Raw genomic sequence first — 55,501 nt, 5'->3', positions numbered from 1 at the left:
GAGTTGGCGGCACTGCGGCAGCGCCTTGAACGGCACAGACCCGCGTTCGCCTACCTGATTCCGACCTTCCAGAATCCTTCTGCCGTGCGCTACAGCGAGGCCAAGCGTGAGGCGGTTGCAGCTTTGCTGGATGAGTTCGGAGTGACGCTGATCGAGGATGAGCCTTACCGCGAGTTGGTATTCGACCAAGGCAGCGCGAAGCCCATCGTAAGCCGGCTGCAGAAGGCGAGCTGGATCTATACCGGCACGGTCTCGAAGACGCTGTTGCCCGGTCTTCGGGTTGGCTACCTGATCGCCACTCCCGATCTGTTTCCGTATTTGTTGCGACTGAAACAGTCAGCGGATCTGCACACCAACCGAATCGGACAGTGGCAGGCTCTGCAATGGCTGGGTAGCCAGCAGTACAGTGATCATCTGGCCGAGTTGCGGGACTTCTATCGCTTGCGCCGCGATGCGATGCAGGCTGCACTGCTCGAACACTTCGCCGATCTGGCGACGTGGGAGGTGCCGGAGGGCGGCTTGTTCTTCTGGCTTGCGCTCAAGCAGCCACTGGATACTCGCACATTGCTCAAGCCCGCCCTCGCTCAAGATGTGGTGTTCATGCCAGGCGAGCCATTCTTCATCGAGCCCGATCAGCACCTGGGGTACTTGCGGCTGAACTTTAGCCACGTGGCACCGGAGCGGCTAGGCGAGGGGTTGCGCCGATTGGCGGGGGTGATTCGCGATGCGGTGGCTGCCGAACAAGCTGCCTGAGGTTTGCTGGCGCGGTTCTGGGGGAGAGGCATGTACAAGGTTTATGGCGATTACCGGTCCGGCAACTGCTACAAGATCAAGCTGATGTTGCATCTGCTCGATCAGCCGTATGAATGGGTGCCGGTCAACATCCTGCGCGGTGAAACGCGTTCGGAAGAGTTTCTCAAGAAGAACCCCAACGGCAAGATTCCCGTGCTCGAGTTAGAGGATGGGTCCTGCCTGTGGGAATCCAATGCGATCCTGAATTATCTGGCCGAGGGTAGCGAGTTCCTGCCAAGTGACCCGCGTCTGCGTACTCAGGTGCTGCAATGGCAATTTTTCGAGCAGTACAGCCACGAGCCTTTCCTTGCGGTGGCACGTTACATCAAGGTCTACCTTGGTATGCCGGAAGACCGTCGCGAGGAGTACGAAGCCAAGCAGCTGGATGGCTATCACGCGCTTAACGTGATGGAGCAGCAGTTGTTGCGCACGCCCTATCTGGTCGGCGATCGCTACTCGATCGCGGATGTTGCGCTCTACGCCTATACCCATGTGGCGGAAGAGGGGGGCTTTGATCTTTCCGGCTACCCGGCAATTCGTGCGTGGTTGCAGCGGGTCGCCAGTCATCCACGGCACGTGGGAATGTTTGACTGAACAGTCGGACTATCGCGCCAGCTTCGGAGAAACGTGATTGCGGCAGGCGAAAGAGGGAGCGCGAGGTCCGCGCCCCCTAAGTCTTGAGCTGAATCTCGGGTGACTTATTTGACCAGGCCGAGAAACTCGGCGCGGGTCGCGGCGTTCTCACGGAATTGACCGAGCATCACTGAGGTCACCATCGATGAGTTCTGCTTCTCGACCCCGCGCATCATCATGCACATGTGCTGGGCCTCTATAACCACCGCTACCCCCGCGGCGCCGGTTACCTGCTGAACGGCCTCAGCGATTTCCCGGGTCAGGTTTTCCTGGATCTGTAGGCGTCGTGCGTACATGTCGACAATCCTCGCCACCTTGGAAAGCCCCAGCACCTTGCCGTTGGGCAGGTAGGCGACATGGGCCTTCCCGATGAAGGGCAGAATGTGGTGTTCGCACAGCGAATACAGTTCGATGTTCTTCACCAGCACCATCTCGCTGTTATCGGAGCTGAACAGCGCATCGTTGGTGACTTCTTCGAGTGTCTGCTGATAGCCCTTGCACAGGTACTGCATGGCTTTGGCGGCGCGCTTGGGCGTGTCGAGCAAACCTTCGCGGGTAACGTCTTCGCCCAGTTGGGCAAGGATCTCGGTGTAGTGTTGTTCCAGGGACATTGAACTACCTGTCAGGCTGCATGGGAGCGCGAACGCGAAAGGGTAGGCGGCAGCCGTTCGGCTGGCAAGTGCTAAGCAGGGCGGCCTGGCTGAATACCGGGCTGTATACCGTTGTGGCGATAGGTGTTATTCATCTCGCCCTTCCAGCATCGTGCGTTTGAGCATCACGTAAACCGCGCCCGCTCCGCCATGTCGCGGTACGCAGGAGGTGAAGCCGAGCACCTGAGGGTGCTGACGCAGCCAGGTGTTGACGTGACTCTTGATCAACGGTCGCTTGCCATCGAGGCGCGCGGCCTTGCCATGCGTAACCCGTACGCAGCGAATCTCGTACTTGATGGCCTCGGCGATGAAATCCCAGAGCTGTTCACGTGCCTTTTCTACCGAAAGACCGTGCAGATCAAGGCTGCCTTCGAAGGGGATCTGTCCGGCTTTCAGTTTGCGTATCTGCGCATCCTGGACGCCATCCCGAGCCCAATAGAGTTCGTCCTCAGCGCCAACGTCGATGACGAACTGATCGGACAGGCCGTCGACGCGGGTTTGTTCGCTGCTTACCTGGGCATTCGCGCGTCGCTTATCGATCAGCTCACGATTGCCACGGGGTTTTCCAGTGTCGGCACGGTCGTGCTTGATGGGCTTTACGCCCTGCACCGCGGATTGAAAAAGGGAAAAGTCGTCGTCTTGCATAGGACCTCCAGCAGCGCGCCAGTTTAACCCAAGCGCGATATGGTGACCCACTTGGAACGTCATGACGCGGGAAAGCGGTCTATGAGGCTAGTCACGCCGTTTCATCAGTTTCGGCGAAAGACTGAGATCGCTGGATTGACGAACTCGACGACGACACCAGCGCCAAACAATGGCGCCGCTCCCGAGCAAGAGTAGGCCAAGCACCAAGGCCGCGGTCGCAGCATCTTCCGCGGCCAATGCGCCAAGCGCTTCGCCGCGGCCGAAAAGGGAAACCAGCCCAGCGATAAAAAGCAGCATCCCTCCGACGAACAGAACGGCACCGATCACCGAGCCAAGGCGCAGGGGCCAACTTCTGTACTCTTGGGAACGCAGACGGCGAGCATTGAAACCATCGGAACGCTTCATTGCGGTTACCTCTCGATGAACAGGGCTGTGACTGGCAGGCCCCGGTCAGGTTCATTCGGCTGGCAAGGCACCGCTGGCGGCGAGGCTTAGCGGGTTAGTGCCTCGACATTGGGTACGCAGACGGCGAAATTGTCCGCCAGTATGGTCATTTCCATGCGATGCACCTGCTCGGCGTCCACCGTGCCATCGCCCATCGGCAGATTGCGTGTCGCGCAAGCGCTGTCTACCAAGGTGCAGCGATAGCCATAGTCCTTGGCCGCGCGAACAGTAGTGCTGATGCTGGAGTGCGTCATGAACCCGCACACGATGATGTCTAGCCGGCCGTGCTTCTGCAGTAGCTCATGGAGGTCCGTACCGGCGAAGGCGTTGGGCAGACGCTTGGCGACCACCGCTTCACCCGGTAGCGGCGCGGCTTCGGGCATGATCTGGCCGCGGAAACCCTGTGGATCGAACAGCCCTCCGGTGATCCCCAAATGATGAACATGTACGATCGGTGCGCCGGCTTCCCGCGCGGCGGCCAGGAGACGGGTGATCTGCGGAAGTGCGGTAGGCAGCGCTGGCAACGCCAGGACGCCGCTGCGGTATTCCTCTTGAGCGTCGATGACCAGCAGAGTGGCGTTTGCCAGTGTTGCGGGTGCGTAGCTGCGGCCACTGAGTTGAAGCATGGTCTGTGGCTTGGTCATTACCGACTCCTTTTGAATGGGGGGCTGATTGTGGCGCCAGACTTGAGCAATGTGAACCGTCTTGGCCGAACGTCACCGCTTGGCCGCGACAGCGTCTCGGCGCTTTATCAGGGTCCGCTGCTTTGGTTTTCTGCTGTTCATCTTGCAGGTAAGCGGTCGCAAGGGTACTGCGCCGGCGCTCGTTTGTGCTGAAATCAATATGCGCATTTACAGATCGATAGCAGCTGATCTCGGCGATTTCGCATCGCTGCGGCAGAAAGTTCTGCCGAGGTTTGACAGCTCGTTCGACGCTGCCGACTCCGCTCGCAGCTGTATACGCACGCTGTTAAACTCCCGCGCCTTTTACCGGAGACGCTGTCATGACCGCTTCGCCTTCCCGCTTGCGCACTCTGCGTGACTACATTCGTTGGGCTGTCAGCCAGTTTCACGGTGCGCACCTGTTCTTCGGTCATGGTACGGACAATGCCTGGGACGAGGCCCGGCAGCTGGTGCTTGGCGCCTTGCATCTGCCGTGGGAAATGTCCGACAGCTACCTCGACTGCCGCCTCGAGGATGACGAGTGCGAGCAGCTGCAGACGTTACTGCGCCGACGCATCGAGGAGCGAGTGCCAACGGCATACCTGCTTGGCGAGGCCTGGTTCTGCGGTCTGCCATTTATCGTCGACGAGCGTGTGCTGATCCCGCGGTCACCGATTGCCGAGCTGATCGAGCAACGCTTTCGTCCCTGGTTGCCGAAGGACCCGGCGCGGATTCTCGACCTATGCACCGGCTCCGGCTGCATCGGCATCGCCTGCGCATACGAGTTTCTCGACGCCGAAGTGGTGCTTGCCGATCTGTCATTCGATGCGCTGGAAGTGGCCAATTGCAACATCGAACAGCATGGGCTGGAGGAGCGCGTCTATACCGTGCAGAGCGACGGTTTCGACGGCCTGCCCGGGCAGCGCTTCGATCTGATCATCTCCAATCCGCCGTACGTCGACGCCGAAGATTTCGCTGATATGCCTGAGGAATACTATCACGAGCCGGCGCTGGGGCTGGCTTGCGGCGATGATGGCCTGGATCTGGTGCGGCGCATGCTCGCCGAGGCGGCCGACCATCTCACCGAGCACGGCACGCTGATCGTCGAAGTGGGCAACAGCCAGGCGCATGTCGAGGCGTTGTATCCAGAAGTGGAGTTCACCTGGCTGGAGTTCGCCAAAGGGGGGCATGGCGTATTCCTGCTGGCTGCCAAGCAGTGTCGCGAGCATCAGGCGCTGTTCCGCGAGCGGATGCAGCGCTGCTGAGGTCGGTGCTGCTTGGATAGACGTTAGCGAGTCGCCATCCAGATCAGCAGACCGGCCTGGAACAGTGCGAAAGCGATCAGGCAGACGATGGTGAAGCGCAGCGCGCCGTCCTCGCGACGCAGACGACTCATCCGTTCCTGCATTTCACGAATGCGATTGTCCTGTTCGAGCAAGTTGCGATCAGCCTGCTCGAGCATTGCTGCAGCGTCGAGCAACTCGATGATCTGTACCTTCTCTTCGTTCCAGTCTGCACGCAGGGCACTGACCCGCGGGGCTCCATAGCTCGCTTTTCCCGAGGCCTGCGCGTAATCGATATCGAAGCCCTGCGTCCGTAGGCAGTGGTCGCGTCGTAGTTGCGCGTCGTCGCTGGATACGTCCCTTGGCAGCGAGCCCCCCTCGACCAGGTAATGCGACCAGCGCTTCTGTGCCCAGGCGATGCCCTGGGCGAGCAAGAAGCGTCCGAGCCCGCGGTTGGCCGGCTCGATATTCAGGCCGGAGTCCGGGCCGAAGCGCAGTTCCTTGCTGCGATGATCCGCCCAGACTTCCAGAAGGTTGTGTTTCCTGGAGCGGGCCTGTCCCGGCAGGTGGATGTGCAGTCGCAGCAAGCTTTGCTCCGGGCTATGGCGTTCGACCTGAGCCAGTTCTACGAAGCGCAATGGCCGAGCGCCGCCATCTCGCTCGGTAGGTAACGGTGCCAGGCGCAGCAGGCGAAATCGTTCAGGCAACAGATCCGCCCAGGGATGCTGTGGCGGAGGCGGAGTGTCTTGTGCGTTGGGGTCGGTCATCTGCGCGTTCCTTGGCCATGCGCACGGCTTGGGCGCTAGCTTCCTGCCGTGTCACGCGTGATATCGGCGGCGCGATGCCTAACTAGAGGGTGGCAGAACGCCATTGCTGATCAGGAAGTCGCGAATGTTCATGAGCAGCGGCTGGGCGATTGGCAAGCCCGGATCATCGTAGGACGCTAATGGTTGGCGGGTGTTCGCCGGCACGATGCGCAGGATGTGATTCATTCCGCCGACCAGCGCAAGGACTGCGTCGGGCTTGGCGCGTTTGAGCGCCTGAGCATCCTCGATGCCGACCTGAATGTCCTCGGTACCCTGAGCGATCAGCGCCGGCACGCCAGCAGCAGCGAAGGCGTCCGCCGGATTCTGGCGAAACAGCGAAATCAGATAGGGCTGCACACTGGGTCGGAACAGCACGTGCAGCGGTTCGGGTACCTGCGCATGGAGGCGACCGGCCTGGAGCTCGTCAAGCAGGAAATGGCTGCTGGCGAGCAGTGCGGGAGGAAGCCGGCCTTGCAGCTGTTCGCGCAGAACATCGGCGATGGGCCGGCCGCTGCCGGCGATGCTCACCAGCGCCACGGCCCCGGACTGCGGTGCTGCGAGGCTGGCGATCAGCGCACCTTCGCTATGACCGATGAGGATCAGCTTACCGAAGCGCGAGTCGCGCTTGAGTTTCGCGCTCCAGGCCAGTGCATCGCTGACATAGGCCTCGACGCTCAGATCGCGCTCGTCCGGTGCGGCGGCGAGGCTTGCGCCCACACCGCGCTTGTCGTAGCGCAAGCTGGCTACGCCCAGTTTTGCCAGGCCCTGGGCTAGACGCTTGAGGCTGTCGTTGGGCCCTGCAGGATTGTTGCCGTCACGGTCGGTGGGGCCTGAGCCGGCGATCAAAAGCGCCACCGGTACCGGCTGGTTGCTTTTCGGCAACAGCAGGCTGCCTTGCAGTACGCCGTTGCCGGTGTCCAGATTGAGGGCCTGGGTGAGGAGAGTCTGGGCCTGAGCGAACGGGGTGGGCATGATCAATAGCAGCAGTATCAGCAGGGCGCGCATGGATGGGTTCGCTGGGCACAAAGGCGTTTGGATGCGGTGATGCCGGCAAGGTTCGCCGTCGCGCCAGTATGCTCTGCCGCCAGGGGCGATGAAACCAGGCGCGGCTCAGGTATACTTCCGGCCCCTGTTTTTCGGTCGATCGCGGAGCGTCCTGCATGTCCGGCAATACCTACGGCAAGCTGTTCACCGTCACCACCGCCGGCGAAAGCCATGGTCCTGCGCTGGTGGCCATCGTCGATGGCTGCCCACCCGGGCTGGAGCTGACGCTGGAAGACCTGCAGCGCGACCTCGACCGTCGCAAGCCCGGCACCAGCCGACATACCACGCAGCGCCAGGAAGCCGACGAGGTGGAAATCCTCTCCGGCGTGTTCGAGGGCAAAACCACCGGTTGCCCGATCGGCCTCTTGATCCGCAACACTGACCAGAAGTCCAAGGACTACTCGGCCATCAAGGACCTGTTCCGTCCGGCCCACGCCGACTACACCTACCATCATAAGTACGGCTTGCGCGACTACCGCGGCGGCGGCCGCAGTTCGGCGCGCGAGACCGCCATGCGCGTCGCCGCCGGTGCCATCGCCAAGAAGTACCTGGCGACCCTGGGCATCCAGGTGCGCGGCTACATGAGTCAGCTCGGCCCGATCGAGATTCCGTTCAAGACCTGGGACAGCGTCGAGCAGAACGCCTTCTTCAGCTCTGACCCGGACAAGGTGCCGGAGCTGGAGGCCTACATGGACCAGCTGCGCCGTGACCAGGATTCGGTGGGCGCAAAGATCACCGTGGTCGCCGAGGGCGTGCCGCCGGGCCTCGGCGAGCCGATCTTCGACCGACTGGACGCCGAGCTGGCCCACGCGTTGATGAGCATCAACGCGGTCAAGGGTGTCGAGATCGGCGCCGGTTTCGCCTCGGTGGCCCAGCGCGGCACCGAGCACCGCGACGAGCTGACCCCGCAGGGCTTTCTGTCCAATAACGCGGGCGGCATTCTCGGCGGCATCTCCAGCGGCCAGCCGATCGTCGCCCACTTGGCGCTCAAGCCGACCTCGAGCATCACCACCCCCGGTCGCTCCATCGATGTGAACGGCGAAGCGGTGGATGTCATTACCAAGGGCCGTCACGACCCCTGTGTCGGCATCCGCGCGACGCCGATCGCCGAGGCGATGATGGCTATCGTGCTGCTGGACCACCTGTTGCGTCACCGCGCGCAGAATGCCGATGTACGGGTAACTACTCCGGTGTTGCCACAACTGTGAGGGCGGACGTGCGTCGGATGCTGGCGTTGACCGCTTTCCGGCAGGCGTCACCTCGCGTTCAGGCGGCGTGATGCCGCCAGCGTTGCCTTACTGGCGCCTGTCTGGCTTTTACCTGTTCTATTTTGGTCTGCTGGGTGCGACTGCGCCGTTTCTCGGTCTGTATTTCGAGCACTTGGGCTTCTCGCCGGCGCGCATCGGTGAGCTGGTGGCGATACCCATGCTGATGCGCTGCATCGCGCCCAATCTCTGGGGCTGGCTCGGCGACGTGACCGGGCAGCGCCTACGTATCGTACGACTGGGTGCGCTGTGCACACTGCTGTCGTTCAGTCTGATTCTCATCGACAAGAGCTATGCCTGGCTCGCGCTGGTGATGGCCTTGCATGCGTTCTTCTGGCATGCGGTTCTGCCGCAGTTCGAGGTGATCACCCTGGCGCATCTGCGCGAGCAGCCGGCGCGCTACAGTCAGATTCGTCTGTGGGGCAGCATCGGCTTCATTCTCGCCGTGGTCGGTCTGGGGCTGGCGTTCGAGGGGCTGGGTCTGGATGTTTATCCGCTGGTGGTACTGGCAATCATGACTGGTATCGTCGTCAGCAGCCTGTGGGTGCCGAACGCCGAGCCTGCCCACCGGGAGCTGACGGAGCAGGGCGGCTTCCTGCGCCAGCTGTGCCGGCCCGGCGTTCTAGCGTTCTACCTCAGCGTGGGACTGATGCAGCTCTCCCACGGGCCCTACTACACCTTTCTAAGCATCCATCTGGAAGCGTTGGGTTATGCCCGCAGTACCATCGGCCTGCTCTGGGCGCTGGGTGTAGTGGCGGAAATTCTGCTGTTTCTGGGAATGGCGCGCCTATTGGAGCGCTTCACGCTGCGCCAGGTACTGGCTGCAAGTTTTCTGTTGGCCGCGTTGCGCTGGCTCATCTTGGGCGGGCTGGCGGATCATCTGGCATTGCTGCTGATTGCCCAGCTGATGCACGCCGCGACGTTCGGTAGCTTTCATGCTGCAGCCATCCACTTCGTCCAGCGCAGCTTCGGCTCTCGCCAGCAGGGCCAGGGGCAGGCTTTGTATGCCACCTTGGCCGGCGTCGGCGGAGCGCTGGGTGCGTTGTATTCCGGTTACAGCTGGAGCAGCCTCGGTCCGCAGTGGACCTTCGCCATCGCCAGCCTGGCGGCTCTGGCTGCAGCCGTTATCATTGCTTTCCGTTTGCAGGAGGACCGGCATGACTGCCACGCGTGAACATCTGGCCCAGGCGATCATTGACGCTGGGCGCTTTCTCTACGGTCGTGGCTGGTCGCCGGCCACCAGTAGCAACTACTCCGCCCGACTGACCAGCGCCGAGGTGCTGCTCACCGTGTCCGGCAAGCACAAGGGTGAGTTGGGGCGCGACGATCTGCTCGCCGTCGACATGGATGGCAACAGTCTGGAGGAGGGCAAGAAGCCCTCCGCCGAAACGCTGCTACACACCCAGCTCTACCGCTGGAAGCCAGAGATCGGCGCAGTACTGCACACCCACTCAGTCAACGCCACGGTGCTCTCGCGCCTGACTTTGGGCGATTCATTGGTGTTTGCCGACTACGAACTGCAGAAGGCTTTCAGCGGCATCTCGAGTCATGAAGCACAAGTGCTGATACCGATCTTCGACAACGATCAGGACATCGGCCGCCTGGCAGCGAAGGTGCAACCCTGGCTTGACGAACATCCGGACTGTGTCGGCTACCTGATCCGCGGCCACGGTCTGTACACCTGGGGAGAGAAGATGAGCGATGCGCTGCGGCAGATCGAGGCGTTTGAGTTCCTCTTTGATTGCGAACTGAAGATGCGTGCCCTGCAAACCAAATAAATTCCTGCCGTTGCCGGCAACCGACCGGCTAAAAGACTTTCGGAGAGCCGAACATGAGTGTCCTCAGCGTTTACCACGAGAATCGTCCCGAACAGCCGCTCAAGGTGCTGACCCATATCGAAGACATCGCCGCGACCCTGGGCGATGTTGGTGTACGTCTGGAGCGCTGGGAAGCCAGTGCGCCGATCGCCGCTGGCGCGAGTCAGGACGAGGTCATCGCGGCCTATCGACCGCAGATCGACAAGCTGATGGCCGAGCGCGGCTATGTCACGGTCGATGTCATCAGCCTGACCAGCGACCATCCGCAGAAGGCCGAGCTGCGCGCTAAGTTCCTCGACGAGCACCGTCACGCTGAAGACGAGGTCCGCTTCTTCGTCGCCGGTCGCGGGCTGTTCACCCTGCACATCGACGATATGGTCTATGCCGTGCTGTGCGAAAAGAACGATCTGATCTCGGTACCGGCCGGTACTCGCCACTGGTTCGACATGGGCGAGAATCCGCATTTCGTCGCTATCCGGATGTTCAACAACCCGGAAGGCTGGGTTGCGCAGTTCACCGGCGAGCGCATTGCAGACCAGTTCCCCCGGTTGGAGGACTGAGGATGCCAATCAAAGCCATCCTTACTGACATCGAGGGCACCACCAGTGCGGTGAGTTTCGTCTTCGACGTGCTGTTTCCGTATGCCCGCGAACATCTGCCGCAGTACGTCCGCAGCCATGCCGATGAACCCGCAGTGGCGGCCCAGATCGAAGCGGTGCGCAGTGAAAGTGGCGAAGCCGACGCAGATGTCGAACGGGTGATCGATATCCTGCTCGACTGGATCGCCAGCGACCGCAAGGCCACCTCGCTCAAAGCACTGCAGGGTATGGTCTGGGCCGAAGGCTATCGGGCCGGGCAACTGAAGGGGCACGTCTATCCGGATGCGGTGGCGGCGCTGAAACGCTGGAAGCAGCTCGGTTTCGACCTGTACGTTTATTCGTCGGGTTCGATCCAGGCGCAGAAGCTGATTTTCGGTTGCTCGGAGGCGGGCGACCTGACCCCGCTGTTTTCCGGCTACTTCGATACCACCAGCGGGCACAAGCGCGAGGCGGATTCCTACCGGCGCATCGCTGCCGCGATCGGCCTCCCGGCCGAGCAGGTGCTGTTTCTCTCCGACGTGGTCGAGGAACTCGATGCGGCGCGGCAGGCCGGTATGCGCACCTTCGGCCTGGCGCGGCACGGTGGCGCGCTTGATGGTCACACGACCGTTTCCAGCTTCGCCGCGATCGAGCCGGCGCAGCTCTGACCGCACTGCACTGAACCCTGCCGGCGCGGGGGCATCCTAAGTACGTACCTATCCCAACAGGAGCGTACTCATGTCGGATGCCTTCGGCGGTTTCTTCGGTCTGATCATCCTGATCCTGGATATCTGGGCCATCATCAGCGTGCTACGCAGCGACAGTGCCACCGGCAAGAAGGTTCTATGGGTGCTACTGATCGTTATTCTGCCGCTCGTCGGCCTGATCATCTGGGGCATCATGGGTCCCCGGGGCAACCGCCCAGATGATCGTGGGCCGGTCCGGCCCTGACGCGATGGACAGTCTCAGCGGACCGCTGGCCGTTGCCGTAGCGCTGCTCGATCTGATTGCGATCGTGCATGTCTGGTGCAGCCGCATCGAGTTGGGTCGCAAGATCGTCTGGAGCCTGGTGATCCTGCTGCTACCTGTGGTTGGCGTGGTGATGTGGGCGGCCGCAGTCTGGCCGTTCGGCAAAGCTCGGCTGTAGCAGCTTTCAGGAGCGATCCGTGGGTCCCGTGGAGTAATCGTGCCAGAGATGTATGGTTGCGTAGGCGCGCCACGGTCGCCAGGCCTGCGCGCGTGCACCGAGCGCCTTGGCCGAGACGCCGGCCGCGCCCCAGACCGGGGCCTTGAGCAGCCCCAGATCGGCGGCGGGGAACGCATCGGCCTCACCGAAACCACGCAAGGCGATGTACTCGGCGGTCCACGGGCCGATGCCAGGTAGCGCGCAAAGGCGTCTTACCAACGCGTCGGCGCCGTCCTCGGCGTGCAACTGCAGCGCGCCCTCGGCGACCGCTCCAGCGAATCGGCGCAGCGCTTCGACGCGGCGACCCGGCATACCGATGTTGGGGAGAGAGTCTTCGGCGATGCGCTGCGCCGCCGGGAACAACAATGCCAGTGGCGCCGGCGCATTCGGCAAAGGTTCGCCGAGGCGCTCCACCAGGCGGCGAGTAATGGTCACGGCTGCCTTGACCGTGACCTGCTGACCGACGATGGCGCGTACGGCCTGCTCGAACGGATCGAAAGCGGTCGGCAGGCGCAGTCCCGGATTCGCAGCTACCAGCGGCCCGAGCAGCGGATCGGCGGCAAAATTCCGGACGATGGTGTGCGGATCGGCGTCCAGATCGAACATCGTGCGTACTCTGCTCAGCAGTTGCTGTCCGTACGGGCGCAACGAATCTCCGAACGTAAGCTCCAGAGCAGGGTGGTCTGCGATCGGCCGCACACTGAACCAGCCGCAGCTGTCGCGCAGCCGTACGCTACGGCTGTAGCGGTCGTCGTCGAGCGCTTCGACCCCGGGCAGCAGCCGCAAGGCGAAGTGGCTATGGAACTGTTGCCAGTCCCACGGCGGCAGGTACGGCAGCAGCGCGGATTCGGTCATGGGCGCAGCTTAGGCCGTTGCTTGCTGCCTGTCGTTCCAAAGTGTGCTTTCAAAGTGCAAGGTTCCCCCTGTCATACCAGCCAACGTAGAATGCGCCTCTTTTTCTTTGGGCAACGGCGCGCCGTTGCCCGTTACGCCAGCCAGTTAGCAGACGGTTGCCAGCTTTGTAAGGTTGCCACCTCTGCCAAGGGAGACCCCCATGAGCGACTATCAGGAAACTCTCTACGAGGGATACGGCCAGCGGTTCCAGATGGACAAGCTGCTGCATGAAGTGCGTACCGAACATCAGCATCTGGTGATCTTCGAGAATGCCCGCATGGGCCGTGTGATGGCTCTGGACGGGGTTATCCAGACCACCGAAGCCGACGAGTTCATCTACCACGAAATGCTCACTCACGTGCCGATTCTGGCCCACGGCCTGGCCCGTCGGGTGCTGATCATCGGTGGCGGCGACGGCGGCATCCTGCGTGAAGTGGCGCGTCACCGCGATATCGAGAGCATCACCATGGTCGAGATCGACGGCACCGTGGTGGACATGTGCAAGGAGTTCCTGCCGAACCATTCCGCTGGCGCGTTCGACGATCCGCGGCTCAATCTGGTGATCGACGACGGCATGCACTTCGTCGCCACCACCGAGGAAAAGTTCGATGTGATCATCTCCGATTCCACCGACCCCATCGGTCCGGGCGAAGTGTTGTTTTCGGAGAACTTCTATCAAGCCTGTCGCCGCTGCCTGAACGACGGCGGCATTCTGGCCACCCAGAATGGCACACCGTTCATGCAGCTGGGTGAGGTGCAGACTACGGCCAAGCGCATGCAGGGCTTGTTTGCCGACTGGCATTTCTATCAGGCCGCGGTGCCGACCTATATCGGTGGTGCAATGACGTTCGCCTGGGGCGCCTGCAGTGCCGACAGCCGAAAACTGCCGTTGGAGACACTGGCACAGCGTTTTGCCGGCAGCGGAATTGTCACCCGCTATTACAATCCGCACGTCCACATCGGCGCCTTCGCACTGCCGCAGTACGTCCTGCAGGCTATCAACAAGCCCAGCAACGACTGATGCTCCAAGGCGTCTGTTACGAGCAGGCGCCTGCTTCCTCCCTACTTGCCTTGGTAACGCGACGTCCGTGCGCGTCGATTTTTTGCGCGCGGGAATTGTCGTGGCGTGAACACAGCGGGCATCCCATACTCAGATGTGATAACAGGCCGTTGGCGCGTTGCGTATTGCGTGTCGCAGGCCATTATTCGGGAGAATTGTTTCATCCATCGATCGAGAGGAGGTTCAAATCATGAGTGCCACCTTCCACGAGGATGTCAGCAGCAATGTTCTTCGCCAGATGAAAGAGGGCGGTTTCGATTTCACCCGGGTCCATCCCATCGAGTTCTATGCGGTGTTTCCAGATCGCGATCGCGCGCATGTGGCAGCGCGCAGTTTCCGCGGCGAATCCATCAATGCGCAGATTCTTCCTCGTGAGGACGGTGCCTGGAATCTGCAGGTCAGCAAGGTCATGTACGCCACGTTCGACGGCATCGGGGACTTCGAACAGGATCTGGAAGATCTGGTCGAGCCACTCGGCGGTGTGCTCGATGGCTGGGGCGTCACCCAGGAACTGGGCGATCGCGGCTTCTGACACCTGCTAAGCCTCAACTACGCATGAATCCGCTTTGTAGCGCCTGGTCCCAGGGTGGGACTGGGCCGAAGCGATTCTTCAGAAATTCCAGTAGCAACCGAGTACGCGAGTCGGCTTCGCGGGTCAGGCGCAGCGCATAGATGCCGCTGGCTTCGGGCTTCGGTAGACCTTGCTCGCAAAACAGCGGCAACAACTCGCCTCGCAGCAGGTACTCGCTGATCAACCAGGTCGGCAAATGGGCGATGCCCAGTCCCGCGAGTACGCCTGACAACAAGGCTTCGGCGTTGTTGGCGACCATGCGTAGACGACGTGGCCGGAACAGACGTTGTGCGCCGTCGTCTTCAAAGCGCCAGGCATGGGGTGGGGCGAGGGCGTCCCAATCGAGGCCATCGTGCTCCAGCAGTTCGCGAGGCTGCAGCGGTGTACCGTGACGCTGCAGGTAGCCAGGGCTGGCGCAGGCGATGCGTACCATCGGCGCCAATGGCGTCGCCACTAGTCGCGTGTCGGCGAGCGGGCCTATTCGCAGAACCAGATCGACCTTGCCCAGATGTTGTCCGTGCAGATCGACGAAGCTGTCGATCAGGCGCAGCTGGACGTCCACGCCGGAATAGGCGCCAAGAAACTCGGCAAGCGCGGGTGCCAGATGACGGCGGCCAAAGGGCGACGGTGCATCGATGCGGATCAAGCCTTCTGGCTTGCTGTCCAGCGCAGAGGCTTCAGCGCGAGCCAGTTGCAGTTCTCGGACGATGCGCTGGGCGCGTTCCGCGAATGCCAGTGCAGCCGGTGTACTGCGAATGCCGTGGGTGCTACGGCTGAACAGCTGACAGCCAAGCGAACGCTCCAGCGCATCGATACGACGGGCAACCGATGAGGGTGTCAGGCCATGCACCCGCGCCGCCGCGGAAAAATTGCCGGATTCCAATACATCGAGGAACAGTCGTAGCTGTTCGGCGAAAAGGTTTGTCTGCACTGAGATCCTCGCTATTGCGATTTATGCAAAGCCATTGTGCAGGGTTGTGCGTGTACGCACCAAGCGCGTAGTCCTACCATTACGTTTTTACACTGGAGCAGTGCAGTGCCTGTAGTTGATATCGTCCTGAATGTGCTTCTTGGCATGGCACTAGGGGCTCTTGGCGGGTTGTTCGGCATCGGCGGCGGATTGATTGCGATACCGGTTCTGGGAGTGCTGTTCGGGCTCGATCAGCAGCTCGCCCAGGGCACCGCGCTGGTGATGGTGGTGCCGAACGTGCTGCTGGCGATCTGGCGTTACCATCAACGCAACCGGATCGACTTTCGTCATGCCGCTGCGCTGGCCGTGCCCAGCTTCTGCTTCGCCATTCTTGGTGCGGCGCTGGCAGTATCCCTGGATGCCGGGAGGATGCGCCTGGCCTTTGTCGGTTTTCTCTTCGTGCTGGCGGCCTATACGCTGATGCGGGCATTTCTTCGCTCGACGCCAGGGAGTACGCAGTTGCGCCATCCTTGGCCCTGGCTGGGCGCGCTGGGGGCCGGCGCCGGAGCGCTGGGTGGCCTCTTCGGTGTAGGTGGTGCGGTGTTGGCGACGCCGGTGCTGACCAGCGTGTTCGGCACCAGCCAGGTGGTGGCGCAAGGTCTATCGCTATCGCTTGCAGCGCCGAGCACCGGGGTAACCCTGATGACCTACGCACTGCATGGACAGGTCAACTGGATGCTTGGCCTGCCGCTGGCGGTTGGAGGGTTGCTCAGCATCAGTCTTGGCGTAAAGCTGGCGCATGCCTTGCCCGAGCGCCTGCTGCGAGTGCTATTCAGTGGTTTCCTGGTGGTGAGCGGTATCCTTTTGGCTTTGGAGGCCTGAGGTGCTCGCTCGTTCAGGATGAAGCTTGGCGCGGCCCTGCGTCCGGATCGTTCGCCGTGCGCTTCGGGCCAGACGGATGCTGAGCAGCACCGCGGCACAGCTGAGTCCGGCAATCAGACCCTGCCACAGGCCGCCGGGTCCCGACGCTGTGCCGAGATGGTCGGTTAATCCGAGCACATACCCGATCGGCAAGCCGATGGCCCAGTATGCGAACAGCGTGAACAGCATGGTCATGCGCGTGTCCTGATAGCCGCGCAGTGCGCCGGCGGCAGTGACCTGCACAACATCGGAGAACTGGAACAGCGCCGCATAGAAGAACAGGCTTGCTGCTACGGCGATCACAGCGGGATCCGGCGTGTAGATGCGGGCGATCTGTTCGGCAAACAGCAACATCGAGCTGGCGGAAAAGCAGGCATATACCAGCGCCGTACCCATGCCCACGCCGGCAGCGAAACGTGCATCTCGCGGCGCATTGCGGCCCAGCGCCTGGCCGACGCGCACAGTGACGGCCATGCCCAGTGAGAGCGGGATCATGAAAATCAGCGAAGTGAAATTCAGCGCGATCTGGTGACCGGCCACCACCGTGGCGCCCAGCGCCCCGATCAACAGCGCGATCACCGAGAAGATGCTGGCTTCCGCAAATACAGCGATACCGATCGGCACCCCGACCGAGAGCAGGTGCCGCAGCGCCGGCCAGTTTGGCCGCTCGAAATGGGTGAACAGCTGGCTCGACCTGTAGGGGGCGGCCCGTCTGACCCAGAACAGCATGCCCAGTAGCATGAACAGCATCACCAGCGCGGTTGCGACGCCGCAGCCGACGCCGCCGAGCGCGGGAGCACCGAGCTTGCCGTAGATGAAGATGTAGTTGAGAGGGATGTTCAACAGCAGGCCGAGGATGCCCAGCACCATGCTTGGCCGCGAGTGACCGAGGCCATCGCTGTAGCAGCGCAGCACCTGGTACAGGCCGATAGCCGGGAAACCGCAGGCGACTGCGCGCAGATAGGCCATGCTGGGATCGATCAACACGGGTTCGACCTTCATCCAGTGCAGCACTGGCTCCGCATTCCACATCACAATGGCGCACAAGCCGCCGAGGCCGCCACCCATCCACAGGGCCTGACGCACCAGCGGGCCGATCCGTTCGAATCGCCCGGCACCGAAGTGCTGCGCGACATTGGGCGTGGTCGCCAGGATCACGCCAGTCAGCAGCAGGAATACCGGCACCCAGATGGAATTGCCCAGCGCTACCGCAGCCAGGTCGTGGGCACTGACACGGCCAGCCATCACCGTGTCGACGAAGCCCATCGCGGTATTGGCCAGTTGGGCGATCATCATCGGCAGGGCGAGGGCGAAGAGCGTACGAAGCTCGATCTGAACCCGTCTGAGTCGCGGCTCAGTAGGCATTGCATCGTTCCGGTTGTATACAAAGAGCGGGGTAGTCTACGCCGCGCCGCAGCGTGTCGGAAGGCGGAAAAACAGCGACAAGCCGTCTAGAATGGGGCGCATCTGAAACGGAGCCTGCCATGCGTATCCTCGCCGATGAGAACATTCCTCTGGTCGATGCCTTTTTTGCCGATTTCGGCACGATTCGTCGTATGGCGGGCCGATCGATCAATCGCACGGCATTGGAGCAGGCCGACGTACTGCTGGTGCGCTCGGTTACCCGCGTCGACCGCGAATTACTTGCCGGTACGCCGGTACGTTTCGTCGGCACTTGCACCATTGGTACCGACCATCTCGACCTGAACTATTTCTACGAGGCCGGCATCGAGTGGGCCAGCGCACCGGGCTGCAATGCGCGCGGTGTGGTGGACTATGTTCTAGGCAGTCTGCTGGCCCTGGCCGAACAGCAGGGCGCGGATCTCGCGAGTCGGCGTTATGGAGTCGTGGGTGCGGGCGAGGTCGGCGGGCGTCTGGTAGAAGTGTTGCGTGGCCTGGGCTGGGACGTGCGTGTCTGCGATCCGCCACGGCAGGCGTCGGAGGCCGGTGATTTCGTCTCGCTGGCCGAGATCATCGCCGAGTGCGACGCAATCAGCCTGCACACTCCATTGAACCTGCAGGGCGCGCATTCGACCTTTCATTTATTCGACGCCGCTAAACTGGCGCAACTACGGCCTGGTAGCTGGCTGATCAACGCCAGTCGCGGTCCGGTGGTGGATAACGTCGCGCTGCGTGAAGTGCTGCAGAGCCGTCCGGACGTGCAGGCGGTGCTGGATGTCTGGGAGGGCGAGCCGCAGGTTGATGTCGGGTTGGCCGAGCTATGTCGTATCGCGACACCCCATATCGCCGGGTACAGTCTGGACGGCAAGTTGCGCGGTACCGCGCAGATCTATCAGGCATTCTGCGCAAGCCGAGGACTGGCCCCTACGGTGACACTGGAAGAATTGATGCCGCCACCCGCGTTGCAAGCACTGAGCTTCGCTGCCGATGCTGATCCTCGTTACGTGCTGGCTACGTTGTGCCGCGCGATTTATGACCCGCGCAGCGATGATGCCGCGTTCCGCCGCAGCCTGGTCGGCAATGAGATGCAGCGCCGTGCAGCATTTGACCAGCTGCGCAAAGCGTATCCGCCTCGTCGGGAGATCGATGGGGTGCAGGTAAGTATTCATGGTGGAAGCACCGCGCTCGCGAGCATCGTACGCGGGCTGGGGGCGCAGCTAGGCTAGGCTGTTTGGCCGATTGCGTGCGGCTGGATGCAATTTGCGGCCTGCTCCGCTAGCATTACCCGTCCTCCGCTTCAGCCCATGATGGTGTTATGAGTTATCAGGTTCTAGCCCGTAAATGGCGTCCGCGCTCGTTCCGCGAAATGGTCGGCCAGACGCATGTGCTCAAGGCCCTGATCAATGCGCTGGATAACCAGCGTCTGCACCATGCTTATCTTTTCACCGGTACCCGGGGAGTCGGCAAGACGACCATCGCGCGGATCATCGCCAAGTGTCTGAATTGCGAGGCCGGTGTGAGCTCGACGCCGTGTGGCGAGTGTTCGGTGTGCCGGGAGATCGACGAAGGGCGCTTCGTCGATCTGATCGAGGTGGACGCCGCGAGCCGTACCAAAGTCGAAGACACGCGCGAGCTGTTGGATAACGTGCAGTACGCGCCTAGCCGCGGACGTTACAAGGTCTATCTGATCGACGAAGTGCACATGCTCTCGTCGCACTCATTCAATGCGCTGCTCAAGACCCTCGAGGAGCCGCCACCTCACGTCAAGTTCCTCTTGGCGACCACCGATCCGCAGAAGCTGCCGGTCACCATTCTCTCGCGTTGCTTGCAGTTCTCGTTGAAGAACATGCCGCCGGAGCGGGTGGTCGAGCACCTGACCCACGTGCTGACCGTCGAAAACGTGCCATTCGAGGATGATGCCCTGTGGCTGCTCGGTCGCGCTGCGGACGGTTCGATGCGCGACGCGATGAGCCTGACCGACCAGGCGATCGCCTTCGGCGAAGGTAAAGTGCTCGCTGCCGATGTTCGAGCCATGCTTGGCACGCTCGATCACGGCCAGGTCTACGGTGTATTGCAGGCGTTGCTCGAAGGCGACGCGCGAGCGTTGCTTGAAGCGGTTCGCCATCTGGCTGAACAGGGCCCGGACTGGACCGGCGTACTGGCTGAGATACTCAATGTGCTGCACCGCGTGGCCATCGCCCAGGCCCTGCCGGAGGCGGTGGACAACGGTCAGGGCGATCGTGATCGCGTACTTGCCCTGGCGCAGGCGCTGCCGGCAGAAGACGTACAGTTCTATTACCAGATGGGCCTGATCGGTCGACGCGATCTGCCGCTGGCGCCAGATCCGCGCAGTGGCTTCGAGATGGTGTTGCTGCGCATGCTCGCCTTCCGTCCCGCCGATAGTGAAGATGCGCCGCGAACATCATTAAAGAATCTGGGAGTCAGCCAGGCCACGGCTGATTCCCGCAAGGCGCCGGTGGCCATGCCGGCTGCCGTTGTGGCGCCGGTCGATGCGTCTGTTACCCAAGCGCAGACCGCTATGGCGTCAACGGATGCCGCCGTGATGGGCGAGCGAGCGGCAGAGCATTCGCCGGTGCTCGAGTCGAAGCCGGTCGGATCCGTTTCCGTGGCGCCCGAAAGCGCGGCAGTCGCGGTTCCGGCTTCGCCGCCGATCATCGATGTGCCGTGGGCAGAGCCGCCGAGTACGCCTGCGGTAGTAGTCGAAGCTACAGCTGTCGAGCAGCCGTTGGCGGTACCTGACGCGACGGACCATGTCGCTTCCGTTGCTCAGGATGAAGAGCCTGACGATGACGAACCGCCACTGACCGATGAAGATTATTTCGAGGTCGAGAATCAGGTCGAAGCCTATCTGGATGATCTCGTCGAACCGGCGTCGGAGCCGAGTTCCAGCGAGCTGCTACCAGCGGCCGAGCCTGCCACGGGACTGGCAGCTGAATGGCTGGAGCTGTATCTCAAGCTAGGCCTGTCGGGGCTGACTGGCAGCATTGCCGCCAACTGCAGCCTGATCGAGGTGGACGGCGATCGCTGGCTCATGCACCTGGATCCGGCACAGAGCGCGTTATTCAACGCCACCCAACAGCGGCGTCTGAATGATGCTCTCAATCAGTATCACGGCCGGACCCTGAAACTGGAGATCGAACTCAAGAAGCCACAGCAGGAAACGCCGGCCCAGGCGGCTGCGCGTCGCCGCGAGGAGCGTCAGCGAGCGGCGGAAGTGGCGATCCAGGCTGACCCCATGGTGCAGCAGTTGATGCAGCAGTTTGCCGCCGTGATTCGTGACGGCACCATCGAACCCGTAGAACACACCGAACCCTAATCCATTTGAGGTGATACCCATGATGAAAGGTGGCATGGCCGGCCTGATGAAGCAGGCGCAGCAGATGCAGGAAAAAATGCAGAAGATGCAGGAGGAGCTGGCGAACGCCGAGGTTACCGGCCAATCCGGGGCCGGCCTGGTGAGCGTGGTGATGAACGGTCGACATGACGTCAAGCGTGTCAGTCTCGACGACAGCTTGATGCAGGAGGACAAGGAGATCCTCGAAGATCTGATCGCCGCCGCGGTCAATGATGCGGTGCGCAAGATCGAGCAGAACAGCCAGGAAAAGATGTCGGGCATGACTGCCGGTATGCAACTACCGCCTGGTTTCAAGATGCCGTTCTGATAGCGGCTCGGTTGCACCAGTAACGGATCATGGCCGCGCCTTAGCGGCCGTTCCGATGGGATGCCTACGCTGGCTGGCAGTGCTCTCTCTTAAGTAGTCCTAATTGGTAATGTCATGAGCTTCAGTCCCCTGATTCGTCAACTTATCGATGCGTTGCGAATTCTTCCCGGTGTCGGGCAGAAGACTGCACAGCGCATGGCCTTGCAGCTGCTCGAGCGCGACCGCAGCGGTGGCTTGCGTCTGGCGCAGGCTCTGACCCGGGCGATGGAAGGGGTGGGCTACTGTCGGCAGTGCCGCACGCTCAGCGAAGATGACCTGTGCCAACAATGTGCCGATCCGCGGCGAGACGATTCGTTGCTGTGCGTGGTGCAGAGTCCCGTCGACGTGTTCGCCGTCGAGCAGACCGGCTTTCGCGGCCGCTATTTCGTTCTCAAGGGGCATCTTTCGCCACTCGATGGCCTCGGGCCGGAGGCCATCGGTATTCCCGAGCTGCTGGTGCGGGTCGCTGAAGGCGCCTTCACTGAAGTGATCCTGGCGACGAATCCAACCGTCGAGGGCGAAGCCACTGCGCATTACATTGCCCAGTTACTGATCCCGAAAGGGTTGACCATCAGTCGAATCGCCCACGGTGTACCGCTGGGCGGCGAGCTTGATCTGGTCGATGGCGGCACGCTGGCCCACGCTCTGGCAGGACGCAAGCCGATTAGTCTCTGACTGCGTCCGGGGCGTTGCACGCGGTATGCCCCGACGCTTTAACCTTATAGCGTTTCGCTAGTGCCCCGTTCGCCTCGATTCATGTAAAGTTCTAAGCCAAATTAGCCAGATAGCCAAAAAGAATAAGAATCTTGTTTTTGGTTATATGTGGCATCTCTTTGCGTGCAGCTCAATCGAGGTCGTAATGAAAGCAAAGCTTTGGCTCTTTCCGGCACTGTTGCTTGTCAGCGCTTTCGCCCAAGCGCAAGACAAACTCAAGGTTGGCTACATCCGGGTGATGGACGACGCCCAGGCGATGGTTGCCCACGAGGCTGGTCTCTACAAGAAGCATGGCCTTGATGTGGAGCTGGTCGAGTTCAGTTCCGGCACCGACCTGATCAAGGCGATCGTCGGCGGGCAGCTCGATACCGGTGTACTGGGTTTTACCAACGCCGTGGCCTGGGCATCGAAGGGAGCTGACCTGAAAGTGGTGGGTGGCGCTCAACAGGGCTACCACTCGATCCTCGTGCGCGAGGATACCGGCATCACCGAGGTGGCCGGTCTCAAGGATCGCAGCCTGGCGTCCCAGCGCGAAGGTAGTACCGCCGATGCGGTGCTGCGTGGCGTGACGCTGAAAGCCGCGGGGCTGCGCCCAAGCGATGTAAACATCATGGGCGTCAGTCCGGCGGTGGCAGTGCAGTCGTTGGTTTCGGGGCGTGTGGACGCTGCCTTCCTGTTTGAGCCGTATGACCGTATCGCTCAACTGGTCGCGCCGGTTCGGCAGGTCTACGAGATTGGCGAAGTCTGGCCATTTCCCTGCATGGTTGTTATCACTTCGGGCGACACGCTGGCCAAGCGCAAGGATGCGGTATGGAAGTCCCTCGATGCACAACGCGAGGCGATCGACATGCTCGAACAGCAACCCGCCGATGCTGCCAAGCTAATCGCTGATTACTTCATTGCCGAGCCGACGTTGAAGACCCTCAAGCGTGGTGAGCTGGCCCGTGAGGTTGTCATCCAGGAGGCGATCGCTACTCAAACCTTCAGCGCCAAGCTGGACGAGCAGGATCTGGCACGGATCCAGGAGCTTGCCGATATCCTGCAGGAGCTGGGGTCGCTGAAGACTCGCGACGGCAAGCCGTTCGACACTCGTGCAATCCTGGATCTGTCTTGGCAGGAAGCACGCGAGCTCTGATTCGTAACCGAACACATACAACGGACTGCCCGCTTGTCGGGCAGTCTTTGTTTGGCTCGTTTAGGACGGGCACATTTATTTTCAAGAGTTTTTATGCAGCTCAGGTTTGAAGAAGTAGACAAGCGTTTCGGACAGTTGGAGGTCATCAAGGGCTTCAGTGGTGAATTCGCTCAGGGTGAGTTGGTTGCGCTCGTCGGCCCGTCGGGTTGTGGCAAGTCGACCCTCTTGCATCTGGTGGCAGGCTTGGAGAAACCAACTGCAGGCCGCGTACTGGCTGATGAGCAGCCGATATCCACTCCGAGTCCTCGACGCACTTTGGTGTTCCAGGAGCATGCGTTGTACCCCTGGCTCAGTCTGCAGGCCAATGTGGCCATGGCGCTAGAGTTGCAGGGTATCGGCAAGGCAAGTGCGTTCGAGCAGGCCGAGACCTGGTTGGCACGTGTCAATCTCAAGGGCTTCGAGCATTACTATCCCCATCAGGTGTCTGGCGGCATGCGTCAGCGCACTGCACTGGCTCGTGCATTCATCGCCAAGCCCGAGGTGCTGCTGCTGGATGAGCCATTCGGTGCGCTCGACGCACTGACGCGCATGGCGCTGCAGGATGTGCTGCGCGAGCTGATCGAAGAGCATCAGCCGACTGTGCTGTTGGTGACGCATGATGTTGATGAGGCGCTCTATCTTGCCGATCACGTGCTGGTATTCAGTGCGCGTCCAGCTCGGGTGCTGAAGACCTTCAACTTTACCCATTGCGAGAAGAGTCACGATCTTTCCGAGTTCGCCGCCGAGCGCCGCGAGATCCTGCGCCTGTTGGGTATCAAGACGGAGGTTGAGCACGTATGAGCCAGGGACGTCGTTTGACCGGTCCGAAGAAATATTTCGCCGTAGTGTTGGCGATTCTCTTCATCCTCCTGATCTGGCAGGCCGCCGCCTGGAGTCTGCCTGCATTCCTGATGCCCGGAATACCCACAGTCTTTGAACGAATGGTGGGGGCCGTGCAGGAGCCCGAGTTCCGCGAGGGGCTGTACGGCAGCATGAGTCGTCTCGGCAGCGGTTACAGTTTTGCGTTGCTGTTCGGCATCGGTTTTGGACTGGTAGGGGGGGTGCTGTTCTTCTTCCGCGAGATCCTGCGTTCGGCGATCGTCATCCTGCAGTCGATTCCTTCGATCGCCTGGGTGCCCCTGTTTCTGATCGTCATGGGCTTTGGCAATCTGCCAATCATCGTCGTGGTGGCCTTGGCCGCCTTCTTCCCGATGGCGCTGTCGGTGATGAACGCCACCGAGAGCGTACAGCCAGTGCACGTGGCTGCCGCCCGGGTAATGGGGGCATCGCGCTGGCAGTTGCTGCGCCGCGTATATCTGCCAGCGGTCATGCCTGAGTTGATTACCGGCGCGCAACTGGCGTTTGGTAACGCCTGGCGGGCACTGATTTCTGCCGAGATGCTGATCGGTTTCGGCCAGGGGCTTGGCCGCTCGCTGGCGTATTCCGGTGAGATTGCCGACATGGTCGGGGTGATGATGAACATTCTGGTGATTGCCATCCTGGCGACGCTCATCGATCAGGTGGTATTGGAGAAATTCAAGCAGCGGATGCTGCGTTACCAGTACGTCTGAGGCTGGTGCGATGCTCTCTTCGGTTGCGCGCGCTGCTCTGCTGAGCGCTTGCTGTCTGCCTGCGCTGGCGTTCGGCGACCCGCTACGCGTGGTGCCTGTTGGGGAGTACCGCGCGCTGTCGAGCAGTGCTGCGGCGAGTTTCGACACCGTGTTCAGCGTTGCCCTCGTCGAGGCGCTCGATCGCACGTGGGTACGGGGGAGTGCGGCCACCGCCGCCGATCTGGTGGTCGGCGAGGGTGTCGACGGGACAGTCTATTACCGTACCGGTACCACCGCGCTCGTCGCCACCGAGGACCGAGCGCTTGATTGGCCCCAGTTGCGAGGCGAGCCTGTTTGCGTCGTGGCCGGTAATCCCCGCGCTGCGATGGTGAAAGCACGTTTCGGTGTATTTCCCCGGTTTTATCCAAGTGCGGCGCATGCGCTGATCGGACTGAAACTGGGTGAGTGCCGTGCGGTGGTCGAGGATGCGCGCCTGCTGGAGGCGCTTTCCGTGTTGCCGGAATGGCGTCGCTATAAACGTATTCTGCCCCGGCTTCCGGAAGCAGAACTGGCGTTCAGTGTCGAAGCCAAGGAGCAAGGCTTGCAGGTGGAGATCAATGATCTGCTTCGGCGATGGGAGAGCAATGGGCGGCTAGCCGAGCTGGCGCAGCTCGCGATCGACGAGGTGGCTTTTCAGGCGTACGTACTAGCCGATACCTTGGATTGCCACTGACGGTTCTGTAACTATCAGGGGGCGGTCCTGCTGTGCGTAGCGGTCTTACAGTTGCTCGGTGAGGAGGGTGGGCAGCGCCAGTGCCAGACCGTCCAGCTTGAATGGGGCCCGGATATGACCGCGCAGGCTGCCGTCGGGCGCGATCAGCGCAATGTTGGCGCTGTGGCTCACACTGTAATCGCCCTCGGTTTCACTTGCGGGTACGAACGGCAAACCGAGTGCCTGGGATAATGCCTTCAGCTCGCTCAGCTCGCCTGTCAGTCCCTTGAATTCTGCCCGGTAATAGCTGAGATAGCTCTTCAATTGTTCAGGGCTGTCGCGCGCAGGATCTGCAGTTACAAGCACCAGCTGGATCTGCTCACGCACTTTGGGGTCCATTTTTCCCAGCAAGCGTCGCATATCGCTGAGCGTAGTCGGACAGATATCCGGGCAGGCGGTGAAGCCGAAGAACAGCATGTGCCAACGGCCGCGCAAAGCATCAGTACTGAACGGGCGACCATTCTGGTCGGTAAGCTGGAGGCTGGGCAGCGGGCGTTCGCGCGGTAAAAGCAACAGATTTGCCTCGTCGAGCAAAGCATTGCGATCCAGCGCAAAAGCAGGGGTGACTAGTAGCAATGCGGCGAGTAGAGCGACGCGAAGAGCGGTGATACTCATGAGGATACCGGGGAAGCGAGGTTACCCTCGCCGCTTAGCGATCGCTGAGGGCGAACGCCGTGAGGGTGAAGGTAGGTATGTCCATGTCCTGCAACTTCTGCGAGCCGCCGAGTTCCGGTAGGTCGATGATGGCGGCAGCTTCGAAGATGTTGGCACGCATCCGGCGCACCAGCTGCGCAGCGGCAAGCAGCGTGCCGCCGGTCGCGATCAGGTCATCGAACAACAGCACTGAATCGCCTTCACAAAGGCTGTCGGCATGAATCTCCAGATGCGCTTCGCCGTATTCGGTGCAATAGGATTGCGAGAGAACATCTGCCGGTAACTTGCCCTGCTTGCGGAACAGCACCAACGGCTTGTTCAGTTCGTAGGCCAGAATCGATCCAATCAGGAAGCCTCGGGCATCCAGTGCACCGATATGACTGAAGTCGGCCTCCACATAGCGCTGAATGAAACTGTCGGCCACCATCCGCAGGGCTTTGGGCGACTGCAGCATCGGCGTGATGTCACGGAATACCACGCCGGGGCTGGGAAAGTCGGGCACTGGGCGAATCAGGGTCTTGATGCTGTACTCGTCGAAGATCATTGCTGCCCCGTTAGACTTCCATGGCACCGCCAGCAAGAGCACACAGCCCGATGGAGTCGACAATGCGAACTTCCTTGCCTTCCGCCTCGAGCAAGCCGTTCTGTTGGAAGCGAGTAAATACGCGAGATACGGTTTCCACGGCCAGGCCCAAGTAATTGCCAATCTCGTTGCGCGACATGGGTAGGCGGAACTGGTTGGCCGAGAAGCCACGGGCGCTGAAGCGTGCCGATAGGTTGATCAGGAAGGTGGCGATACGCTCGTCGGCGGTTTTCTTCGAGAGCAGCAGCATCATCTGCTGATCATCGCGGATTTCGCGGCTCATGATGCGCATGAGCTGGCGACGTAGCTGCGGCAGCATCACGCTCAGTTCGTCGAGTCGATCGAACGGTATTTCACAAACCGACGTGGTTTCCAGTGCCTGCGCTGATACCGGATAGCTTTCGGTATCCATGCCGGAAAGACCCACCAGCTCGCTAGGCAGATGGAAGCCGGTGATCTGCTCCTCGCCACCGTCGGTCACGCTGAATGTTCGTAGCGCACCGGAGCGGACCGCGAATACAGAACTGAAAGTGTCGCCTTGGCGAAACAAGGTTTCGCCCTTCTTGAGCGGGCGTCCACGCTTGACGATATCGTCCAGCGCCTCCATGTCCTGCATGTTCAACGACAGCGGTAAACAGAGGCCGGAAAGGCTGCAATCCTTGCAGTGAGCTTGGCGCTGCGCACGGACCTTGATCGACTCGGGCATAGGGGGTTCCTGAAAGCCGTTGTATAGCGGGCAAGGTTAACCCAGCAGGCGCCAATATCCAATCGGCCTGACGGTCGCACATGACGAGAAGAGGGCAGCGCAAATCGTTAGATCACTCGCGAATAGCGTTGGCCGGCATGTTCATGGAGGTAATGATCGAACAGCATGCAGACCGAACGGACCAGCAGACGTCCCGCCGGCTGGATCAGCAGATGCCGGTCAGTGAGTTCGATCAGTCCGTCTACGGCCATTTGCTCAAGGCTCGGCCAGGCGTCGCGGAAGTAGCTTTTGAAATCTATCGAAAAACTTTCTTCAACGGCACCGAAGCTCAACTCGAAATCGCAGATCAGTTTTTGGATAACCATACGACGGATACGGTCGTCTTCATTACAACGTAACCCGCGTATCGTCGGCAGTTGCCCTTGGTCGAGAGTCTGTTGATAAATGGTGATGTCGCTACTGTTCTGGCAGTACAGATCGCCTACCTGGCTGATGGCCGATACACCGAGGCCGATGAGATCGCAATGGCCATGGGTTGTGTAGCCCTGAAAATTGCGTTGCAGGGTGCCGTCTTCCTGCGCCATAGCCAGGTCATCGTCGGGGAGTGCAAAGTGGTCCATGCCGATGTAACGATATCCAGCGTCGGTCAACTGCTCGATGCTGTGCTGGAGCATGGTGAGCTTGGTGGCAGGTGATGGTAGATCGGCGGCGTTGATTCGCCGTTGCGGCATGAAGCGCTCAGGCAGGTGTGCATAGTTGAATAGTGATAGCCGATCCGGCTGCAATCCGATAATTGCTTGTACGGTGCTGGCAAAGCGCTCTGGGTTCTGCATTGGAAGACCGTAGATCAGGTCGATGTTCACCGAACGAAACTGCAGCGTCCGTGCTGCTTCGATGATGGTGCTGGTCTGCTCGAGCGTCTGCATGCGATTCACCGCACGCTGCACTTCCGGATCCAGATCCTGAACGCCAATGCTGATCCGGTTGAAACCCAGTCCGCGCAACAGACCCATGGTTGACCAGTCGGCTTCCCGCGGATCGATCTCGATGCTGAAGTCGCCATGATCGTCGTCCTGCAGGTTGAAATGTTTCTGCAAATGCGACATCAGTCGACGCAGTTCGTCGTGGCTGAGGAAGGTAGGGGTACCGCCGCCGAAATGCAGCTGCTCGACAACCTGATCTGGGCCGAGATGACAAGCCACTAGCTCGATCTCCTTCTCGAGTCGTTCGAGATAGGGCAACGCGCGGCCGTGATCCTTGGTGATAACTTTATTGCAGCCGCAGTAGTAGCAGACGTTGGCGCAGAAGGGCAGGTGGATATAGAGAGATAGAGGGCGTGAAGCATGACGGCTGCTTCGCAAGGCATGCAGCAAGTCGAATGAGCCGATGTTGCCGTTGAATTGGACCGCCGTCGGATACGAGGTATAGCGCGGCCCTGCTTGATCGTAGCGACGGATCAAGTCGGAGTCCCAGCGAATGGAATCAAGCATCTGGCTTTCCCGGTTGGCGGCGGTAGCGGGATTCTAGGGGGGGTGCTGACCGATCGACTTGACCTGTATCAAACTAGCCCTGACGCTAGCGCCGCAGCCGTTATCAGCGGCACGAATCGAGAAATTCCTCACCAGATCGTGGTCGGATGAATACGTTTATCGTCCACATCCATGTGAGCCTAAGGGCCGAAGGAGAAGTTATGCACAGCCGTCAAGCGGAGATCGCCGCAGCACTCAAGGTACAGCCGCCATTCGAGGGGGCGGCTGCGATTCAGGCACAAATCGAACGTCGGGTGCGTTTCATTCAGAATTGCCTTCGCGAATCAGGGATGAAGACGCTGGTGCTGGGGATCAGTGGTGGGGTGGACTCGACTACCGCCGGACTGCTTGCCCAGCGCGCCGTCGAAGGGATGCGAGAGGCAGGTGAAGGTGACGACTATCGTTTCATTGCGGTGCGCTTGCCTTACCAGGTTCAACAGGATGAGCACGAGGCCCAACTAGCGGTCGATACGATCAAGCCAGACGAGTGCCACACCGTGAACATCGGTGCTGCGGTACTTGGGCTTTCTCAGGCCACCGAGGCGCTGGAGCCGCTGACTGCCGAAAAACGTGACTTCGTGCTGGGTAACACCAAGGCGAGGATGCGCATGGTTGCGCAGTACACCATCGCGAATGCGCGCCAGGGACTGGTGATTGGAACTGATCATGCTGCCGAAGCAGTGATGGGCTTTTTCACCAAGTTCGGCGATGGCGCGTGCGACCTAACACCACTAGCTGGATTGGTTAAAGATCAGGTGCGCCAGCTCGCGGCAGCACTCGGCGCGCCGGAGCAATTGGTACATAAGGTACCGACAGCGGATCTGGAAGAACTTGTGCCCGGTAAGCCTGATGAAGATGCACACGGTGTCGCTTATCGGGATATCGACGCGTTTTTGCTGGGCCAGGAGGTATCAGCGGAGGCGGCACGGATCATCGTCGAGACGTTCGACAAAACAGCGCACAAGCGGCAGTTGCCGAAGGAGCCTTGAGTCACCAGGCATGTCCGGCGATCGCCGGGCATGTGTCTATCCGAGGCAGGTTCGTCTTGTGCAGGCTCGCCGATCACACCATGTTGTCAGTGTGTCGAGTGCGCAGCGCCGCCACCGTGTCCCATGAGCCACTGCTGATGTGGACCGGGCATGGTCCAGAGGCCGAACAGAATAACCAGCACACCACCGACGACTCGGATGCCGCGCCTGCGCAACAACATCGTGAGGCGTTCGGCGGCCAACCCGGTCGCCAATAGCACGGGCCAAGTGCCTACGCCGAAAGCCAGCATCAGCAGTGCACTGTCGAACGCATCGCCTTGGCTGGCCGCCCAGAGCAACGTGCTGTAGACCAAGCCACAGGGTAGCCAGCCCCAAAGGGCGCCTAGCAGCAGTGCACGCGGCAGGCTGGTGACCGGCATCAGAAGGCTGGCGTATGGCTGAACATGCCGCCATAGGCCACGCCCCAGCGCTTCCACATGAGTCAGGCCACTCCACCAGCCGGCGAGATAGAGGCCCATGCAAATGAGCAGAAGCGCGGCAACCACACGCATCGCCAGCGCTGCCGGACTGTTGGCGACTGCCCAGCCCGCGAACCCGATAAGCAATCCGGCTATGGCATAGCTGAGGATTCGACCAAGATTGTAGGCAAGCAGCAGGCGCAGGCGCTTGCCCCGTTGCTCTGGCGGAATGGCAAGAGTCAGGGCTCCCATCAGTCCGCCGCACATGCCTAGACAATGGCCTCCGCCCAAGAGACCGAGTACCACTGCCGAGAGCAGCAACGGCGCCAGCTCAATCACGTCGGGATTTCTCCTGGGCTGCTGCGTCCTGATCGGATTTCGTTGCGCCTTCGGATGACTGGGGAACTTCGTCGTCATCGAACAGGATGCTGTGAGCTGGGCCGTCGAGATCGTCGTACTGGCCGCTATCTACCGCCCAGAAAAATACCCAGATCGCAGCGGCTACCAGTACTACGGCGACGGGGATGAGAATGTATAAAGCAGCCATGGTGATTCTCTGAATACCAGGAGGGGCACCAGTGTCGAGGACCGGCGCGCAGATCGTCCAGCTCTAATAGCGTGTCAGGCGTAACGCGTTGAGTACCACCAGCAACGAACTGGCTGACATGCCCAGCGCCGCCCACAGCGGCGTCACCCAGCCGATAGCGGCGAAGGGTAGGATCAAGCCATTGTAAAGGCTGGCCCAGGTAAGATTTTCGACGATGATTCGGCGACTGCGCCGGGCAATATCGAACGCCTGAACCAGGCTGTTCAACTGGTTGGAGAGCAGCACGGCATCAGCGCTGGTCTTGGCCAGATCGGTTGCCGAGCCCATCGCGACGCTGATGTCTGCAGCAGCAAGGATGGGCACATCGTTGACACCATCACCCAACATCAGCACCCGGTGTCCTTCAGTCTGCAACTCCTGCAGGCGCGCAAGCTTGTCCGCCGGCGTGAGCCCCCCTTGGGCTTGCTCGATCCCGAGCTGCTCGGCGATCTGACCGACCATGGGTGAGCTGTCGCCGGATAGCAGCAAGGTTTTCCAGCCTCTCCGCCGACAAGCGGCGAGTAGGGCAGGGGCATCGTCGCGCAGACGATCATCCAGTACCAGCCAGGCGAGCGGGGCCTGGTCATCACCAAGCAGCAACCATTGGCCTTGGGAGCCGGGAATCGTTGGCGGTGTTCCGCCATAACCCGCGGCAACGAACCCCGGCTGGCCTATGCGCAGCTTGCGTCCACCAACCGTGCCTTGCAGGCCGAGCCCAGGCACGCTGTCGACCGTGTCGGCAGGCTGCGGCGCACGACCGAAAGCCCGGGCGATCGGATGTTCGGAGCGATTCTCCAGGGCTGCGGCCAGAGCGAGACAGGCATCGCTGTCCAGGCTGCCGAGCGCATGTACGGCGGTGAGTGTCAGACGGCCTTCGGTGAGCGTGCCGGTCTTGTCGAAGACCACGGTATCGATCTGGTTGAGACCTTCCAGCACGTGACCGCGGGTCAGCAAAAGGCCGAGTTTGTGCAGTGTGCCGGTTGCCGTGGTGAGTGCAGTGGGCGTCGCCAGCGACAGCGCGCAAGGGCACGTGGCGACGAGCAGAGCGAGAACAATCCAGAAGGCGCGTTGCGGATCGATCTGCCACCATACCAGGCCGACCAGCGCGGCCACCGCCAGCACGATCAGCAGGAACCATTGCGCGACGCGGTCGGCCAGCTCGGCGAGCTTCGGCTTGTCCGTCTGGGCGCGTTCGAGAAGGCGGACAATCGCAGATAGCCGGGTGTCATCGCCGAGGGCCTGCACCTGAACGGTCAGGGGGCCTTCGACGTTAAGCGTGCCCGCAGTCACCACATCACCGACACCACGAGCCAGCGGCAGGTATTCGCCAGTCAACACTGACTCGTCGACACTCGACGTCCCGCTGAGAATGCTGCCATCGGCGGGAATCAATGCGCCTGGCTGTACCAACACCCGATCCCCCACGCGAAGTTCGGTAAGCAGGATGCGGCTGCTGTGGCCTTCCTCGTCCAGCCTGAGACAGGAGGCAGGCAGGAGGTTCACCAACTGGGCGGTTGCTGCGGCCGTACGCTCGCGCGCTCGTCGTTCAAGATAGCGACCGGCGAGCAGGAACAGAGCGAACATTCCCACGGCATCGAAGTACAGCTCGCCCTGGCCCGTAAGCGTTGACCAGATGCCTGCCACGTAAGCACCGCCAATGGCCAGGGACACCGAGACATCCATGGTCAGATGGCGCGTGCGCAAGTCACGCACGGCGCCTTTGAAGAAGTCGGTGCAACAGTAGAAGACGATGGGCGTGGTGAGCAGCAGAGCGGTCCAGCGCAAGATTCGATCCATGCCCGCCGACAGGTCGAGATTGAACTCCGGCCAAGTTGCCATCGTAGCCATCATCACTTGCATCCACAGCAATCCGGCGACGCCGAGCTGACGCATGGCGCGACGATTCTCCTTCGCCAAGTGCTCGGCGGCCTGATCTGCTTGATAAGGGTGGGCGGCATAGCCGATGCGGCGCAGCTCCCCAAGCAGCTCGCTGAGCGGGAGCTGAGCATCGCTCCAGCGTACTTGCAGACGATGATTGGACAGATTGAGGCTGGCCTCGGTCACCCCACCGAGCCGCTTCAGGTGGCGCTCGATCAGCCATCCGCAGGCCGCGCAGCTGATGCCCTCGATCAGCAGCGACGTGCAGGCCTGTTCGCCTTCATGTTGGACGAAGGGTTGCTGCACGTCCTGACGGTCATAGAGCGCAAGCTCGTCGCTAAGTATCTCGGGCAGCGCTTGTGGATTGATCGCGGCGTCGCTGCGGTGCTGGTAATAGCTTTCCAGCCCACTCTTTACGATGGTTTCCGCCACAGCCTGACAACCGGGGCAACACAAGGCCCGTGTCTCACCAAGCACGCGGGCCTCGTAATGGCTGCCGGCTGGAACCGGCAGCCCGCAGTGATAGCAGGGAACAGGATTGGCCATCAGTGGCTCAAGGCATCAATTCCAGCGGGCGGCCGGGCTCGATGGACTTCTCGACGTACAGGCGCCAATCCTGCTCACCTTCACGGCCGAGCAGCTCGATGAAGCGCCGACCGCTTACGGATTCCTGCATCTGACCCTGATAGAAGCCATCGCCCTGCGGTTGCAGGATGATACGGCGATCGCGCTCCGGTTGGGTCGGTGACAGCAGGTTCAGCACCAGTTGTTGCGGCCGGCTTGCACCGCTGAGCTGGATTTCCGCCAGCCCGCGTTGCTCATTCAGCACCAGTGTTGCACGCATTTCCAAACGTTCAGCCAGTTTCTCCCGTTCCAGGGACTGGTTGATGCCTTTGCCGGCGTCGTAGTAGTTGTCGGCGACAAGCGTGTCGGCGTTTCGGATGGCGATGGTCAGCAGCGAAACGCCGAGGATCACCGCCATCAGCAGAATGCCGATGACGAACCAGGCCCAGAACTGGGTGTACCAACGTGTCTGTTCGTTATTGGAGCGCATGCAAAACCTTGTTTAACGGATGCTTGGGCCGATAAAGCGGCTATCGGCTTCATCGTTGATCGATTCGTCATCCACCGATTTGACGTGGAAAACGATTTCGTTGGTGCTGGACGGCAACTTCTCCGGTGCAATCGATAGCTCGACAGGAACGGTAACCAGCTCACCGGCTTTTGCTTGGATCTCGCTACGGCCGGAGTAGCTCAGACCATCCAGGCCGGAAGCCTCGATGATGAAGGTCTGGGCTTGTTGGGCCTTGTTCATCACCTTGAGGGTGTAGACGTTCTCGATGTGGCCCAGCTCATTCTCGCGGTACAGCACGCGATCCTTGAGTACATCCAGCTTCACCAGCGGGCGATCGTACACTGCATAAGCGAACAGGCTCATCATCACGCTCAGCGCGACGGCATACCCGATCAGACGGGGGCGCAGCAGATGAGTCTTCTGTCCCGACAGATTGTGCTCGGTGGTGTAGCTGATCAGGCCGCGTGGGTAGTTCATTTTGTCCATGATGGCGTCGCAGGCATCGATACAGGCGGCACAACCGATGCATTCGATCTGCAGGCCATCGCGGATGTCGATGCCGGTCGGGCATACCTGCACACACATGGTGCAGTCGATGCAGTCACCAAGCCCCATGGCTTTGTAGTCAGCGTCTTTCTTGCGCGGGCCACGCTTCTCGCCGCGGCGTGGATCGTAGGAGACGATCAGCGTGTCCTTGTCGAACATCACGCTCTGGAAGCGCGCATAAGGACACATGTAGATGCATACCTGCTCGCGCAGATAGCCGGCGCTGCCGTAGGTGGCCAATGTGAAGAAGCCAATCCAGAACGCCGCCCAGCCATTGACGTTGAGGCTGAGCAGGTCGGGCACCAGCTGACGGATCGGGGTGAAATAGCCGACAAAGGTGATGGCCACCAGAACGCCGACAGCGATCCAGATCGCATGCTTGGCAAGCTTGCGGAAGAACTTGTTGGCGCTCATCGGCGCCTTATCCAGCTTCATGCGCTGGTTGCGATCACCTTCGGTGATCTTTTCCGCCCACATGAAGACCCAGGTGAACACGCTCTGAGGGCAGGTGTAGCCGCACCAGACGCGCCCGGCGAACACGGTGATGAAGAAGAGGCCGAAGGCGCAGATGATCAACAGCCACGACAACAGCATGAAATCCTGGGGCCAGAACGTCGCCCCGAAAACGTGGAATTTGCGTTCCGGCAAGTCCCACCAGACAGCCTGACGGCCATTCCAGTTGAGCCAGACGGTTCCGAAAAAGAGGATGAACAGCGCTGCGCCGCCGACGCGTCGCAGGTTGCGGAACAACCCACTGAAGGCTCGGGTATAGATTTTTTCACGGGCGGCATAAAGGTCAGCAGACGCTTCGACCTTGGCCGGGGGGGTTACATCGCGAACGGGGATCTGCTCAGTCATCAAGTGCGTACCACGGCGGAAGGTGGGTGTCCCGGCCGATGCATGCCAGTCGGGATCGTTTTTCTGTCCAGCTGCGAATGGTACGCCCGGAGAATCGGGGTCAGGTGCGACAGGTGGTCGCTCCCGACCCCGGCTAAATCACTTCTCCGGCTGCTGCGACAGGCTGTAAACATAGGCGGCCAGCAAGTGCACCTTGTCGTTGCCAAGGATAGCTTCCTGAGCCGGCATGCGGCCGTTACGACCATAGCGAAGGGTCTGCTGGATCTGGGCGAAACTGGAACCGTACAGCCAGATGTTGTCGGTCAGGTTCGGCGCACCCATGGCAGCGATGCCCTTGGCATCAGGTCCATGACAGACTACGCAATTGGTGGCATAGATTTTTTGACCCTGCTCAACGTCGACGCTAATACCCTCTGGGGTATCTCGGCCGCTCAGGCTGCGGACATAGCCAGCCACGTTGCGGATACCTTCTTCACCGATCACGTCCTTCCATGCCGGCATGGCAGCCTGGCGGCCATTCAGGATGGTGGTCTTGATGGTGTCGGGTTCACCACCGTACAGCCAGTCGTGGTCGGTCAGGTTCGGGAAGCCATAGGCGCCTTTGGCGTCGGAACCGTGGCAAACCGAGCAGTTGGAGGCGAACAGGCGACCGCCCATCTTCAGCGCCTGGGGATCCTTGGCCACTTCCTCCACCGGCATAGCGGCGTATTTGGCATACAGTGGGCCGTATTGCTCGCTGGCCCTGTCCATCTCGCGCTGCCATTCCTTCACCTGAGTCCAGCCGCCTTCGTAGCCGGGCAGGACGCCTTTCCAGTTACCCAGGCCAGGGTAGAGGACGAGGTAGCCGAGCGCGAAGATAACGGTGGCGACGAACAGCATGAACCACCAGCGCGGCAGCGGGTTGTCGTATTCCTCGATACCGTCATAAGAATGGCCAACGGTTTCTTCGGTGCTGTCAGCACGCTGTCCCTTGCGAGTGGCCAACAGTAGCCAGACCAATGCGGCAATGGTGCCGAGGCTCAGCAGGGTGATGTACCAACTCCAAAACGAGGTCATTTATTTCTTACTCCTGGAAGCTTCTTCATCACGCTTCTTGGTGTCGGTCTCGTCGTCCGCGAAGGGCAGGTTGGCGGCTTCGTCGAAGCTGTTCTTGCGTTTGCTGCTGTAGGCCCAGAGCACCACGCCAACGAAGGCGACGAATACCAAAATTGTGCCCAAGCCACGAAGAGTCCCGATTTCCATCATGCGTTACCGTTTGTTGGTGAGTGCAGTGCCGAGCACTTGCAGATAGGCGACTAGAGCGTCCATTTCGGTCTTGCCCTTGACGGCATCCCGGGCGCCGGCGATGTCTTCGTCAGTGTAGGGAACTCCGACTGTACGCAGAGCTTCCATCTTTCTGGCCGTGTCCTTGCCGTCGAGTGTGTGCTCGACCAGCCACGGATAGGACGGCATCTTCGATTCAGGCACCACGTTGCGCGGGTTGTACAGGTGCGCACGGTGCCAGTCATCGGAGTAGCGGCCGCCTACACGGGCCAGGTCCGGACCGGTACGCTTGGAACCCCACAGGAAGGGGTGGTCGTAGACGCTTTCCCCGGCGACCGAGTAGTGGCCGTAGCGCTCGGTTTCGGCGCGGAACGGACGGATCATCTGCGAGTGGCAGCCCACGCAGCCTTCGCGGATGTACAGGTCACGACCTTCCAGTTGCAGCGCGGTGTAGGGCTTCATGCCCTCGACGGGATCGTTGACGCTGTCCTGGAAGAACAGCGGAACGATCTGGGTCAGGCCGCCGATGCTCACCGCCAGGATCATGAACAGGGTCAGCAGACCAATGTTCTTCTCTAGTTTTTCGTGCTGTTTCATTTAGGTTCGGTTCCTCAAGCGATCTGCGCGGCAGCGTCGTACTGGGCTGGCTTGGCGGCACGCACGGTGCGCCAGGTGTTGTAGGCCATCAGCAGCATGCCGGCGAGGAAGAAGGCACCGCCCAATGCGCGGACGATGAAGCCGGGGTGACTGGCTTCCAGTGCTTCGACGAAGGAGTAGGTCAGCGTGCCGTCTTCGTTGATTGCGCGCCACATCAGGCCCTGCGTGATGCCGTTGACCCACATCGAGGCGATATAGAGCACGGTGCCGATGGTGGCCAGCCAGAAGTGCGCATTGATCAGGCCGATGCTGTGCATCTGCTCACGAGCGAACACTTTCGGGATCAGGTGATACATGGAGCCGATGGTGATCATCGCAACCCAGCCGAGGGCGCCGGCGTGTACGTGGCCGATGGTCCAGTCGGTGTAGTGGGAGAGGGCATTGACGGTCTTGATCGCCATCATCGGGCCCTCGAAGGTGGACATGCCGTAGAACGCCAGCGAGACCACCAGGAAGCGCAGGATCGGATCGGTGCGCAGCTTATGCCAGGCGCCCGACAGGGTCATCATGCCGTTGATCATGCCGCCCCAGCTCGGAGCCAGCAGGATGATCGACATCACCATGCCCAGGCTCTGTGCCCAGTCCGGCAGCGCGGTGTAGTGCAGGTGGTGCGGACCGGCCCAGATATAAAGAGTGATCAGCGCCCAGAAGTGCACGATCGACAGGCGATAAGAGTACACCGGACGTTCGGCCTGCTTGGGCACGAAGTAGTACATCATGCCGAGGAAGCCTGTGGTCAGGAAGAAGCCTACGGCGTTGTGGCCATACCACCACTGCACCATGGCATCGGTCGCGCCCGAATAGATCGAGTAGGACTTGAACCAGGTGACCGGAATTTCCAGGTTGTTGACGATGTGCAGCATCGCCGTGACCAGGATGAAGGCGCCGAAGAACCAGTTACCCACATAGATGTGTTTGGATTTGCGCTTCGTGATGGTGCCGAAGAACACTAGCGCATAGACGATCCAGACAATCGCCAGCAGGATGTCGATCGGCCATTCCAGCTCGGCGTATTCCTTGGTGCTGGTGAAGCCCTGCGGCAGCGTGATGACCGCGAGAACGATCACGGCCTGCCAGCCCCAGAAGGTGAAAGCCGCAAGGCTGTCGGAGAACAGTCGCGTCTGGCAGGTGCGCTGAACCACGTAATAAGACGTGGCGAACAGTGCGCTACCACCAAAGGCAAAGATTACGGCGTTGGTGTGCAAGGGTCGCAGTCGGCCGAAGCTCGTCCACGGCAGGTCGAAGTTGAGTGCCGGCCACACCAGCTGCGCGGCGATGAAGACACCCAGACCCATTCCCACGATCCCCCAAATCACCGTCATGATGGCGAATTGGCGGACCACCTTATAGTTATAAGCAGACTCACTTATTGCTGTGCTCATGCAAGGCTTCCACGCTAATGGCATTTTCGAAGGCAAAAACGGCGGCGAGTATGGAGAAAGCAGGGGGGCAATGCAAACGGCCACGAGGCAGTCCCGTCGCGCCAAAGCCCTGATTCCTGGCGTTTTCCACGTAGTTTTCAGGGTCGTTTTTGCGCCTGATAAGTGCGTTGATCGTCGGCGTTTGCGCGCATTTCAGCAGCTGCCAACGGATCAATCGGGAAAGCTTAGGATGCGAACAGGAGAGGGGGTAGAGCGACTGGTCGGAGCGCCTGCGACAGAACGTCGCAGGGCGGAAAACCTTGTGCCGGAACAAGGTGTTAAGGGCGGCACGAGTGTACCGCCCTCGGTGACTTACTGTTTGGCAAGTTGTTCCGGTTTTTGTGACAGGCTGTAAACGTATGCGGCCAGCAGGTGCACCTTGTCGTTGCCGAGGTATTGCTCCTGAGCCGGCATCTGGCCATTGCGACCATGGCGAATGGTTTGCTGCAGTTGAGCCAGGCTCGAGCCGTAGATCCAGCCGGATGCGTTGGTCAGCTTGGGCGCGCCCAGCACAGCCATGCCTTCGCCTCCCTGGCCGTGGCAGGCCACGCAGTTCTGGGCAAAGATCGCCTTGCCAGCGGCGAGGTCGGCCTCGGTACCTTCAGGCAGCGGCAGACCGGCAAGATCCGCGCGCACATAGGCAGCCACGTTTTTCACGCCTTCTTCACCGATGACCTGACCCCACGCCGGCATCGCACCGATGCGACCGTTGAGAATCGAGGCCTTGATGGTGTCAGGCTCACCGCCCCAGCGCCATTCATGGTCGGCCAGGTTGGGGAACCCCATCGAACCCTTGGCGTCGGAGCCGTGGCAGATAGCGCAGTAGTTGGCGAACAAACGGCTACCCATTTTCAGCGCCTGCTCATCCTGTGCAACCTGCTCGACTGGCATGGAAGCGTACTTGGCGAAAATCGGGCCGTACTTCTGGTCTGCCTGATCCATTTCGCGCTGCCATTCCTTTTCCTGGGTCCAACCGCCCTCGTAACCCGGCAGAACGCCTTTCCAGCTACCCAGACCTGGGTAGAGGAGCAGGTAGAGAATGCCGAACAGCAGTGTGCCGATGAACAGCATGAACCACCATTTGGGCAGCGGGTTGTCGTATTCCTCGATGCCATCGAAGGCATGTCCCATCGTCTTGTCCGTGGTGCCGGCCGACTCACCCTTGCGGGTGGCGAAGATCAGCCAGAACAGAGCGACGATGGTGCCCAGCGTCAGCAGGGCGATGTATCCACTCCAGAAAGTGCTCATGTGCTACTCCTGGACAGCCCGAGCCACTCTGACTGTCCGCGATTGAAGTCCCTGACGGCTGCCCCTGCAGCCTGTCGTTCTTAGGCCTGGTGAAGGCTCAGCGCTTGTTGGTGAGCGCGGTGCCGAGCACCTGCAGGTAGGCAACCATGGCGTCCATCTCGGTCTTGCCCTTGACGGCGTCCCGCGCTTCGGCGATTTCCTCGTCGCTATAGGGAACTCCCAAGGCGCGCAGCGCGGTCATCTTCTTGGCCGTATCCTTGCCATCCAGAGTGCTCTCGACCAGCCACGGATAGGACGGCATCTTCGACTCCGGCACGACGTTGCGCGGGTTGTACAGGTGCGCACGGTGCCAGTCATCGGAGTAGCGGCCGCCTACACGGGCCAGGTCCGGACCGGTACGCTTGGAACCCCACAGGAAGGGGTGGTCGTAGACGCTTTCCCCAGCGACCGAGTAGTGGCCGTAGCGCTCGGTTTCGGCGCGGAACGGACGGATCATCTGCGAGTGGCAGCCCACGCAGCCTTCGCGGATGTACAGGTCACGACCTTCCAGTTGCAGCGCGGTGTAGGGCTTCATGCCCTCGACGGGTTCGTTGACGTTGTCCTGGAAGAACAGCGGAACGATCTGGGTCAGGCCGCCGATGCTCACCGCCAGGATCATGAACAGGGCCAGCAGCCCGACGTTCTTTTCAAGTTTCTCGTGTTGTTTCATTTAAGTCGGCTCCTCAAGCGATCTGCGCAGCAGCGTCATATTCGGCCGGCTTGGCGGCACGCACGGTGCGCCAGGTGTTGTAGGCCATCACCAGCATGCCGGTGAAGAAGATCGCACCACCGATCATGCGGACTACGAAGCCGGGATGACTGGCTTCCAGTGCTTCGACGAAGGAGTAGGTCAGCGTGCCGTCTTCGTTGATCGCACGCCACATCAGGCCTTGGGCGATACCGTTGACCCACATCGAGGCGATGTAGAGCACGGTGCCGATGGTGGCCAGCCAGAAGTGGGTGTTGATCAGGCCGATGCTGTGCATTTGCTCGCGACCGAACACTTTCGGGATCAGGTGGTACAGAGCGCCGATCGACACCATTGCCACCCAGCCGAGGGCGCCGGCGTGTACGTGGCCGATGGTCCAGTCGGTGTAGTGGGAGAGGGCGTTGACGGTTTTGATCGCCATCATCGGACCTTCGAAGGTCGACATGCCGTAGAACGCCAGCGAGACCACCAGGAAGCGCAGGATCGGGTCGCTACGCAGTTTGTGCCAGGCGCCCGAGAGGGTCATCATGCCGTTGATCATGCCGCCCCAGCTCGGCGCCAGCAGGATCAGCGACATCACCATGCCCAGGCTCTGTGCCCAGTCCGGCAGCGCGGTGTAGTGCAGGTGGTGCGGACCGGCCCAGATGTACACGGTGATCAGTGCCCAGAAGTGCACAATGGACAGGCGATAGGAGTACACCGGACGCTCGGCCTGCTTGGGCACGAAGTAATACATGATCCCCAGGAAGCCAGCGGTCAGGAAGAAGCCCACGGCGTTGTGACCGTACCACCACTGCACCATCGCATCGGTAGCGCCGGCATACAGCGAATAGGACTTCATCGCGGTAACCGGGATTTCCAGGTTGTTGACGATGTGCAGGATCGCAACGGTCAGAATGAAGGCGCCGAAGAACCAGTTGCCGACATAGATGTGCTTGACCTTGCGCGTAGCCAGCGTGCCGAAGAACACGATCGCGTAGGCAACCCACACGATGGTGATCAGCAGGTCGATCGGCCACTCCAGTTCCGCGTACTCCTTGGAGCTGGTGAAGCCCAGCGGCAGAGAGATTGCGGCGAGCAGGATGACCAGCTGCCAACCCCAGAAGGTGAACGCAGCCAGCTTGGGCGCGAACAGCGTGGTTTGGCAGGTGCGCTGGACCGAGTAGTAGGACGTCGCGAACAATGCGCAGCCACCGAAGGCGAAGATCACCGCGTTGGTGTGCAATGGACGTAGACGACCGAAGCTGGTCCACGGGAGGTCGAAGTTCAAGAATGGCCAGGCCAACTGTGCTGCGATGAAAACGCCGAGCCCCATCCCGACGATTCCCCACACCACCGTCATGATGGCGAATTGGCGGACCACCTTGTAATGGTAGGCGGTACTGGTTGCTGTGTTCATGTATGGGCTTCCATCCACGGGTAATGAGCAGTTTTTCTTTCCTAGGAAAGCGGAGGCAAGGATGGGTAAAGGGCAATTTGCCGGTATTGACCCGGATCAATACACACAGGGTGGGTATGGGCATTCCGACGCTTGGACGATGCCGCGCGGCGCGGCGTTCGCCACGTTGATCCTGGCGCATGGGGCAGGCGCGCCGATGGACAGTCCGTTCATGCAGTCAATGGCTGAACGCCTCGCGGCACGCGGGATTGCCGTGTATCGGTTCGAGTTCGACTACATGGCCGAGCGGCGTGCAACAGGGCGCAAGCGACCACCTGATCGGCAGGATCAGCTGTTGCGAAAATGGCGTGAACAGTACGCCTTGGTGCGACAGCAGGCCACAGGGGTGCTGGCCGTTGGCGGCAAGTCGATGGGCGGCCGAATGGCCAGCTTGCTGGCGGATGAACTGGCGGCCGATGCTCTGATCTGCCTGGGCTATCCGTTTCATCCTGCTGGCAAGCTAGACAAACCACGGGTGGCGCATCTGGCGGAACTGCGTACGCCGACGCTGATCGTGCAGGGTGAACGCGATGCACTGGGTAACCGCTCGACAGTTGCCGGCTACCAGCTTTCTCCGACCATTCGGCTGCACTGGCTGGCGGCTGCCGATCATGACCTGGAGCCGTTGAAACGTTCGGGGTTGACCCACGAACAGCATCTGGACAATGCGGCGGATGCGATTGCTGCCTTTCTAGGTACGCTTGGCAAAATGCAATCAGCAGATTGACGCAAGCCGCACACACGCAGTTGAGCGGAAGCGGCGATTGCCTTGCTTCCGCTCAGACCATTCGTGCATTCGGTCGAACTAGCGGTTAAAGCGCTCGACCAGCGAGTACTGACCTTCGGCGGTGGCGGACAGATCTTCGCTGAGTAGCGCTGAGCTGCGCGCTTCGCCCGAAGTTTGATCGGCCAGGCGTGCGATGGTGCTGACGTTCTGGCTGATCTCCTCTGCGACGGCGCTTTGCTGTTCGGTCGCCGAGGCAATTTGCGTCGTCATGTCGATGATATTGCTCATAGCCTCGCTGATGCCGCTCAGCGCCTGATCCGCCTGCAGGACTTGCTCGACACCTCGGCTTGCCTGGGTCCGACCCTCCTCGGTTGTGCCCACAGCGTGGCGTGCCTGTTGCTGGAGCTTTTCGATCAGCTGATGAATCTCGCCGGTGGCCTCTGTCGTGCGCTGGGCCAGTTGACGGACTTCATCGGCGACGACAGCAAATCCGCGTCCGCTATCGCCGGCCCGAGCGGCCTCGATGGCGGCGTTGAGCGCCAGCAGGTTGGTCTGGTCGGCGATGCTCTTGATCACGTCGACCACGCTGCCAATCTCGTCACTGTCGCGGGCAAGCTGGTTGACCGCCTCGCCGGTGCGCGACACCGATTCGGCAAGTTGCTGGATGGCCTTGCGCGTCTCCGCGGTGACATCCCGGCCATGCACGGTGAGCCGACTGGCCTGCTGAGTAGCCTCGGCTGCGAGCGCGACGTTGCTGGCAACTTCCTGCGTGGTTGCGGCCATCTCGTTGATGGCGGTCGCTACCTGCTCGGTTTCGTGGTGTTGCTGCTCCAGGCCGTTCGAACAGTTGTGGGCCAGGGCGTCGGCCTTCTTCGCCTGCTCCTGCAGCTGCACGGCGCTGTCCTGCAGGCGGGTCAGGCAAGTCTTCAGGTGCGCCTGCTGACTCAACATCGCCATTTCCAGCTGGGCTTCGACGCCGCGACTGTCGGTGTACATCTGTGCGATCAGTGGGTCGCTAGTGGCCTGTTCAGCCAGCTGCAGCAGTCGTTTCAGGCCCCGCTGTTGCCAGTACAACCCGGCGAGGCCCAACGGCACGGAGAGCAGCGCGGCCAGCGCGAAACCGAGGGAATGGTCGAGCCAGGCGCCGATCATGAAGCCGATCTGGCTGACGAGAATGAACGGCAACCATTTGGTCAGTACCGGCAACCAGCGATCCCGCCGCGGTACGCCGCTTTTGCCTGCATTGATCCGCGCGTAGAGCGCCTCGGCACGTTGAATCTGCTCGCGAGTCGGTTTGGTGCGTACCGATTCATAGCCAATGACATTGCGCTGATTGTCTACCACCGGCGTTACGTAGGCGTTGACCCAATAATGATCGCCGTTCTTACGGCGATTCTTGACGATCCCCATCCAGGGCTTGCCCAGTTTGAGGGTGGTCCACATGTGCGCGAACACCGCGGGCGGTACGTCCGGGTGGCGAATCAGGTTGTGTGGTGCGCGGATCAGCTCTTCACGCAGGAAGCCGCTGACTTCGGCAAAGATGTCGTTGCAGTAGGTGATCTGACCTTTCAGGTCGGTGGTCGAAACCAGTCGCTGCTGGTCAGGGAAGGCGTACTCACGCTGGGTTACGGGCTGGTTGTTACGCATCGAAATCACGCCTGGCAGGTAATCAAAAAAAGAAAAGCGCACCTGATCATTGTCATTTTTTTTGGTGTCAGGCGAATCAATCCATCGGCGGGGAAAGCGCATTCTTGAGCGCAAAACTGACCGCTGATCAGTTTTCGCAGGATCCTTACAGGCGACCTGCGATCACCGGGCATTAATATTCCTGCAATCCTATTTGGCATACCTTCATCAGCAGGTCCACGCCACGCACCGTGCTCGGTGTATGGACCGGACAATAAGCTCATGGATGTGGAATTGGCCGCAGGAAAAATATGGCCGGATACTGGGCAGGGTAGCAATTGGCAAAAGGTCAGGGATGGCAGACGCCGGGGTGAGGGATCACCCCGGTGTTTTTTTATGAGCGCTCAGCGTTGGATCAGCTGGCGCAGCACGTAATGCAGGATGCCGCCGGCCTTGAAGTACTGCACTTCATTGAGGGTATCGATGCGACATAGCACCTGGAATGAGTCGCGCGAGCCATCGACCCGTTCCACGTCTACGGTCAGCAGCTGATGCGGCTTGATTTCCGCGTCGAGGCCGCGAATCGACAGCATCTCCGTACCGTCCAGGCCAAGCGATTGGCGCGTTTGCTCGCCGACGAACTGCAACGCCAGTACCCCCATGCCGATCAGGTTCGAACGGTGGATACGCTCAAAGCTTTCGGCAATCACCGCCTTCACCCCTAGCAGGTTGGTGCCCTTGGCAGCCCAGTCGCGGCTGGAGCCCGTGCCGTATTCCTTGCCGGCAATCACTACCAGCGGCACGCCCTCGGCCTGGTAGCGCATGGCGGCGTCGTAGATCGAGAGTCTCTCGCCGCTGGGCTGGTGCAGCGTGTTGCCACCTTCCTCGCCGCCAAGCATCTCGTTGCGGATGCGGATATTGGCGAAGGTGCCGCGCATCATCACTTCGTGGTTGCCGCGACGCGATCCGTAAGAGTTGAAGTCCTCCGGCGCCACGCCCAGCGATTGCAGGTACAGCCCGGCCGGGGAGCTGGCCTTGATGTTGCCGGCAGGGGAAATGTGGTCGGTGGTGATCGAATCACCGAACATCGCGAGTACTCGCGCATGCTGAATGTCTGCCGGAGGGGCCGGCGGCTGGCCGATGTCCGTGAAGAACGGCGGGTTCTGCACATAGCTGGATCCGGCATTCCAGCCGTAAGTATCACCGGCGCTGACCGGGATCTTCTGCCAATGCTCATCGCCGCTGAATACGTCGGCATAGCGGCTGCGGAACATCTGCCCGTCGATCCGGGCGACGGCGGCGGCGATCTCCGCGCTGCTCGGCCAGATATCCTTCAGATAAACCGGCTGATTCTGCGCGTCGTAGCCCAACGGCTCGCGGTCCATGTCGATGCGCGTGGTGCCGGCGAGTGCGAATGCCACGACCAATGGCGGCGAGGCGAGCCAGTTGGCCTTCACGAGGGGATGCACCCGGCCTTCAAAGTTGCGGTTACCGGACAGCACCGACGATACGATCAGATCGTTGTCAGTGATCGTCTGGCTGATCGCATCGGGCAGCGGCCCGGAGTTGCCGATGCAGGTGGTGCAGCCATAGCCGACCAGGTTGAAGCCGAGCTGGTCCAGATATGGCGTCAGTCCGGCCCGCTCGAGGTAGTCGGTGACCACCTTCGAGCCCGGCGCCAGCGAGGACTTGACCCACGGTTGACGCTTGAGGCCGCGTTCCACCGCCTTCTTGGCAACCAGCCCGGCGGCCATCAGCACGTTGGGGTTGGAGGTGTTGGTGCAGGAGGTGATGGCAGCGATCACCACGGCACCATGTTTTAGCGCGAAGCTCTCACCGGTGACCGCAAACGGCGTGTCGGCCTGCTGCTTGCGCCCGGCGGTGTCCAGCAGCAGGTCGAAGTTTGTGCCGATGTCGCCGAGGGTGACTCGATCCTGCGGCCGCTTGGGACCGGCCACCGAGGGCCGAACCTGGCTCAGGTCCAGTTCGAGGGTGGCGGTGAACACCGGGTCCGGCGATTGACTGTCCCGCCACATGCCCTGCGCCTTGCTGTAAGCCTCGACCAGTGCGATGCGCTCTTCGCTGCGGCCGGTAAGACGCAGGTAATCGATGGTTATCTGATCCACCGGGAAGAACCCGCAGGTTGCGCCGTATTCGGGCGCCATGTTGCCGATAGTGGCGCGGTCGGCCAGGGGCAGGTGATCGAGTCCCGGCCCGTAGAACTCGACGAACTTGCCCACCACGCCGTGCTTGCGCAGCATCTGCGTCACGGTCAGCACCAGATCGGTGGCGGTAACGCCTTCGTTGAGCTTGCCGGTGAGACGGAAGCCGATCACCTCCGGAATCAGCATAGATACCGGCTGGCCGAGCATCGCGGCCTCGGCCTCGATACCACCGACGCCCCAGCCCAGCACACCGAGGCCGTTGATCATCGTGGTATGCGAATCGGTACCTACCAGCGTATCGGGGTAAGCGTAGGTTTCGCCGTTCTCGTCGCGGGTCCAGACTACTTGGCCGAGATATTCCAGGTTCACTTGGTGGCAGATCCCGGTGCCCGGCGGTACCACGCGGAAGTTGTCGAACGCCTGCTGGCCCCAGCGCAGAAATTCGTAGCGCTCGCCGTTGCGCTGCATTTCGATTTCGACGTTCTGCGCGAATGCCTGATCGGTGCCAAAACGGTCGACCATCACCGAGTGGTCGATCACCAGATCGACCGGAGAGAGCGGGTTGATCTGTTGCGGATCGCCACCGGCCCGCGCCACCGCGTCACGCATGGCTGCCAGATCGACCACGGCGGGAACGCCAGTGAAGTCCTGCATCAGTACGCGTGCCGGGCGGTACTGGATTTCCTGCTCCGAACTGCGGGTATTCAGCCACCGCGCCAGTGACTCGAAGTCGTCGCGCCGGACCGTGACGTCGTCTTCCCAGCGCAGCAGATTTTCCAGCAATACCTTCAGTGATACCGGCAGCCGACCGATCTCCCCCAGCTGTGCGGCGGCGTCGGGCAGGCTGAAATAATGGTAGGTCTTGCCCGCTACCGAAAGGCTGCGGCGACATTTCAGACTATCCAGGGAAGGCATTCGCATCTCCTTAGGCCCGTACACGGGCGGGCTGGGTGTGAGAAGTCTTTGAAGCTAGTTGCGCTAGGCGGGTTTCGCCACCTAAACGGACCGGGTGCGCCGCCCCGGGGTTCCCCCAACTTCGCTATCATGCTCGGCTTTGGCACGGCGCTGCCCACAGGACCTTTCCCATGAACACATTGCTGCTGCACTGTCGCCCAGGTTTCGAAGGCGAGGTCTGCGCCGAGATCAGCGAACAGGCGGCGGTGTTGGACGTGGCCGGCTACGCCAAGGCGCGGCCGGACAGCGCTTGTGCCGAATTCATCTGTAGCGAACCCGGTGGCGCCGAAAAGCTGATGCGCCGGTTGCGTTTCGCCGACCTGATCTTTCCGCGGCAGTGGGCGCGCGGTGAGTATCTGCAACTGCCCGAAACCGATCGCATCAGCGTGCTGCTGGCGCATCTCGTGGACTACCCGGTGTGCAGCAGCCTGTGGCTGGAAGTGCTGGATACCAACGATGGCAAAGAGCTTTCAAATTTCTGTCGCAAGTTCGAGGCGCCGCTGCGCAAGGCGTTGATCAAGGCTGGCCGCCTCGACGAGCAGGGCAAGGGGCCGCGCCTGCTGCTCACGTTCAAAAGCGGGCGCGAGGTGTTCGCCGGCATCGCCGAGGCGAACAACAGCGCGCTGTGGCCGATGGGTATTCCGCGGCTGAAGTTTCCGCGCCAGGCGCCCAGCCGCTCGACGCTCAAGCTGGAAGAAGCCTGGCACCATTTCATCCCGCGCGAGCAGTGGGATGCACGGCTGGCGGCGGGCATGACCGGGGTCGATCTCGGCGCAGCGCCGGGCGGCTGGACCTGGCAGCTGGTCAACCGGCATATCAAGGTCAGCGCGGTGGACAATGGGCCGATGAACGCCGAGCTGATGGATTCCGGGCTGGTTGAACATTTCCGCGCTGACGGTTTCACCTTCCGCCCGAAGAGGCCTGTGGACTGGATGGTCTGCGATATCGTCGAGAAGCCGGCGCGCAACGCCGCTCTACTGGAAACCTGGATCGGCGAGGGGCTCTGCCGCGAGGCGGTGGTCAATCTCAAGCTGCCGATGAAGCAGCGTTACGCCGAAGTGAAGCGGCTGTTGCAACGCATTGCCGACGGGCTTGCCGAGCGCGGGGTGAAGGCCAGCATCGGTTGCAAGCAGCTGTATCACGATCGTGAGGAAGTGACCTGTCATCTACGCCGTTTCTGATCGGCGAAAGATGACCCGCACGCGCGCTTGCGCGACAATGCCGGCCTGTTTTACGGAGCCCGTGATGAGCCAATCTGCTGAAATGACTGTCGATGCCGTCCTCGACGCCAGCGGCCTCAATTGCCCCGAGCCGGTGATGATGCTGCACAACAAGGTCCGAGACTTGGCCGGCGGTGCCTTGCTCAAGGTAATCGCCACCGACCCCTCGACCCAACGTGACATTCCCAAGTTCTGCATGTTCCTCGGTCATGAGCTGGTCGAGCAGCAACAGGATGCCGATATCTATCTCTACTGGATTCGCAAGAAGAGTGAATGAGTCCTGCGCAACGGGTGCCGAATACCGTCGCTGAGCCATAAAAAAACCAGGCCGAGGCCTGGTTTTTTTATGGCGGTCAATCAGTTGCGCTGCTTGCGGTTCACCGTTTGTGCCGCCTTGATGATGTCTGCGCCGATCACCGGCTCGAACTGCTGCCAAACCGGGCGCATGCGCTCACGCCAGGCTTCGCGTTCCTCTGGCGTCAGCGCGATGATCTCGCTGGTGCCGGCCTGACGGATGCGCTCGCGATCGGCCTGGTTCAGCTCTTCGGCCTCGCGGTTCACCGTGTAGGTGACTTCGTCGATGATCGCTTCCAGTTCGAAACGCACCTTGTGCGGCATGCCCATCCAGAAACGGGTGTTGCTCACCACCATGTAGTCGAGCACGCCGTGGTTGGTTTCGCTGATGTAGGGCTGCACGGTATGCATCTTCTTGCTGTAGATGTTCGACCAGGGGTTTTCCGCACCTTGCACGGTGCCTGCCTGCAGCGCACTGAATACCTCGGCGAAGGCGAGCTTCTTGGTTTGAGCCCCGACAGCTCCGAACTGCGCTTCAAGCACAGCCGAAGGCTGGATGCGGAAAGCCAGGTTGGCCGCATCGCCGGGCATGCGCAGCGGGCGGGTAGCCGAAAGTTGCTTCATGCCGTTGTGCCAGTAGGCGAGGCCGATGATGTTCTTGTCTTCCATCGAGCGCAGCAGCTGACGACCCTTGGCACGCTTCTGGAAGCGATTGACGGCTTCGATGTCGTCGAACAGGAAGGGCAAGTCGAATACTTGGAGCTGCTTGGTGTACTGCTCGAACTTAGCCAGCGAGGGGGCGATCAGTTGCACTTCGTTGTTGCGCAGAGCTTCGATTTCGGTCGCGTCACCGAACAGCGTCGAGTTGGGATAGACCTCGACGCGAACCTGGCCCGGCAGGCGCTCCTCGGCCAGGCGCTTGAACAGCAGTGCACCCTTGCCCTTGGGCGTGTCTTCGGCCACCACGTGGGAAAACTTGATGACGATGGGCTCGGCCTGAGCGAATGCGCTGGCGACTGCCAGCACAAGCCCAGCAAGGGTAAGGATCGGCTTCATGAAAGGCTCTTTATTCTGGTTGGTTGGCAGTGCGTCGTGCGGCTGGACCGCAGGACACTTCTATAGGCTTTCAGCCGCCCCTTATGCCAAAGATGGGTGACGACTGAAAGCGCTTTCCCCAACCAACCCGGCGGGAGCGGCACCGTGTCACATTTTGGCGTGAGCCGCTGCCAACTCCCGCTCTTGAGCGGCCGCAGCGTTGTGAAGCACCTGGCCGTTGACGTCCCAGCCGCCACCGAGCGCCTTATACAGGGCAACCACGCCACGATAGAGCTCGACCTCGGCCTGCGCCTGAGCGTCTTCGGCTGTCAGCCGCTCCCGCTCGGCGTCTAGCAGCACGAGGAAGTCGGCGGTGCCCTCGCGGTAGCGGATTTCCGCCTGCTGCGCGGCGGCGCGGCTGGCGGTGGACTGGCGCAGCAGCGACAGCAGGCGCTCTTGGGCGCGGGCGTAGTCGCTGAAGGCGTTCTCCGATTCCTCCAGTGCCAGCAGTACCTGTTGCTCATAGCTGGCCAGGGCGGCGTCGGCATCCGCCTCGGCACCGCGCAGACGGGCGCGCACGCTGCCCAGGTCGAACGCCGCCCAGCTGATGCTCGGCGCGACACCCCAGGCCCGTGCGGCGCTGGAGCCGATCTGCGAGCCGCGCCCGGCGATGAAGCCGAGAAAGCCCGACAGGCTCACCCGTGGAAACAGATCGGCCGTGGCCACGCCAACGTTGGCGGTCGCCGCGGCCAGCTGGCGTTCGGCTGCACGGATGTCCGGCCGGCGGCGCAGCAGCTCGCCCGGGTCGCCGATCGGCAGGGCCTTGGCAATCGCCGGCAACTCGCGGGGCGCGAGGTCGACGCTGAGCTGATCGGCGCGCTGACCGAGCAGGGTGGCGATACGGTTGCGGGCACGGGTCTGCTGGGCCTGCAGTTGCGGAAGGCTGGCCTCGGTGGCCGCCAGCCGGGCATCGGCGCGCAGCACATCGAGCTCGCTGCCGACACCCGCTTCGCGCAGTTGTTCGGTCAGTTGATGGGAATTGCGCTGGTTGGCGAGGTTGTCGCGGGCGATCCGCTCGCGCAGCTGGGCGCCACGCAGCTGGCCGTAGGCATCCACCAGTTCGGCGATCAGGCTGACCTGCAACTGGTAGAGCTCGGCCTCGGCGGCCTCGGCCTGCGCTTCGCTGGCCTCCAGGCTGCGCTGGATACGGCCGAACAGGTCCAGTTCCCAGGCCATGTCCAGGCCCAGGTCATAGCGCTCGGTGTTCACCCGCTCGTCGCTGAAGCCCGGTTGCTGAGCCTTGCCGATCTCGGCGCTGGCGCCAGCGGTGACGGTCGGCAAACGATCGTTGCTGACATCGTCGCGAATCGCCCGGGCCGCACGCAGGCGGGCATAGGCGATGCGCAGTTCGCGGTTCCCATCCAGGGCTTCGCCGACCAGGGCATCCAGCGTCGGGTCCTCGAACTGCCGCCACCAGGCCGCCTCGAAGCGCGAACGGTCGTGGCCGCCGTGCTCGGCCTGGAGCAACCGCGCCGGCTCCGGTTGCGGCGCACGGTAGTCCGGGCCGACCGCGCAACCGGTGATGGTCAGGGCGAGCAGGGAAAGGGCGAAGAACTTCATGCGCGGGCCTCCTTGAATACCGCTTTGCGCGCTTCACGCTTCTCGACGAAGGCGCGAATCACCAGATAGAACACCGGGGTCAGCAGCAGGCCGAAGAAGGTCACGCCGAGCATGCCGCTGAACACCGCCACGCCCATGGCATGGCGCATTTCGGCGCCAGCCCCGCTGGAAAGCACCAGCGGTACCACACCCATGATGAAGGCGAAGCTGGTCATCAGGATCGGCCGCAGGCGTAGGCGGCAGGCTTCCAGGGTGGCGGCGAGCCGGTCCATGCCTTCCTCCTGCTTGTCCTTGGCGAACTCGACGATGAGGATCGCGTTCTTGCAGGCCAGGCCCACCAGCACGATCAGGCCGATCTGGGTGAAGACGTTGTTGTCGCTACCGGCCAGGATCACCCCGGCGATGGCCGAGAGCAGCGTCATCGGCACGATCAGGATCACCGCCAGCGGCAGGCTCCAGCTCTCGTACTGCGCGGCCAGCACCAGGAAGGCCAGCAGCACGCAGAGCGGGAAGATGAACACCGCGGTATTGCCGGCGAGGATCTGCTGGAAGGTCAGCTCGGTCCATTCGTAGCTCATACCGTTGGGCAGCTCAGCCTTGAGCAGGCGCTCCATGGCCGCCTCGGCTTGCCCGGAGCTGTAACCCGGCGCGGCGGCGCCGTTGATCTCCGCGGTGAGGAAGCCGTTGTAGTGCATCACCCGGTCCGGGCCGGCGCTGTCCGTGACGCTGACGAAGGTCGACAGCGGGACCATCTCGCCGCGGTTGTTGCGTACCTTCAGCTGGCCGATCTGCTCCGGTGCCAGGCGGAACTTCTGGTCCGCCTGGACGTTGACCTGATAGGTACGGCCGAAGCGGTTGAAGTCGTTGGCGTACAGCGAGCCGAGGTAGACCTGCATGGTGTCGAAGATGTCGTCGATCGCCACGCCGTGGGTCTTGGCCTTCTCGCGGTCGATATCGGCATCCACCTGCGGCACGTTGACCTGATAGCTGGTGAACAGGCCGGCCAGCTCCGGATAGTCGGCACTCTTGGCGATGACGTTCTGCACCTGGCTGTAGAGCTCCTCGTAGCCGAGGTTGCCACGGTCCTGCACCTGCACGCGGAAGCCGCCGATGGTGCCCAGGCCCTGTACGGGTGGCGGCGGGAAGATGGCGATGAAGGCATCCTGGATCTGCGCGAACTGGCCGTTCAGGTCTGCCGCGATGGCGTTGGCCGACAGCGACGGGTCCTTGCGCTCATCGAAGGGCTTGAGCGGAGTGAAGACGATGCCGCTGTTGGGGCTGTTGGTGAAACCGTTGATCGACAGCCCCGGGAAGGCCACGGTGTTCTCCACGCCCGGATGCTTGCCGGCGATTTCCGACATGCGCTTGATCACATCCTCGGTACGATCCAGGGTGGCGGCGTCCGGCAGCTGGGCGAAGGCGACTAGGTATTGCTTGTCCTGCTGCGGCACGAAGCCGGTCGGGGTGCTGGCAAAGCCCAGATAACCCAGGCCGACCAGGCCGACATAGACCACCAGCGCAATGCCGCTGCCGCGCAGGATGCGCCGCACCACGCCAACGTAGCCGTGGCTGGCGCGATCGAACACGCGGTTGAACGGACGGAACAGCCAGCCGCCCAGCAGCCGGTCGAGCAGCCGCGAGAAGCCGTCCTTCGGTGCGTCATGCGCCTTGAGCAGGGTGGCGGCCAGCGCCGGCGACAGGGTCAGCGAGTTGATCGCCGAGATCACCGTGGAAATGGCGATGGTCAGCGCGAACTGCTGATAGAACTGCCCGGTGAGGCCGGAAATGAACGCGGTCGGGATGAACACCGCGCAGAGCACCAGCGCGGTGGCGATGATCGGCCCGGTGACTTCCTTCATGGCCTGGCGGGTCGCTTCCACCGGTGACTTGCCGAGGCCGATGTTGCGCTCGACGTTTTCCACCACGACGATGGCGTCGTCGACCACGATGCCGATCGCCAGCACCAGGCCGAACAGCGACAGCGCGTTGAGCGAGAAACCGAGCAGATGCATGACCGCGAAGGTGCCGATCAGCGACACCGGCACGGCGGCCAGCGGAATGATCGACGCGCGCCAGGTCTGCAGGAACAGGATCACCACCAGCACCACCAGCACGATGGCTTCGAGCAGGGTGTGCACCACCGCCTCGATGGAGCCGCGCACGAAGATGGTCGGGTCGTAGACGATCTCGTAATCAACGCCCTGCGGGAACTCCTGCTTCAGCTCCGCCATGCGCTCGCGGACCAGATCGGAGATGGCGATGGCGTTGGAACCCGGGCGCTGGAAGATTGGAATGGCCACCGCCGGCTGGTTGTTCAGCAGCGAGCGCAGCGCGTACTGGCTGGAGCCCAGTTCGATGCGGGCGATGTCCTTCAGGCGGGTGATCTCGCCGTCCTCGCCGGCACGCACGATGATGTTCTCGAACTCCTCCTCGTCGACCAGGCGCCCCTGGGTGTTGATCGACAGCTGGAAGTCGGTGGCGCCCGGCGCCGGTGGTGCGCCCAGGGCACCGGCGGCGACCTGACGGTTCTGCTCGCGGATGGCATTGACCACGTCGGTGGCGGTGAGGTTGCGCTGGGCTACCTTGTTCGGGTCGAGCCAGACGCGCAGCGAGTAGTTGCCCAGGCCGAACAGCTGCACGTCGCCCACACCGTCCAGTCGCGCCAGCTCGTCCTTGACGTTGAGTGCGGCGTAGTTGGACAGGTAGAGCATGTCGTAGCGCTGATCCGGCGAGGTCAGGTGCACCACCATGGTCAGGTCGGGCGAAGCCTTGTCCACGGTCACGCCGAGGCGCTGCACCTCGGTGGGCAGGGTCGGCATGGTGCGCGTCACGCGGTTCTGCACCTGCACCTGGGCGTTGTCCAGGTCGGTGCCGAGGGCGAAGGTGATGGTCAGCGTCAGCTTGCCGTCAGCGGTCGCCTGCGAGGACATGTAGAGCATGCCTTCGACACCGGTGATGGCCTGCTCCAGCGGCGAGGCAACGGTTTCGCCGATCACCTTGGGGTTGGCACCGGGGAAGTTGGCGCGCACCACCACGGTGGGTGGAACGACCTCGGGGTATTCGCTGATCGGCAGCTGGAACAGCGAGATGGCGCCGCCGATGAGGATCACCAGCGACAGCACGGCGGCGAAGATTGGCCGCTTGATGAAGAATTGCGAGAAATTCATGGCGCACTCCGGGTAGGGCGCGGCGGGCGCGCCCTGGCGGATCGATCGGATGGGCGCGCCTGGCGCGCCGGGGTTCAGGGCTGCTGGGGGACGGTCAGCTGCTTGGTCGCTGGGCCAGCGTGCGCTCGTCGACCTGGGGCTTCATCGCCTCGCTGATCGCGCGGCGCTGGCGATCGAGGGTCGCGAGGGTCTCGGCGTCGGCCATCGGCACGGACTCCGGCTGCACCGGGCTGCCCGGGCGTACCCGCTGCAGGCCGTTGACCACGATGCTCTCGCCCTTGGCCAGGCCACTGCGGACGATGCGCAAGCCTTCGAGCTTGGGCCCGAGCTCCACCGGCCGGTAGGCCACGGTGCCGTCTTCGGCCAGGACCAGAACGAACTTCTTGCCCAGGTCCGTGCCGACCGCCACGTCCTTGATCAGTACGGCGTCGTAAGTGGCGCTGCCGACCAGCTTGAGGCGCGCGTACAAACCGGGGGTAAAGCTGCCGTCACGGTTGTCGAACTCCGCGCGGCCGCGAATGGTGCCGGTGCGCGGGTCGACCTGGTTGTCCATGAAGTCCAT

The 55,501-nt window shown here is 61.6% G+C and carries 56 protein-coding genes (2 of these 56 running past the window's edge); 25 read left to right on the top strand and 31 right to left on the bottom strand.

What is annotated here, in order from left to right; genetic code table 11:
- Together N8H22_RS06565 and N8H22_RS06560 are read left to right on the top strand one after the other, a co-directional pair.
- Positions 1-753, top strand: partial view of a PLP-dependent aminotransferase family protein gene (locus N8H22_RS06565; RefSeq protein ID WP_264589807.1) — the 3' portion only. Its footprint begins 417 nt before the window's first position; 753 of the gene's 1,170 nt are visible here — the last part of the coding sequence; its start codon lies beyond the left edge, outside the window; its stop codon occupies positions 751-753.
- Between the two features lie 30 nt (positions 754-783).
- Positions 784-1,386, top strand: coding sequence for a glutathione S-transferase family protein (locus tag N8H22_RS06560; protein WP_264589806.1), 603 nt, complete (start codon positions 784-786; stop codon positions 1,384-1,386).
- A gap of 104 nt (positions 1,387-1,490) precedes the next feature.
- Here the strand turns inward: N8H22_RS06560 and folE are convergent, their stop codons facing one another.
- The 4 genes from folE to N8H22_RS06540 all read right to left on the bottom strand — a co-directional run bounded on the left by folE (position 1,491) and on the right by N8H22_RS06540 (position 3,808).
- Entirely contained in the window at positions 1,491-2,036 is a 546-nt protein-coding gene (gene folE / locus N8H22_RS06555; protein WP_264589805.1) for a GTP cyclohydrolase I FolE, read from the bottom strand.
- 126 nt (positions 2,037-2,162) lie between these two features.
- Positions 2,163-2,720 carry a Smr/MutS family protein gene (locus N8H22_RS06550; RefSeq protein ID WP_264589804.1) on the bottom strand — a complete coding sequence of 186 codons (558 nt, stop codon included), beginning with the start codon at positions 2,718-2,720 and terminating at the stop codon, positions 2,163-2,165.
- 87 nt (positions 2,721-2,807) lie between these two features.
- Complete coding sequence (locus N8H22_RS06545) at positions 2,808-3,125, bottom strand: hypothetical protein (protein ID WP_264589803.1); 318 nt, start codon at positions 3,123-3,125, stop codon at positions 2,808-2,810.
- A gap of 86 nt (positions 3,126-3,211) precedes the next feature.
- Positions 3,212-3,808 carry a cysteine hydrolase family protein gene (locus tag N8H22_RS06540; RefSeq protein WP_264589802.1) on the bottom strand — a complete coding sequence of 199 codons (597 nt, stop codon included), beginning with the start codon at positions 3,806-3,808 and terminating at the stop codon, positions 3,212-3,214.
- A gap of 359 nt (positions 3,809-4,167) precedes the next feature.
- Here N8H22_RS06540 and prmB point away from each other — a divergent pair, with 359 nt between their 5' ends.
- Entirely contained in the window at positions 4,168-5,091 is a 924-nt protein-coding gene (gene prmB, locus N8H22_RS06535) for a 50S ribosomal protein L3 N(5)-glutamine methyltransferase (RefSeq protein ID WP_264589801.1), read from the top strand.
- A 23-nt stretch (positions 5,092-5,114) separates the two neighbouring features.
- Here the strand turns inward: prmB and N8H22_RS06530 are convergent, their stop codons facing one another.
- Both N8H22_RS06530 and N8H22_RS06525 read right to left on the bottom strand, forming a co-directional pair.
- Entirely contained in the window at positions 5,115-5,876 is a 762-nt protein-coding gene (locus N8H22_RS06530; protein ID WP_264589800.1) for a hypothetical protein, read from the bottom strand.
- Between the two features lie 78 nt (positions 5,877-5,954).
- Entirely contained in the window at positions 5,955-6,920 is a 966-nt protein-coding gene (locus tag N8H22_RS06525; protein WP_264589799.1) for an alpha/beta hydrolase, read from the bottom strand.
- A gap of 155 nt (positions 6,921-7,075) precedes the next feature.
- Here N8H22_RS06525 and aroC point away from each other — a divergent pair, with 155 nt between their 5' ends.
- The 7 genes from aroC to N8H22_RS06490 all read left to right on the top strand — a co-directional run bounded on the left by aroC (position 7,076) and on the right by N8H22_RS06490 (position 11,766).
- On the top strand, positions 7,076-8,167 hold the full coding sequence (gene aroC / locus N8H22_RS06520; RefSeq protein WP_264589798.1) for a chorismate synthase: 1,092 nt from the start codon (positions 7,076-7,078) through the stop codon (positions 8,165-8,167).
- A gap of 70 nt (positions 8,168-8,237) precedes the next feature.
- On the top strand, positions 8,238-9,398 hold the full coding sequence (locus N8H22_RS06515; RefSeq protein WP_264589797.1) for an MFS transporter: 1,161 nt from the start codon (positions 8,238-8,240) through the stop codon (positions 9,396-9,398).
- Entirely contained in the window at positions 9,382-10,002 is a 621-nt protein-coding gene (locus N8H22_RS06510) for a methylthioribulose 1-phosphate dehydratase (RefSeq protein ID WP_264589796.1), read from the top strand. Before N8H22_RS06515 ends, N8H22_RS06510 begins: the two co-directional genes overlap by 17 nt.
- A gap of 53 nt (positions 10,003-10,055) precedes the next feature.
- Complete coding sequence (locus N8H22_RS06505; RefSeq protein WP_264589795.1) at positions 10,056-10,601, top strand: acireductone dioxygenase; 546 nt, start codon at positions 10,056-10,058, stop codon at positions 10,599-10,601.
- 2 nt (positions 10,602-10,603) lie between these two features.
- Entirely contained in the window at positions 10,604-11,287 is a 684-nt protein-coding gene (gene mtnC, locus N8H22_RS06500) for an acireductone synthase (protein WP_264589794.1), read from the top strand.
- A 70-nt stretch (positions 11,288-11,357) separates the two neighbouring features.
- Entirely contained in the window at positions 11,358-11,570 is a 213-nt protein-coding gene (locus N8H22_RS06495; RefSeq protein WP_264589793.1) for a PLD nuclease N-terminal domain-containing protein, read from the top strand.
- 4 nt (positions 11,571-11,574) lie between these two features.
- Positions 11,575-11,766, top strand: a complete 192-nt coding sequence (locus tag N8H22_RS06490; RefSeq protein WP_264589792.1) for a PLDc N-terminal domain-containing protein — start codon at positions 11,575-11,577, stop codon at positions 11,764-11,766.
- Between the two features lie 6 nt (positions 11,767-11,772).
- On the opposite strand, the gene N8H22_RS06485 is transcribed toward N8H22_RS06490, so the two are convergent.
- Positions 11,773-12,660 carry an AlkA N-terminal domain-containing protein gene (locus N8H22_RS06485; protein ID WP_264589791.1) on the bottom strand — a complete coding sequence of 296 codons (888 nt, stop codon included), beginning with the start codon at positions 12,658-12,660 and terminating at the stop codon, positions 11,773-11,775.
- A 199-nt stretch (positions 12,661-12,859) separates the two neighbouring features.
- Between N8H22_RS06485 and speE the strand changes: the two genes are divergently transcribed.
- Together speE and N8H22_RS06475 are read left to right on the top strand one after the other, a co-directional pair.
- The gene (gene speE, locus N8H22_RS06480; RefSeq protein WP_264589790.1) at positions 12,860-13,720 is read left to right on the top strand and encodes a polyamine aminopropyltransferase; all 861 of its coding nucleotides are present in this window, start codon (positions 12,860-12,862) and stop codon (positions 13,718-13,720) included.
- 229 nt (positions 13,721-13,949) lie between these two features.
- Complete coding sequence (locus N8H22_RS06475; RefSeq protein WP_264589789.1) at positions 13,950-14,291, top strand: ribonuclease E inhibitor RraB; 342 nt, start codon at positions 13,950-13,952, stop codon at positions 14,289-14,291.
- 13 nt (positions 14,292-14,304) lie between these two features.
- Here the strand turns inward: N8H22_RS06475 and N8H22_RS06470 are convergent, their stop codons facing one another.
- A complete protein-coding gene (locus N8H22_RS06470) occupies positions 14,305-15,261 on the bottom strand; it encodes a LysR family transcriptional regulator (RefSeq protein ID WP_264589788.1) in 957 nt (318 codons plus the stop codon).
- Positions 15,262-15,405: 144 nt separating this feature from the next.
- Here N8H22_RS06470 and N8H22_RS06465 point away from each other — a divergent pair, with 144 nt between their 5' ends.
- Positions 15,406-16,122 carry a sulfite exporter TauE/SafE family protein gene (locus tag N8H22_RS06465; protein ID WP_264589841.1) on the top strand — a complete coding sequence of 239 codons (717 nt, stop codon included), beginning with the start codon at positions 15,406-15,408 and terminating at the stop codon, positions 16,120-16,122.
- Here the strand turns inward: N8H22_RS06465 and N8H22_RS06460 are convergent.
- Positions 16,069-17,526: an MATE family efflux transporter gene (locus N8H22_RS06460; protein ID WP_264589787.1), complete on the bottom strand. Its 1,458-nt coding sequence runs from the start codon at positions 17,524-17,526 to the stop codon at positions 16,069-16,071. The genes N8H22_RS06465 and N8H22_RS06460 overlap by 54 nt on opposite strands.
- Positions 17,527-17,645: 119 nt before the next feature.
- Between N8H22_RS06460 and pdxB the strand changes: the two genes are divergently transcribed.
- The 8 genes from pdxB to N8H22_RS06420 all read left to right on the top strand — a co-directional run bounded on the left by pdxB (position 17,646) and on the right by N8H22_RS06420 (position 25,455).
- A complete protein-coding gene (gene pdxB, locus N8H22_RS06455; protein ID WP_264589786.1) occupies positions 17,646-18,788 on the top strand; it encodes a 4-phosphoerythronate dehydrogenase PdxB in 1,143 nt (380 codons plus the stop codon).
- 89 nt (positions 18,789-18,877) lie between these two features.
- Positions 18,878-20,899 carry a DNA polymerase III subunit gamma/tau gene (dnaX, locus tag N8H22_RS06450; RefSeq protein ID WP_264589785.1) on the top strand — a complete coding sequence of 674 codons (2,022 nt, stop codon included), beginning with the start codon at positions 18,878-18,880 and terminating at the stop codon, positions 20,897-20,899.
- 19 nt (positions 20,900-20,918) lie between these two features.
- A complete protein-coding gene (locus N8H22_RS06445) occupies positions 20,919-21,245 on the top strand; it encodes a YbaB/EbfC family nucleoid-associated protein (RefSeq protein WP_003285344.1) in 327 nt (108 codons plus the stop codon).
- Positions 21,246-21,359: 114 nt separating this feature from the next.
- Complete coding sequence (gene recR, locus N8H22_RS06440) at positions 21,360-21,959, top strand: recombination mediator RecR (protein WP_264589784.1); 600 nt, start codon at positions 21,360-21,362, stop codon at positions 21,957-21,959.
- Between the two features lie 184 nt (positions 21,960-22,143).
- The gene (locus N8H22_RS06435) at positions 22,144-23,133 is read left to right on the top strand and encodes an ABC transporter substrate-binding protein (RefSeq protein ID WP_264589783.1); all 990 of its coding nucleotides are present in this window, start codon (positions 22,144-22,146) and stop codon (positions 23,131-23,133) included.
- Between the two features lie 93 nt (positions 23,134-23,226).
- Positions 23,227-23,973, top strand: coding sequence for an ABC transporter ATP-binding protein (locus N8H22_RS06430; protein ID WP_264589782.1), 747 nt, complete (start codon positions 23,227-23,229; stop codon positions 23,971-23,973).
- Complete coding sequence (locus N8H22_RS06425; protein WP_264589781.1) at positions 23,970-24,743, top strand: ABC transporter permease; 774 nt, start codon at positions 23,970-23,972, stop codon at positions 24,741-24,743. Before N8H22_RS06430 ends, N8H22_RS06425 begins: the two co-directional genes overlap by 4 nt.
- A gap of 10 nt (positions 24,744-24,753) precedes the next feature.
- Positions 24,754-25,455 carry a transporter substrate-binding domain-containing protein gene (locus N8H22_RS06420; protein ID WP_264589780.1) on the top strand — a complete coding sequence of 234 codons (702 nt, stop codon included), beginning with the start codon at positions 24,754-24,756 and terminating at the stop codon, positions 25,453-25,455.
- Between the two features lie 45 nt (positions 25,456-25,500).
- Here N8H22_RS06420 and N8H22_RS06415 read toward each other — a convergent pair whose 3' ends face one another.
- The 4 genes from N8H22_RS06415 to hemN form a co-directional block, all read right to left on the bottom strand.
- A complete protein-coding gene (locus N8H22_RS06415; protein ID WP_264589779.1) occupies positions 25,501-26,109 on the bottom strand; it encodes an SCO family protein in 609 nt (202 codons plus the stop codon).
- Positions 26,110-26,143: 34 nt separating this feature from the next.
- Positions 26,144-26,692 (bottom strand): adenine phosphoribosyltransferase, encoded by a 549-nt coding sequence (locus N8H22_RS06410; RefSeq protein ID WP_264589778.1) that lies wholly within the window; start codon positions 26,690-26,692, stop codon positions 26,144-26,146.
- 10 nt (positions 26,693-26,702) lie between these two features.
- Positions 26,703-27,437 (bottom strand): fumarate/nitrate reduction transcriptional regulator Fnr, encoded by a 735-nt coding sequence (gene fnr / locus N8H22_RS06405; RefSeq protein ID WP_264589777.1) that lies wholly within the window; start codon positions 27,435-27,437, stop codon positions 26,703-26,705.
- A 107-nt stretch (positions 27,438-27,544) separates the two neighbouring features.
- The gene (hemN, locus tag N8H22_RS06400; RefSeq protein ID WP_264589776.1) at positions 27,545-28,927 is read right to left on the bottom strand and encodes an oxygen-independent coproporphyrinogen III oxidase; all 1,383 of its coding nucleotides are present in this window, start codon (positions 28,925-28,927) and stop codon (positions 27,545-27,547) included.
- 200 nt (positions 28,928-29,127) lie between these two features.
- On the opposite strand from hemN, the gene nadE reads away from it, so the two are divergent.
- Positions 29,128-29,955 (top strand): ammonia-dependent NAD(+) synthetase, encoded by an 828-nt coding sequence (gene nadE, locus N8H22_RS06395; protein WP_264589775.1) that lies wholly within the window; start codon positions 29,128-29,130, stop codon positions 29,953-29,955.
- Positions 29,956-30,041: 86 nt separating this feature from the next.
- Here nadE and N8H22_RS06390 read toward each other — a convergent pair whose 3' ends face one another.
- The 12 genes from N8H22_RS06390 to ccoN (N8H22_RS06335) form a co-directional block, all read right to left on the bottom strand.
- Positions 30,042-30,752, bottom strand: coding sequence for a sulfite exporter TauE/SafE family protein (locus N8H22_RS06390; protein ID WP_264589774.1), 711 nt, complete (start codon positions 30,750-30,752; stop codon positions 30,042-30,044).
- Positions 30,745-30,960 carry a cbb3-type cytochrome oxidase assembly protein CcoS gene (gene ccoS, locus N8H22_RS06385; protein WP_264589773.1) on the bottom strand — a complete coding sequence of 72 codons (216 nt, stop codon included), beginning with the start codon at positions 30,958-30,960 and terminating at the stop codon, positions 30,745-30,747. The genes N8H22_RS06390 and ccoS overlap by 8 nt, the downstream gene beginning before the upstream one ends.
- 63 nt (positions 30,961-31,023) lie before the next feature.
- Positions 31,024-33,423 (bottom strand): heavy metal translocating P-type ATPase, encoded by a 2,400-nt coding sequence (locus N8H22_RS06380; RefSeq protein ID WP_264589772.1) that lies wholly within the window; start codon positions 33,421-33,423, stop codon positions 31,024-31,026.
- Positions 33,424-33,430: 7 nt separating this feature from the next.
- Positions 33,431-33,931, bottom strand: a complete 501-nt coding sequence (locus N8H22_RS06375; RefSeq protein ID WP_264589771.1) for a FixH family protein — start codon at positions 33,929-33,931, stop codon at positions 33,431-33,433.
- Positions 33,932-33,943: 12 nt separating this feature from the next.
- Positions 33,944-35,356, bottom strand: coding sequence for a cytochrome c oxidase accessory protein CcoG (ccoG, locus tag N8H22_RS06370; RefSeq protein WP_264589770.1), 1,413 nt, complete (start codon positions 35,354-35,356; stop codon positions 33,944-33,946).
- A gap of 138 nt (positions 35,357-35,494) precedes the next feature.
- Positions 35,495-36,412 carry a cytochrome-c oxidase, cbb3-type subunit III gene (gene ccoP / locus N8H22_RS06365; RefSeq protein WP_264589769.1) on the bottom strand — a complete coding sequence of 306 codons (918 nt, stop codon included), beginning with the start codon at positions 36,410-36,412 and terminating at the stop codon, positions 35,495-35,497.
- Positions 36,413-36,598, bottom strand: coding sequence for a cbb3-type cytochrome c oxidase subunit 3 (locus tag N8H22_RS06360; RefSeq protein ID WP_264589768.1), 186 nt, complete (start codon positions 36,596-36,598; stop codon positions 36,413-36,415).
- 6 nt (positions 36,599-36,604) lie between these two features.
- A complete protein-coding gene (ccoO, locus tag N8H22_RS06355; RefSeq protein ID WP_264589767.1) occupies positions 36,605-37,216 on the bottom strand; it encodes a cytochrome-c oxidase, cbb3-type subunit II in 612 nt (203 codons plus the stop codon).
- Between the two features lie 14 nt (positions 37,217-37,230).
- On the bottom strand, positions 37,231-38,658 hold the full coding sequence (gene ccoN, locus N8H22_RS06350; RefSeq protein WP_264589766.1) for a cytochrome-c oxidase, cbb3-type subunit I: 1,428 nt from the start codon (positions 38,656-38,658) through the stop codon (positions 37,231-37,233).
- A gap of 351 nt (positions 38,659-39,009) precedes the next feature.
- Entirely contained in the window at positions 39,010-39,945 is a 936-nt protein-coding gene (gene ccoP / locus N8H22_RS06345) for a cytochrome-c oxidase, cbb3-type subunit III (RefSeq protein WP_264589765.1), read from the bottom strand.
- 97 nt (positions 39,946-40,042) lie between these two features.
- The gene (gene ccoO / locus N8H22_RS06340; protein WP_264589764.1) at positions 40,043-40,654 is read right to left on the bottom strand and encodes a cytochrome-c oxidase, cbb3-type subunit II; all 612 of its coding nucleotides are present in this window, start codon (positions 40,652-40,654) and stop codon (positions 40,043-40,045) included.
- A gap of 13 nt (positions 40,655-40,667) precedes the next feature.
- Positions 40,668-42,092 carry a cytochrome-c oxidase, cbb3-type subunit I gene (gene ccoN, locus N8H22_RS06335; RefSeq protein ID WP_264589763.1) on the bottom strand — a complete coding sequence of 475 codons (1,425 nt, stop codon included), beginning with the start codon at positions 42,090-42,092 and terminating at the stop codon, positions 40,668-40,670.
- A gap of 61 nt (positions 42,093-42,153) precedes the next feature.
- Between ccoN (N8H22_RS06335) and N8H22_RS06330 the strand changes: the two genes are divergently transcribed.
- Entirely contained in the window at positions 42,154-42,858 is a 705-nt protein-coding gene (locus N8H22_RS06330) for an alpha/beta family hydrolase (protein WP_264589762.1), read from the top strand.
- A 78-nt stretch (positions 42,859-42,936) separates the two neighbouring features.
- Here the strand turns inward: N8H22_RS06330 and N8H22_RS06325 are convergent, their stop codons facing one another.
- Positions 42,937-44,505, bottom strand: a complete 1,569-nt coding sequence (locus N8H22_RS06325; protein WP_264589761.1) for a PAS domain-containing methyl-accepting chemotaxis protein — start codon at positions 44,503-44,505, stop codon at positions 42,937-42,939.
- 383 nt (positions 44,506-44,888) lie between these two features.
- Positions 44,889-47,564, bottom strand: a complete 2,676-nt coding sequence (gene acnA / locus N8H22_RS06320) for an aconitate hydratase AcnA (protein WP_264589760.1) — start codon at positions 47,562-47,564, stop codon at positions 44,889-44,891.
- Between the two features lie 170 nt (positions 47,565-47,734).
- Here acnA and rlmM point away from each other — a divergent pair, with 170 nt between their 5' ends.
- Positions 47,735-48,784, top strand: a complete 1,050-nt coding sequence (gene rlmM, locus N8H22_RS06315; protein ID WP_264589759.1) for a 23S rRNA (cytidine(2498)-2'-O)-methyltransferase RlmM — start codon at positions 47,735-47,737, stop codon at positions 48,782-48,784.
- A 64-nt stretch (positions 48,785-48,848) separates the two neighbouring features.
- The gene (gene tusA, locus N8H22_RS06310) at positions 48,849-49,100 is read left to right on the top strand and encodes a sulfurtransferase TusA (RefSeq protein WP_264589758.1); all 252 of its coding nucleotides are present in this window, start codon (positions 48,849-48,851) and stop codon (positions 49,098-49,100) included.
- Between the two features lie 80 nt (positions 49,101-49,180).
- Here tusA and N8H22_RS06305 read toward each other — a convergent pair whose 3' ends face one another.
- The 4 genes from N8H22_RS06305 to mexE all read right to left on the bottom strand — a co-directional run.
- Positions 49,181-50,173: a TRAP transporter substrate-binding protein gene (locus N8H22_RS06305; RefSeq protein ID WP_264589757.1), complete on the bottom strand. Its 993-nt coding sequence runs from the start codon at positions 50,171-50,173 to the stop codon at positions 49,181-49,183.
- A gap of 147 nt (positions 50,174-50,320) precedes the next feature.
- The gene (locus N8H22_RS06300; protein WP_264589756.1) at positions 50,321-51,772 is read right to left on the bottom strand and encodes a TolC family protein; all 1,452 of its coding nucleotides are present in this window, start codon (positions 51,770-51,772) and stop codon (positions 50,321-50,323) included.
- Positions 51,769-54,939 carry an efflux RND transporter permease subunit gene (locus N8H22_RS06295; RefSeq protein WP_264589755.1) on the bottom strand — a complete coding sequence of 1,057 codons (3,171 nt, stop codon included), beginning with the start codon at positions 54,937-54,939 and terminating at the stop codon, positions 51,769-51,771. Before N8H22_RS06295 ends, N8H22_RS06300 begins: the two co-directional genes overlap by 4 nt.
- Before the next feature lie 94 nt (positions 54,940-55,033).
- Positions 55,034-55,501 carry the 3' portion of a multidrug efflux RND transporter periplasmic adaptor subunit MexE gene (gene mexE / locus N8H22_RS06290; RefSeq protein WP_264589754.1) on the bottom strand. It continues 762 nt past the right edge of the window, so the window shows 468 of its 1,230 coding nt (coding positions 763-1,230); its start codon lies off the right edge, out of view; it ends in the stop codon at positions 55,034-55,036.

The organism is Stutzerimonas sp. S1, assembly GCF_025966695.1.
Classification (GTDB): domain Bacteria; phylum Pseudomonadota; class Gammaproteobacteria; order Pseudomonadales; family Pseudomonadaceae; genus Stutzerimonas.
The sequence above is the reverse complement of the archived record's forward strand: the minus strand, read 5'-3'. Positions and strand labels throughout refer to the sequence as shown.

Coding starts and splice junctions, on each gene's coding strand:
- prmB (WP_264589801.1), top strand. CDS start 4,168: ATGACCGCTTCGCCTTCCCGCTTGCGCACTCTGCGTGACTACATTCGT.
- N8H22_RS06330 (WP_264589762.1), top strand. CDS start 42,154: ATGGGTAAAGGGCAATTTGCCGGTATTGACCCGGATCAATACACACAG.
- N8H22_RS06415 (WP_264589779.1), bottom strand. CDS start 26,109: ATGAGTATCACCGCTCTTCGCGTCGCTCTACTCGCCGCATTGCTACTA.
- N8H22_RS06360 (WP_264589768.1), bottom strand. CDS start 36,598: ATGGAAATCGGGACTCTTCGTGGCTTGGGCACAATTTTGGTATTCGTC.
- ccoP (WP_264589769.1), bottom strand. CDS start 36,412: ATGACCTCGTTTTGGAGTTGGTACATCACCCTGCTGAGCCTCGGCACC.
- N8H22_RS06545 (WP_264589803.1), bottom strand. CDS start 3,125: ATGAAGCGTTCCGATGGTTTCAATGCTCGCCGTCTGCGTTCCCAAGAG.
- rlmM (WP_264589759.1), top strand. CDS start 47,735: ATGAACACATTGCTGCTGCACTGTCGCCCAGGTTTCGAAGGCGAGGTC.
- N8H22_RS06495 (WP_264589793.1), top strand. CDS start 11,358: ATGTCGGATGCCTTCGGCGGTTTCTTCGGTCTGATCATCCTGATCCTG.
- N8H22_RS06485 (WP_264589791.1), bottom strand. CDS start 12,660: ATGACCGAATCCGCGCTGCTGCCGTACCTGCCGCCGTGGGACTGGCAA.
- N8H22_RS06445 (WP_003285344.1), top strand. CDS start 20,919: ATGATGAAAGGTGGCATGGCCGGCCTGATGAAGCAGGCGCAGCAGATG.
- N8H22_RS06305 (WP_264589757.1), bottom strand. CDS start 50,173: ATGAAGCCGATCCTTACCCTTGCTGGGCTTGTGCTGGCAGTCGCCAGC.
- hemN (WP_264589776.1), bottom strand. CDS start 28,927: ATGCTTGATTCCATTCGCTGGGACTCCGACTTGATCCGTCGCTACGAT.
- N8H22_RS06550 (WP_264589804.1), bottom strand. CDS start 2,720: ATGCAAGACGACGACTTTTCCCTTTTTCAATCCGCGGTGCAGGGCGTA.
- N8H22_RS06375 (WP_264589771.1), bottom strand. CDS start 33,931: ATGCGCTCCAATAACGAACAGACACGTTGGTACACCCAGTTCTGGGCC.
- ccoS (WP_264589773.1), bottom strand. CDS start 30,960: ATGGCTGCTTTATACATTCTCATCCCCGTCGCCGTAGTACTGGTAGCC.
- fnr (WP_264589777.1), bottom strand. CDS start 27,437: ATGCCCGAGTCGATCAAGGTCCGTGCGCAGCGCCAAGCTCACTGCAAG.
- ccoN (WP_264589766.1), bottom strand. CDS start 38,658: ATGAGCACAGCAATAAGTGAGTCTGCTTATAACTATAAGGTGGTCCGC.
- dnaX (WP_264589785.1), top strand. CDS start 18,878: ATGAGTTATCAGGTTCTAGCCCGTAAATGGCGTCCGCGCTCGTTCCGC.
- ccoO (WP_264589764.1), bottom strand. CDS start 40,654: ATGAAACAACACGAGAAACTTGAAAAGAACGTCGGGCTGCTGGCCCTG.
- N8H22_RS06300 (WP_264589756.1), bottom strand. CDS start 51,772: ATGAAGTTCTTCGCCCTTTCCCTGCTCGCCCTGACCATCACCGGTTGC.
- N8H22_RS06435 (WP_264589783.1), top strand. CDS start 22,144: ATGAAAGCAAAGCTTTGGCTCTTTCCGGCACTGTTGCTTGTCAGCGCT.
- pdxB (WP_264589786.1), top strand. CDS start 17,646: ATGCGTATCCTCGCCGATGAGAACATTCCTCTGGTCGATGCCTTTTTT.
- acnA (WP_264589760.1), bottom strand. CDS start 47,564: ATGCCTTCCCTGGATAGTCTGAAATGTCGCCGCAGCCTTTCGGTAGCG.
- N8H22_RS06295 (WP_264589755.1), bottom strand. CDS start 54,939: ATGAATTTCTCGCAATTCTTCATCAAGCGGCCAATCTTCGCCGCCGTG.
- N8H22_RS06425 (WP_264589781.1), top strand. CDS start 23,970: ATGAGCCAGGGACGTCGTTTGACCGGTCCGAAGAAATATTTCGCCGTA.
- ccoG (WP_264589770.1), bottom strand. CDS start 35,356: ATGACTGAGCAGATCCCCGTTCGCGATGTAACCCCCCCGGCCAAGGTC.
- N8H22_RS06460 (WP_264589787.1), bottom strand. CDS start 17,526: ATGCCTACTGAGCCGCGACTCAGACGGGTTCAGATCGAGCTTCGTACG.
- N8H22_RS06420 (WP_264589780.1), top strand. CDS start 24,754: ATGCTCTCTTCGGTTGCGCGCGCTGCTCTGCTGAGCGCTTGCTGTCTG.
- N8H22_RS06475 (WP_264589789.1), top strand. CDS start 13,950: ATGAGTGCCACCTTCCACGAGGATGTCAGCAGCAATGTTCTTCGCCAG.
- N8H22_RS06515 (WP_264589797.1), top strand. CDS start 8,238: ATGCCGCCAGCGTTGCCTTACTGGCGCCTGTCTGGCTTTTACCTGTTC.
- N8H22_RS06505 (WP_264589795.1), top strand. CDS start 10,056: ATGAGTGTCCTCAGCGTTTACCACGAGAATCGTCCCGAACAGCCGCTC.
- mtnC (WP_264589794.1), top strand. CDS start 10,604: ATGCCAATCAAAGCCATCCTTACTGACATCGAGGGCACCACCAGTGCG.
- N8H22_RS06525 (WP_264589799.1), bottom strand. CDS start 6,920: ATGCGCGCCCTGCTGATACTGCTGCTATTGATCATGCCCACCCCGTTC.
- N8H22_RS06380 (WP_264589772.1), bottom strand. CDS start 33,423: ATGGCCAATCCTGTTCCCTGCTATCACTGCGGGCTGCCGGTTCCAGCC.
- aroC (WP_264589798.1), top strand. CDS start 7,076: ATGTCCGGCAATACCTACGGCAAGCTGTTCACCGTCACCACCGCCGGC.
- folE (WP_264589805.1), bottom strand. CDS start 2,036: ATGTCCCTGGAACAACACTACACCGAGATCCTTGCCCAACTGGGCGAA.
- N8H22_RS06530 (WP_264589800.1), bottom strand. CDS start 5,876: ATGACCGACCCCAACGCACAAGACACTCCGCCTCCGCCACAGCATCCC.
- N8H22_RS06465 (WP_264589841.1), top strand. CDS start 15,406: ATGGCACTAGGGGCTCTTGGCGGGTTGTTCGGCATCGGCGGCGGATTG.
- nadE (WP_264589775.1), top strand. CDS start 29,128: ATGCACAGCCGTCAAGCGGAGATCGCCGCAGCACTCAAGGTACAGCCG.
- ccoN (WP_264589763.1), bottom strand. CDS start 42,092: ATGAACACAGCAACCAGTACCGCCTACCATTACAAGGTGGTCCGCCAA.
- N8H22_RS06540 (WP_264589802.1), bottom strand. CDS start 3,808: ATGACCAAGCCACAGACCATGCTTCAACTCAGTGGCCGCAGCTACGCA.
- tusA (WP_264589758.1), top strand. CDS start 48,849: ATGAGCCAATCTGCTGAAATGACTGTCGATGCCGTCCTCGACGCCAGC.
- N8H22_RS06510 (WP_264589796.1), top strand. CDS start 9,382: ATGACTGCCACGCGTGAACATCTGGCCCAGGCGATCATTGACGCTGGG.
- ccoP (WP_264589765.1), bottom strand. CDS start 39,945: ATGAGCACTTTCTGGAGTGGATACATCGCCCTGCTGACGCTGGGCACC.
- N8H22_RS06410 (WP_264589778.1), bottom strand. CDS start 26,692: ATGATCTTCGACGAGTACAGCATCAAGACCCTGATTCGCCCAGTGCCC.
- recR (WP_264589784.1), top strand. CDS start 21,360: ATGAGCTTCAGTCCCCTGATTCGTCAACTTATCGATGCGTTGCGAATT.
- speE (WP_264589790.1), top strand. CDS start 12,860: ATGAGCGACTATCAGGAAACTCTCTACGAGGGATACGGCCAGCGGTTC.
- N8H22_RS06430 (WP_264589782.1), top strand. CDS start 23,227: ATGCAGCTCAGGTTTGAAGAAGTAGACAAGCGTTTCGGACAGTTGGAG.
- N8H22_RS06325 (WP_264589761.1), bottom strand. CDS start 44,505: ATGCGTAACAACCAGCCCGTAACCCAGCGTGAGTACGCCTTCCCTGAC.
- ccoO (WP_264589767.1), bottom strand. CDS start 37,216: ATGAAACAGCACGAAAAACTAGAGAAGAACATTGGTCTGCTGACCCTG.
- N8H22_RS06490 (WP_264589792.1), top strand. CDS start 11,575: ATGGACAGTCTCAGCGGACCGCTGGCCGTTGCCGTAGCGCTGCTCGAT.
- N8H22_RS06560 (WP_264589806.1), top strand. CDS start 784: ATGTACAAGGTTTATGGCGATTACCGGTCCGGCAACTGCTACAAGATC.